This is a genomic window from Streptomyces sp. NPDC004752, assembly GCF_053601275.1.
Genome location: NZ_JBSGBN010000052.1, coordinates 1 through 57,671 on the forward strand (window position 1 = coordinate 1; position 57,671 = coordinate 57,671).

Genomic DNA, 57,671 nt, shown 5'->3' on the forward strand with positions numbered 1-57,671 from the left:
ATCCGCGCGAGCGCCGCCGCCTGACGGCGTGCGGCGGCGGCCAGCGCGGATGCCACGACCGGGCGGACGGGATCGGCCGCCCGCACCGGGGTGACAAGGACATCGATGACGCCGCCGCAGGTCAGGCCGATGGCGAAGGCGTCCGCGTCGCTGTAGCCGAAGCGTTCGAGGACGGTCTCGCCGTCCTGGAGCGCCTGCCGGCACAGCTCGTAGACGGCGCCTTCCACACAGCCGCCGGAGACCGAGCCGATCGCGGTGCCGTCGGCGTCCACCGCGAGGGCGGCGCCGGGCAGTCGCGGCGCGCTGCCACCGACCGCGACCACGGTGGCCACGGCGACATCACGCCCCCGCTCGACCCATCGGTTCAGCTCGTCGGCGATGTCCAGCATGTCTCGGTCTCCTCACGGCTATCGGATGAAGGGCGCAGTCGGACCGCACCCCAAAGGGGCGCGAGGAACTGCGCGACCAGCCACGACACACCCGCACCCGAACAACAACCTCACCGCCCCACACCCCATAGGGGCGCGGGGAACTGCGCAACCAGCCACGACACACCCGCACCCGAACAACAACCGCCAACTCGGCTCCCCCACGACGGAGTCGCTACGTGCCCGTGAGGTGTTCCGGTCGGACCGGCGTCCTGTTCAGCTCCAGCCCGGTCGCGTTCCGGATCGCCGCGAGAACGGCCGGGGTCGAGGACAGGGTGGGGGCCTCGCCGACCCCGCGCAGCCCGTACGGCGCGTGGTCGTCGGCGAGTTCGAGCACGTCGACGGGGATGGTCGGTGTATCGAGGATGGTGGGGATCAGGTAGTCCGTGAAGGACGGGTTCCGGACCTTCGCCGTCCTCGGGTCGACGACGATCTCCTCCATCACCGCGATGCCCAGGCCCTGCGTGGTGCCGCCCTGGATCTGGCCGACGACCGACAGCGGGTTGAGCGCCTTGCCCACGTCCTGGGCGCAGGCCAGCTCGACCACCTTGACCAGGCCCAGTTCGGTGTCGACCTCGACGACGGCGCGGTGCGCGGCGAAGGAGTACTGCACATGGCCGTTGCCCTGGCCGGTGCGCAGGTCGAAGGGCTCGGTGGGCCGGTGCCGCCACACCGCCTCGACCTCGACTGCCTCGTCCTCCAGGACGTCCACCAGGTCGGCGAGCACCTCGCCGCCGTCGGTGACGACCTTGCCGCCCTCCAGCAGCAGTTCGGCCGTCGCCCAGGCGGGGTGGTAGGTGCCGAACCTGCGGCGCCCCAGTTCCAGGACCCGCTCGCGCACCAGCTCGCAGGCGTTCTTGACGGCGCCGCCGGTGACATACGTCTGCCGGGACGCCGAGGTCGAACCGGCGCTGCCCACCTGGGTGTCGGCGGGCTGGATGGTCACCTGGGTGACGCCCAGCTCGGTGCGGGCGATCTGTGCGTGGACGGTGACGCCGCCCTGGCCGACCTCCGCCATCGCCGTGTGCACGGTGGCCACCGGCCGGCCGCCGACGACCTCCATCCGGACCCTGGCGGTCGAGTAGTCGTCGAAGCCCTCGGAGAAGCCGACGTTCTTGATGCCGACCGCGTAGCCGACGCCGCGTACGACGCCCTCGCCGTGGGTGGTGTTGGACAGGCCGCCGGGCAGCTGCCGTACGTCGGCGCCCTCGCTGCTCTCCCACTGGCGCTCCGGTGGCATCGGCAACGCCTTGACGCGGCGCAGCAGTTCGGCGACCGGGGCCGGCGAGTCGACCCGCTGCCCGGTCGGCATGACGGTGCCCTGTTCCATCGCGTTCAGCTGACGGAACTCCACCCGGTCCAGGCCCAGGCGGTCGGCGACCTTGTCCATCTGCGCCTCGTACGCGAAGCACGCCTGGACCGCGCCGAAGCCGCGCATCGCGCCGCACGGCGGGTTGTTGGTGTAGAGGGCGATGGCCTCGATCTCGACGTCGTCGACGGCGTACGGGCCGATGCCGAGGGAGGCGGCGTTGCCGACGACGGCCGGGGAGGCGGAGGCGTAGGCGCCGCCGTCGAGCACGATGCGGCAGCTCACATGGGTGAGCCTGCCGTCCTTCGTGGCGCCGTGCTCGTAGTGCAGCCGGGCCGGGTGGCGGTGGACATGCCCGAAGAAGGACTCGAAACGGTTGTAGACGATCTTGACCGGCTTGCCGGTGCGGAGTGCCAGCAGACAGGCGTGGATCTGCATCGACAGGTCCTCCCGGCCGCCGAACGCGCCGCCGACGCCGGACAGCGTCATCCGGACCTTGTCCTCGGGCAGGCCGAGAACGGGCGCGATCTGGCGCAGGTCGGAGTGGAGCCACTGGGTGGCCACATACAGGTGGACACCGCCGTCCTCCTCGGGTACGGCGAGCCCCGACTCGGGACCGAGGAACGCCTGGTCCTGCATCCCGAAGGTGTAGTCCCCCGTGACGATCACGTCGGCCCTCCGGGCGGCCTCGGCCACGTCGCCGCGGACGATCGGCTGTCGGTGGACGATGTTCGGGTGCGGGACGTGCGCCACATGGTCATCGGTGCGGTGCTCGTGGACGAGGAGGGCGTCCGGGGCGGTCGCGGACGCCTCGTCGGTGATGACGGGCAGCTCGCGGTAGTCGACCCTGATCTTGGCGGCGGCGCGGCGCGCGGTCTCCGGGTGGTCGGCGGCGACGATCGCGACCGGCTCTCCGTGGTGGCGCACCTTGCCGTGGGCCAGGACGGGGGTGTCCCGGATCTCCAGGCCGTAGTGCTTCACGTCGGCCGGCAGGTCGTCGTACGTCAGCACGGCGTGGACACCCGGGGTGGCCAGGGCCTCGCTCGTGTCGATCGACGCGATCTCGGCGTGCGCGAGCGGGGAGCGCAGGATCTGGCCCCAGAGCATGTCCTCGTGCCACATGTCGGACGCGTAGGCGAACTCTCCGGTGACCTTGAGGATGCCGTCGGGACGGAGCGTGGACTCGCCGATGCCGCCCTTGGTCGCAATGCCCTGCGTGATCTTGGTGGGAGCGCCGTCGGTCATGCTCGGACCCCCTCGGACTGCCGGGCGGCGGCGAGGCGGACCGCGTCCATGATCTTCTCGTAGCCGGTGCAGCGGCACAGGTTGCCGGACAGCGCCTCACGGATGTCCGCGTCGGTCGGACGGGGGTTGCGCTCCAGCATCTCGTCGGCGGCGACCAGCAGACCGGGGGTGCAGAAGCCGCACTGGACGGCGCCCGCGTCGATGAACGCCTGCTGGACCGGGGAGAGCCCGGTGCCCTCGCCGGTCCGCGCGCCGGTGCCCTGCATGCCCTGAGTGCTCTGCGTGCTCTGCGTGCTCTGCGTGCTCTGCGTGCCCTGCGCCTGCCACCGCCGGGCCTTGTCGAGCGAGGTGCCGCGGGCGGGCGCCCCGCACGACCGCTGCTCGGCGTAGTCCGCCAGGCCCTCGACGGTGACCACCTCGCGTCCCTCGACCTGACCGGCGGCGACCAGGCACGAACACACCGGGACGCCGTCCAGGCGGACTGTGCACGAGCCGCACTCGCCCTGCTCGCAGGCGTTCTTGGAGCCGGGCAGGCCGAGGCGTTCCCTGAGCACGTACAGCAGGGACTCGCCCTCCCAGACGTCGTCCGCCTCCTGGGGCCGTCCGTTGACGGTGAAGTGGACACGCATCACGCGACTCCCTCGGTGGTGGGGCGGGCGCCGCGGTACGACTCCCAGGCCCAGGTGAGCGTCCGGCGGGCCATGACACCGACCGCGTGGCGGCGGTAGCTCGCGGTGCCCCGGACGTCGTCGATCGGGTTGCAGGCGGCGGCGCACAGGTCCGCGAACCGCCGGGCGACCGACGGGGTGACGGCCTTTCCGCTGTCCCAGCAGCTGCCCTCGTCGAGCGCCGCGTTCAGGAAGTCCTCGGCGGTCCTGGCGCGCACCGGCGTGGGCGCGGCCGAGCCGATCCCGGTGCGCACGGTCCGGGTCTCGGGGTGCAGCGCGAGCCCGAAGGCGCACACGGCGATGACCATGGCGTTGCGGGTGCCGACCTTGGAGAACTGCTGCGGCCCGTCGGCCTTCTTGATCCGCACCGCGCGGATCAGCTCGTCCGCGGCGAGGGCGTTGCGCTTCACGCCGGTGTAGAAGTCGTCGATCGGGATCAGCCGGGTCCCGCGCACGGACTCGGCCTCGACCTCGGCGCCCGCGGCGAGCAGCGCGGGGTGGGCGTCGCCGGCCGGGGAGGCGGTGCCCAGGTTGCCGCCGACGCCGCCGCGGTTGCGGATCTGCGGGGAGGCGACCGTGTGCGAGGCGAGCGCGAGGCCGGGCAGCTCGGCGCGGAGGTGCTCCATGATCCCGGTGTACGGGACCGAGGCGCCCAGCCGCACGGTGTCCTCGCCGACCTCCCACTCGTAGAGCTCGCCGATCCGGTTGAGGTCGAGGAGGTACTCGGGCCGCCGATGGTCGAAGTTGATCTCGACCATCACGTCGGTGCCACCCGCGATCGGCACGGCGGTGGGGTGCGCCGCCTTCGCGGCGAGCGCCTCCTCCCAGCTGGCGGGGCGAAGGAAGTCCATGACCGGCTCTCTTCTTCTGCGTCGTGTGGGGCGTACAGATCGAGCCAATGCGTGTGCGGTGGCCCGGCTCGTTCCTGTGCTGTTCACGCGGAGTGGGGTCAGTACACAGCGCCGTGCTCCGAGCGGGTCAGTCACCGAAACCATGAAGGAGTTGGCTGGCCAGGGAGAGCATCTTGTAGATTCGTATGAACTGAGGTCATCAGAAACCTCACCGTTCTCCCGAGGAAACGCGGGACACGGCGGGGGCCGTCGTGGAGAGCGGCCCGCGCACCGGTCACCGGGCTCCTCCCCCGACTTCCCCACCAAGATTCATCGTAGGTTTCAAGACACAGAACGGCGGCGACGAAATGCGGCTGCGCGCACTTCTGGACACCGATGCGCTGGGCCTGCGGCTGCTCGGCGGCGAGGACGAGCTGGACCGGACCGTACGCGGCGTGATGACCACCGACCTACAGGACCCCAGCCGCTACCTCTCGGGCGGCGAGCTGGTTCTGACGGAGCTGGCCAGACGCCGGGACGCCGCCGACTCCGAGCGGTTCGTACGGATCCTGGTGCAGGCCGGGGTCGCCGCCCTGGCCGCCGGCGAGGCCGAGCTGGGCACCGTCCCGGACGACCTGGTGCTGGCCTGCGCACGGCACCGGCTGCCGCTGTTCGCGGTGCACGAGTCGGTGGCGTTCGCCACGATCACCGAGTACGTAGTGCGCCAGGTGTCCGGCGAGCGCGCCGGGGACCTGGCGGCCGTCGTGGACCGGCACCGGCGGATGATGACCGCGGGCCCGGCGGGCGGCGGCCCGGACGTGGTCCTCGACCTGCTCGGCACCGACCTGGACCTGCGGGCCTGGGTGCTGTCCTCCACCGGCCGGCTGATCGCGGGCTCCAAGGTCAGGGGAGCGGACCTGCCCGCCGGGGCGCACGCCCGGCTGGCCGCCGAGCACCTGGCGGCCACCCGTACCGGCCGCCGCGGCCCGCACCGGCTGGTCCTCGGCCACACGACGTACTCGCTCTTCCCGATCCGCTCCGGCGGCCGCTCGCCGCAGGCCGCCCGGGACGTGCGTGAGACGGTGCTGTCGGACTGGCTGCTCGCCGTCGAGGCCGACGCCGGGGAGTGGCCCGAGGAGCGGCTCGATCTGCTCCAGGGCGTCACCCAGCTGATCGCGGTCGAACGGGACCGGCGGGACGCGGCGCGCACGGTGCGGCGCCGGCTCGCGCAGGAGGTGCTGGAGCTGGTGCAGGCCGGTGCCGCACCCGCCGAGATCGCCGCGCGGCTGCGGGTGGCCGCGCCGGTGCTGCTGCCCGGTCTCGGCGCGGCCCCGCACTGGCAGGTGGTGGCGGCCCGGGTCGAATGGGAGGACGGGCCCGGCGTGCCCGGCGTGGCCGGCGTGCCCGGCGGGGCCTCGGCCGAGGGCGCCGACGGGCACCGGGCGGGCGACGTCGCGGGCGGCCCGGTCGCCCAGGCGCTGCTGGAGGAGATCCTGGTCGACCCGCTGGCCACCGGGCCCGAGCCGGCCGACCGCATCGCCGTCGCCCATACCGGCGACGAGGCCGTCGCGCTGGTCCCGCTCCCGGCCGTCGCCGCCGAGCACGACGGCTCGGAGTCCGGGGTCCTCGCCGATGCGCTGCTGGCGTCCATACGCGACCCGCTGACGGCGGGCCTGGGCGACGACGGCCGGGTCACCCTGGGCGTCAGCGCGGCCGTGCACTCGGCGGAGGGGCTGCGCGGGGCGCTGGAGGAGGCCCGGCACGCCCGCCGGGTGGCCGCGGCACGCCCCGGGCGGGTGTGCGCTGCGGGCCACCAGGAGCTGGCCTCGCACGTACTGCTGCTGCCGTTCGTACCGGACGACGTGCGACGGGCCTTCACCGCCCGGCTCCTGGACCCGCTGCGCGACTACGACCGCCGGCACCGGGCCGAGCTGATCCCGACGCTGGAGGCGTTCCTGGACTGCGACGGCTCCTGGACCCGCTGTGCCACCCGGCTCCACCTGCACGTCAACACGCTGCGGTACCGGGTGGGCCGGATCGAGCAGTTGACGGGACGGGACCTTTCGCGGCTGGAGGACAAGCTCGATTTCTTCCTTGCGCTGCGCATGAGTTGAGGTCACGCGGGCGTGCGCCGGGTGGACGCCGGGTGACGCCCTGTCCCACGACTTTGTGAAATCCTTCACCCAGCCTCTTGGCCCGGCCCGGGAAATGGTGTTGGAATGCCGCCACCACTCAACAGCTCGACGGCGCGCTCTGGGAGGGCAATGTGGCGCATTCCGCCATGTCTGGTAACGGAACGACCGCCGGTGACGATCCGCTCCAGACGGCGGTATGGCGATTGCGCTCGCGGGCCTGCTGGGCCGACGCGGCGGCCCTGCTCCGGCCGGACACCGCGTCGGCCGCGCTCCAACGGGCCGGACTGCTGGTCGAACGCTGCCTGTACACGGAGCGGGGCTGGGCCGAGGCCGAGGACGCGCTGCGTACGGCGGAGGCGGTGGCCCAGAGCGACGAGGAACGCGGCGCGGCGGCCTGCGAGCGCGGCCAGCTCGCCTACGCGGCCACGCTGCACGGGGTGCGGGACCGGGCGGACGAGGCGCGGGCCGCGCTGGGCCGGGCGGCGGCCCTGATCCCGCCCAAGGCGCCCGGCCGGGCGCTGCTGGACTTCCGCCGGGGTCTGCTGGCCGAGAACCTGGCCCGCTCCCCGCAGGCGGCCCGGGCCGCGTACCACCGCGCCCACGCGAGCGCCACCGCGCACGCGGACCCGCTGCTCCTGTCCTTCACCTGGCGGCACCTCGCGGGGCTCGCCCTGCGGGACGGAGAGGTGGCCGAGGCGCGCCACGGCTTCGCCGAATCCCTGCGTATCCGCGAGGAGTTGGGCTATCTGGTCGGCACGGCGCCGGCCCTGGCCTCCCTCGCCGACACCGCGTCCGAGCCGGAGGCGTCCCGGCTCCGCGAGGAGGCCCGCCGCCTGTTCCGCCTCCTCGGCGGCGTACCCACCTGGCTGGCCCAGCACCTGACCCCACCGACCCCGGACCCGGCAACAGCCTGACCCCGGACGGAACACACCCGCCGTCGGATCAACGGCCTAAGAGCTGCGAACAGAGTGGGAGTCCGATCAGCGTGCGGCGTCTGGTGCGTGCGATCGCAAGGCGCCGGAAGGTCCTCGTAGCGGAGCTACCAGGGCGTTTCGGCAACGCCGCGTGGGGGCACCTCCCGGCCGAAGGCTGGGGGAGTGCGTGCCAGACGCCGCACGCCGGGCGCCCATTCTGTTCGCAGCTCTGAAGCCCCAGCTCGTTCAGGCCTCCTCGCTGACCAGCAGCAGTCCGGCGGCGCCGTCGTTCGTCGGCGAGGCGTTGCCCGCGGTGACCGTGCCGCCCTGGCGAAAGACCGGCCCCAGCCGAGCCGGCTGCTGCGGCGACGTGTCCTCGCGGACGCATTCGTCGCGGTCCACGACGATGCCGTCCGGGCGCTCCACGGGCAGCAGTTCGTCGTCGAAGTGACCGTTCTCGCGGGCCGCGGCGGCCCGTCGGTGGCTGCGCAGCGCGAACGCGTCCTGGCGCTCGCGCGGGACGCCGTACCGCGCGGCGACCTCCTCGGCGGTCTCGCCCATGGGCAGCAGCCCGTGCAGGTCCCGCATCGCCGGGTTGACCAGGCGCCAGCCGAGCCGGGTGTCGACGGTCTCGATCCGGTGCGGCAGGGCCTCGTCGGGGCGGGGCGGCACGAAGGGGGCGCGGCTGATCGACTCGGAGCCGCCCGCGATCACGATGTCGGCCTCGCCGGCCGCGACGGTGCGGGCGGCGGCGGTGACGGCCTCCAGGCCGGAGGCGCACAGCCGGTTGACGGTGGCGCCGGGCACGGTCTCGGGCAGGCCGGCGAGCAGGGCGGCCATCCGGGCGACGTTGCGGTTGTCCTCGCCGGCCTGGTTGGCGGCGCACCGGTAGACGTCGTCGATCCGGGCCGGGTCGAGCGCGGGCACATCGGCCACCAGAGGGCGGATGACGGCCGCCGCGAGGTCGTCGGGCCGGACGCAGGACAGGGCTCCGCGCAGCTTGCCGATGGGGGTGCGGCGGGCGGCCGCGAAGTGGACGGGGCGCACGGCTGGACTCCTGACCGTCGGCGCTGTTCACCAGCGGATTAATTAGCACTGCTGGTTTTAGACTAGAGACCGCCGTCCGGACCGCTGGGAAGATCTCCCCATACCGTCATCGAGGCGTTCGGAGGACCCCTGGCCCACGCCCGGGAGCACGCCCTGACCGGCACCCGGGACGCGATCGGCGCACGCGAGTGGCCGCACCCGGCGCCGCGGTATCCGGCCCTCGTGGCGCACGGTTACGGCAAGCACACCGGCCGCCACGAAGGGCGCGTCGGCGTCCTGACCGGGCACGGCGCGGCCGTGTACGGGCCCGACCACCTGGGCCACGGGCGGTCGGCGCGTCGCGTACGGGCACGCGGGCTCGGGCCGGCGTCGCGTACCGGCGTCCGCTCGTCGGGCCGAACACCACCCCGCGCGGCGCGGCTCCGCCGGCCCCCGCCCCCCCCCCGCGGCCCCCCCCCCCCCCCCCCCCCCCAGGGGGGGCCCGTGGGCACCCGCGGCCCCGGGGCCCGCCCCGCCCCGCCCCGCCTCGGGGATCCGCTTGGCCTCCTCGGCGCCGAGGACCGGCCTCCCCGAGCCGCCGCCCGCTGTCCGAATTCCCGGGACATTCCCGATCATCGGGCGGCAGAATGTCGGCGGACGACCGCACAGGCGGACGACCGCGTATGAGAAGGGCAGCGATGTGAGCGAGGGGCACCCCCCTGCGGGCGGGCCGGTGAGGCTGAACACCTCCGTGGCCCACAACGCGCGGGTCTGGAACTACTGGATCGGCGGCAAGGACAACTACGAGGTCGACCAGCAGGTCGGCGAGCAGGTCGCCGGGCTGTTCCCGGTGATCCGGGCGGTCGCGCGCGCGGACCGGGAGTTCCTGGGGCGGGCGGTCCGGTTCCTGGCCGAGGAACGCGGGGTGCGGCAGTTCCTCGACATCGGCACCGGGCTGCCGACCGTGAACAACACCCATGAGATAGCACAGCGGATCGCGCCCGAGTCACGGATCGTGTACGTCGACAACGACCCGATCGTGCTGGCGCACGCCCGTACCCTGCTCACCAGCACCGCCGAGGGCGTCACCGACTACATCGACGCCGATGTGCACGACCCGGACGCGATCCTGCGACGGGCCGCCGAGACCCTCGACCTGTCACGGCCGGTCGCGGTGATGATGCTGGGCATCCTGAACTTCGTGCTCGATACGGACAAGGCCCGGGACATCGTGCGCCGGGTCATGGCGGCGGTGCCCTCCGGCAGCTTCCTCGCGCTGACCCACCCCACCCGCGACGCCGAGTTCGGCGGCGTGGGCAACGTGGCCGCCATGGAGTTCTGGAACGAGAACGCCACGCCGCCCATCATCGCCCGCGCCAGGCCCGAGGTCGCCGCCTTCCTCGACGGACTGGACCTGCTCGAACCCGGCCTGGTGCCGTGCTCGCAGTGGCGCGCCGGTCCCGACTCCCCCGCGGTGGTGCCCCAGTTCGGCGCGGTGGCCGTGAAACCCTGACCCCGGACCGGACAGCCGAGCCCGTCAGGAGGACGTATGACCACGCTGGCCGACCCCGTGCCCGGAGGGCGTCCCGGTGATGTGGAGCGGGCCGTGGAACGCGCCGCCGAACTGACCGGCCGGGGCGTGTGCGGGATCGTCCTGGCCTACGTCGACACGGCGGGCGTGGGCCGGGTGAAGACGATCCCGACGGCCCGGCTCGCCGACGCGGCCGCCTGGGGCGTCGGCATGTCACCGGTCTTCGACACCTTCCTGGCGGACGACTCGATCGTCACCACGGACGTCCTCGGTTCGCCGGACGGAGATCTGCGGCTGTACCCGGACCTGGACCGGCTGGTGGAACTGACCGGTCAGCCCGGCTGGGCCTGGGCCCCGGTCGACCGGATCACCCAGGAGGGCGAGCCGCACCCCGGGTGCAGCCGGACCTTCCTGCGCCGGGTCGTCGCGGACGCCGAGGCCCGGCTCGGCCTCACCTTCCGGGCGGCCGTGGAGGTCGAGTGGTCCGTCGGCCTGGACACCGCGCCCGAGGGGGCGTTCGTCCCTGCGGTGTCCGGCCCGGCCTACGGTGCCACCCGGCAGGTCGAGCTGAGCGACTGCACCGCCGACCTGCTCGCCGCCCTGGCCGCACAGGGCATCGATGTCGACCAGGTCCATCCCGAGTACGCGGCCGGGCAGTTCGAGGTGTCGGTGGGCGCGCTGGACCCGGTGGCGGCGGCCGACCGGAGCGTGCTCGTGCGGCAGACCGTCCGGGCGGTGGCGCGGCGGCACGGGCTGCGGGTGTCGTTCGCCCCGGCCGTGCTCGCCACCGGCGTCGGCAACGGCGGTCATCTGCACCTGTCCTGCTGGCGGGCCGGGGCGAATCTGCACGCGGGCGGCGAGGGCCGGTACGGCATGACGGCCGACGCGGAGTCGTTCGCGGCCGGGGTGCTCGCCCGGCTGCCCGCGCTGACGGCGGTGACCGCGCCGAGCCCGGCCAGCTATCTGCGGCTCAGGCCCGCCCAGTGGGCGGGCGTGTTCACCTGCTGGGGCCGGGAGACCCGGGAGGCGGCGCTGCGGGTCGTCACCGGCACCACGGGCCGTCGGCAACGGGACGCGAACCTGGAGGTCAAACCGGTCGACCTGGCCGCCAACCCGTATCTCGCGCTCGGCTGCGTCATCGCCGCCGGTCTGGACGGCCTCGCCGCCGCGGCCCCACTGCCCGAGGAGATCACCGGGGACCCGGCCCGGTTCGACGCCGACGAGGCCGCCGCCCGGGGCGTGCGGCGGCTGCCGACCACGCTCACGGCGGCGGTCGAGGCGTTCCGCGTGGACCCGGTGCTGCGCGCCGCGCTGGGGCCGGTCCTGGCCGACGCGGTGACCGCGGTCCGGCTCGGAGAGGTCCGGGCCGTCGAGGGCCTCGACGACGCGCAGGTGGCGGCGGCCTACCGCTGGCGGTACTGACCATGGGCGCGGTCCAAGAGGCGCTCGCCGGGCTGCCGTTGGTGGACCACCACTGTCACGGCGCGGTCGCCGCCGACCTCGCCCCGGCCGAGTTCGAGTCGCTGCTCACCGAGGGCGAGGCCCGGCCGGGCAGCGGGATCTCCGCCTTCGACACCCCGGTCGGTGTGGCCGTGCGCCGCCACTGCGCGCCCCTGCTCGACCTGCCCCGGCACACGCCCGCCGCCGACTACCTGGCCCGGCGCACCGCCCCGGGCTGGGCCGAGGTCAACCGGCGTTTCCTGTCCGCGGCGGCGGCCGAGGCGTTCTGCGTCGACACCGGGTACACCCCGCATCCCCTCACCTCCCCCGCCGAACTGGCCCGGGCCGCGGGCGCGACGGCGTACGAGGTGGTACGGCTGGAGGCGGTCGCCGAGACGGTGGCCCGCGAGGGCGTCGAGCCGGGCGAGTACGCGCGCGTGTTCCGCGCCGCCGCCGAACGGGCGGTGCGGCGACCGGGCGTGGTCGCGGTGAAGTCGGTGGCCGCCTACCGCACCGGTTTCGCCCTGGATCCGGCCCGGCCCACGGACGCCGAGGTGACCGACGCGGCTCGGCACTGGCTCACGGCGGGCGGCCGGCCGGCCGACCCGGTGCTGACACGGCATCTGCTGTGGACCGCCGTCGACCTGGGGCTGCCGCTGCAATTGCACACCGGGTTCGGCGACGCCGACATCCGGCTGCACCGGGCCGACCCCGCCCTGCTGACGGACTGGCTGCACCTGACCCGCTCCGCCGTGCCCGTACTGCTGCTGCACTGCTGGCCGTACCAGCGCAACGCCGCCTATCTGGCCGCGGTGTTCGAGCAGGTGTACCTCGACGTCGGGCTTGCCCTGCACCACGCGGGACCGGCCCGGGCCCGGGCGATCCTGGAGGAGGCACTGGAGATCACCCCGTTTGGCAAACTGCTGTACAGCTCCGACGCGTACGGTGTGGCCGAGTTCCACCACCTCGGCGCGCTGTGCTTCCGGCAGGGGCTCGCCGCGCTGCTCCAGGACCGGGTGGACGCGGACGAGCTGAGCCTGCCCGACGCCCTGCGGATCGCCGCCTGGACGGGCCGGGACAACGCCCGCCGCCTGTACGGACTGCCCACACCCGCCCCCGCCCCCGCCCGCGACTGAGCGCGCGCCACACCCGGAAAGTATGATCAAGCAATGTCTGACATGACCGAAACCACACCCGGCTGGCTGAGCGACGACGAGCTGGAGATGGCGCGCGCCCGCATGCCGATCCTGTACGTCGAGGCCGTGCCCGTGCGCGTGGACGACAGCGGCGAAGTCACCAGCATCGGTCTGCTGCTGCGCATCGGGCCGAACGGCACGGTCAGCCGGACCCTGGTCTCCGGCCGGGTCCTGCACCACGAGCGGGTGCGCGACGCCCTGCTGCGCCACCTGGAGAAGGACCTCGGCCCGGTGGCGCTGCCGCGGGTACCGGCCTCGCTCCAGCCGTTCACCGTCGCCGAGTACTTCCCGACGGCGGGGATCACCCCTTACCACGACCCGCGGCAGCACGCGGTGTCCCTCGCCTATGTCGTCCCGGTGACCGGGGACTGCCGCCCCCGGCAGGACGCGCTGGACCTGGTGTGGTTCACGCCGCAGGAGGCCGCGTCCGAGACGGTGCAGTGCGAGATGCCGGGCGGGCACGGGGCGCTGCTGAAGCAGGCCCTCGCCCACGTCGGCCAGGTGTCCTGACCCCCCGGCGGCCTTCAGGTGTCCTGACCCTCCGGGGGGCCTTCAGGTGTCCTGACCCCCCGGGGGGCCTTCAATGCCGGTCGGCCTGTGGCGGGATGCCGTCGAGGAAGCCGCCCGACTGGTGCCGCCACAGTTTGGCGTAGGCGCCGTCCGCCGTGAGCAGTTCCTGGTGGGTGCCCTGCTCGACGATCCGCCCGCGGTCGAGCACGACGAGCCGGTCCATGGAGGCGACCGTGCTCAGCCGGTGCGCCACCACGAGCGCCGTCCGCCCCTCCATGAGCCGCCACAGCGCCTCCTGGACGAGGATCTCGCTCTCGGAGTCGAGGGCGCTGGTCGCCTCGTCCAGCAGCAGGATCGGCGCGTCCCGCAGGATCGCCCGGGCGAGGGCGACCCGCTGGCGCTGCCCGCCGGACAGCTTCACGCCGCGCTCGCCCACCATGGTCTGGAAGCCGTCCGGCAGCGCGTCGGCGAACTCCGTGACATGGGCCGCCTCGGCCGCGCGGCGGATCTCGGCGTCGGTGGCGCCCGGCCGGGCGAACGCGATGTTGTCCCGCAGCGTGCGGTGGAACATCGCCGGGTCCTGCGGCACATACGCGATCAGGCTGCGCAGGTCCGCCTGGCGCAGCCGGTTGATCTCCCGGCCGCCGATCAGGATCCGGCCGGAGTCGATGTCCGTCATCCGCAGCAGCAGCCGGGTGAGCGTGGTCTTGCCGCCGCCGGACCGGCCGACGAACCCGACCTTCATCCCGCTGGGCACGGACAGGTCGAGGTCCTCGAAGAGCGGCCCGGCGCCCGCGTGGGCGAAGGTCACCCGCTCGAACCGGACATCGGCGGGCCGGGACGGCAGCGGCTCGGGCGACACGGGGTCGAGCACCGTCGGTGACGTCCGCAGCAGTTCGGTGAACTGCGCCGCCTCCGTCATCGAACTCTCCAGGCGGCGGTAGATCTGGTTGAACTCGAACATGATCCGGGTCGCGTTGGTGTAGTACGTGAAGGCGACCACGACGGCCTCCACGCCGTGCTCGGCGCCGCCGAGCGTGACCGCAAGCAGCAGGCCCAGCGCGCTGGTCAGCACGGACATCGGCGCGACCAGGGTGTCGATGCGCAGATTGCCGTAGTCCCACGACCGCAGGGTGAGCCGGCGGGACACGGCGACACGGGAGCGGTGCTCGGCCGCCTCGCGTTCCTCGGCGGCGAAGGCCCGGACCGTGTCCATGTTCATCAGGCTGTCGGCGACATGGCCGGACACCCGGGCGATCGCCTCCTCGCGCTGGTCGACGAGGGCCTGACGGCGGCGGATCAGCGGCACCACGCACACCGCGGTAAACGTGATCATCGTCAACAGGCCGACGACGAGCAGCGGTTCGTAGCGCCACAGCACGACCGAGCCGAACGCCAGCGGCACGAAGCTGCCGACCACGTTGAACGTCAGAGTGTCGACGAACTCCTCGAAACGGGAGGCGAAGCTCAGTACGCGTTTGGTCAGCGACCCGGCGAAGTTCTCGTGGAAGAACGTCGCGTCCTTGGCGAACAGTTCGTCCATGCCGACCACGTACAGGTGCTCGATGCCGAGCGCGTCGAGGCGGTTGAGGCAGTGCAGCCCGATCCGCCACAGTGCCTCCGCGAACAGCAGGACACCGGCGAAGCCGAGGACATACGGCAGTGCCGAGCCGATGCCGGTCCGGGGGTCGTCGGCGAGACGGGCGACCAGCTTGGCGACGATCAGCGGCGCGACATAGGCGATGCCGATGTTGCCCAGCGCGGGCAGCAGCATCGCGGGCACCGTGAGCCGTCGCAGTCGGGCCAACTCCCGTCCGTAGTAACGAAGCGCGAGGAGCACGGAGCCCCTGCGCGGAGGATTCCCACGCGATTCAGGCGTTCCCATCCCAACCCTGTGGTGTCGTAGGACAGCCCGCACCTGCACACGGTCCACGGCGCGGGCCAGGTGCGGTACGGGCGGACAAGGACGGGCAGTCTCCCGCGGGCACCCGCACGGCGTCCAAGCGTTTTCCCGACCGACGGCCCGAACCGGCCGACACCGGAGCGCGCTCGATGCACACGGCACGCCGACACGCACGGTCGGCTTCATGGACCCGGCACCGGCCGGTTCGGGTATCCGGCTGCTGGCTGCTGGCTGCTGGCTGCTGGCTGCCGCTGCGCGGCTCGATCCGCCGCCTGCCCGGCCGGACCGCCGCTCGTCGACGGCTCCGCGCCGGAGTGCGTGGACGACGGCTCCAGCACGGGTACAGCCTTCGTGCCCCATGCCGGGGCGGTGGTCGGGACGGTGGTCGGGGCGTTGACCCGACGGACACGATCCGCTCGCCGTGGACGCGGCGCCCGCACGGGCTGCCGGCCCGGCCAACCTGTACGGCGGCGGTGGGCGCGATCCGCCGCGGGCCCTCGACGCCGGAGCGGCGGCACCGACACGTCCGCCACGATGACCAGACAGGCACGGGTGACGGCGGTCCTGCCCGAGACCGTATCCGCCCCGCGCTGCCTCGGTACCCACCTCAGCCCCGCTGACCGGGCGCCCCACACCCGACGGCAAGCGAGCAACGCGGACCCGTCGCCGGGCAGGCCCACCGCACACCAAGCCCGCCCCCAGGCAGGGTCCGGTTCAGGTGGGGTCCGGGTGTGGTTCGGTCGGGTCGGCCGGGTCGGTCTCGCGTGCCGGGGTTCGCCACAGGGCGCGCCGCTGCTCCTCCCGGCCGACCAGCCATGCCGTTTCCAGTTCCGTCGCCAACTCCTCGTACGAGAGGCCGAACGCGTACAGCGCCTCCAGGTCCTGGCGCGCGGTGATGTGACGGCCGGACAGGGCGTCGCCGATCAGGCTGGAGCCGGCGATGGTGGGGAGCCCGGGGCGGCTGAGGGCGTGCACCACTCCCCAGGCGATGAGGTGGTCGGCGTAGCGGACCGGGCCGACCGCCGCCAGATCCGTCCACACGAGGTGCGGCAGCCGGGCCCCGTGCGTGGCGAGCCGCTGCCAGCGCGGCGCGCTCATCGCCTGCTCGTGCAGGTGGTACACGACACGGGCGTGGGCGCGGGCCGCCTCGCCCGTCGGATAGCGGGCGGGGGCAAGACCCTGCTCGCGCAGTCGACGGTCCACCAGGCCGTCGATCGGGGCGATCGGCAGCGACACCGCCGAGCAGATACGGTGCAGCGCGCGGCCCGCTCGCCGCGCCTGCTCCAGGCCCGCGCACAACGCGGCGAAGACCTGCTCGTAGCGCGTTGCGCTGAACACCGGCGTGACGTCGACGCCGATGCCGTCGGCGACCAGGGCACTGACCGTCTCCAGACTGCCGTGCGTGCCGGGGATCTTCAGCAGCAGATTGGGGCGGTCGACGGCCCACCACAGGGCCCGCGCCTCCTGAGCCACGGAACGGCCGGGCGCGGTCGGCGGGAGATCGGCCGAGACCAGACCCGTCCGGCTGCGGCTCGCCTCGTACAGCGGGCGCAGCGCGTCGCAGGCCGCGCGGGCGGCGTCCGCCGACAGCCCGCGCCAGGCCCGAGCCGGGTCGGCCCCGCCCGCCCGGAGTTCGGCGAGGCGGGCGCAGCCGTCCCCCGCCAGGACATCGTCGACCGTCCAGGTCGCTCCTCCCAGGTCCCAGGCCGTCAGGAGGCTGGGCAGCTCGCCCTCCGGATCGGGGTGATGGAACCCCCGCAACCAGACGGAGACCCCCTCGGCGCGCAACCGCTTGAGGTGACGGCCGGTCGCGTCACCGGCGTTCATCGAGTGGCCCCTCTTCCCTTGCCTTCCACGCGAACACCGGGGAGCCGCCGCCTCGCATGGACGCTCCATACCTCTCGCGGATCATGAGGAGCCAGGTTAGGCGGGCCACGGCCGATCGGTGCAGGGGCGGCCCGCCACTTCGTCAGGTCCGCAGCCCACAGGCCCGTTCGCGGCGCGGGACCTGACGAGGTAACCGCGGTCCTGTGGTTCGGGGTCGGCGCCCCGCACATGCTGCCCACGGACCCTAGTGAAAGGAACCGATTGACGATGTGCGGTCTCGCGGGATGGGTGAGTCTGCGACGTGATCTGACCCGGCACACCGACATCGCGTCCGCCATGACGCGCACCTTGGAGTGCCGGGGCCCCGACGAACACGGGCTGTGGGCCTCGCCGCACGCGCTGCTCGGGCATCAACGCCTCAGCATCATCGACCTGGAGGGCGGCAAGCAGCCGATGACCGCCGCGCCGGGCACACCGGACGCGCCGGTCGTCACCTACACCGGTGAGATCTACAACTTCCGCGAGCTGCGGGGCGAGTTGGAACGCCTCGGGCACCGCTTCCGCACCGCCAGCGACACTGAGGTGCTGCTGCACTGCTACCTGGAGTGGGGCGAGGACTTCACTCAGCGGCTGAACGGCATGTACGCCTTCGCCCTGTGGGACCCGCGCACCGAGCGGCTCCTCCTGGTCCGCGACCGGATGGGCGTCAAGCCTCTCTACTACTTCCGCACCGACGACGGCATCCTCTTCGGCTCCGAGCCCAAGGCGATCCTCAGCCACCCGGAGGCCGAGGCGGTCGTGGACGCCGACGGGTTGCGTGAGATGTTCGGCATCGTCAAGACGCCCGGGCACGCGGTGTTCCGCGGCATGCGCGAAGTACGTCCGGCGACCGTCGTACGGTTCGACGAGAACGGGCTGAGCGAGCACGAGTACTGGCGGCTCACGGCACGCGAGCACACGGACGACCTGCCCACGACGATCGGCCGGGTGCGCGAACTGCTGGAGGACATCGTCGAACGGCAGCTCGTCGCCGATGTCACCGTCGGCACCCTGCTCTCCGGTGGTCTCGACTCCAGCGCCGTGACCGCGCTCGCCGCCCGTGCCCTGGCCGCCCAGGGCGAACGGCGGCCACTGCGCGCGTTCTCCGTCGACTTCACCGGGCACAGCGAGCGCTTCGAGGCCAACGTCCAGTGGGAGGACCCCGACACCCCGTTCGCGATCGAGGTGGCCCGGCACGTCGGCGCCGAGCATGTCGTCGTCGAACTCGACAGCGACGACGTGCTCGACCCCGACGTACGGGCCCGGGTGCTGCGCGCGCAGGACCTGCCGGTGTCCACCGGCGACATGGAGTACTCGCTGTATCTGCTGTGCCGTGCGCTCAGGGAGCGGATGACCGTGGCCCTGTCCGGGGAGGCGGCGGACGAACTGTTCGGCGGATACACCTGGTTCCACGACAGCGCCGCCGTCGACGCCGACACCTTCCCCTGGCACCACCCCTTCGAGCAGGCGGGCGGCATCGGTGCCCTGCGTGACGTCGGCATCTGGGACCGGCTCGGGCTGGGCGAGTACATCAAGCAGCGGTACGCCGAGGCCCTCGCCGAAGTCCCGCGGCTCGACGGCGAGCAGGGCCTGGAGGCCCGGATGCGGGAGGTCGGCTACCTCAACATCACCCGCTGGGAGAACTTCCTGCTCGACCGCAAGGACCGCATGAGCATGGCCGTCAGCCTGGAGGTGCGGGTCCCCTTCACCGACCACCGGCTCGTCGACTACGTCTTCAACGTCCCCTGGGCGATGAAGACCCACGACGGCCGCGAGAAGAGCCTGCTACGCTCCGCGATGCGCGGGATCCTCCCGGACTCCGTCCTGGACCGCAAGAAGAACCCCTACCCCTCGACCCAGGACGTGACCTACGAACTCGCCCTGCGCCGCATGGTGGAGGGCCTGATCACCGAGGGCTCCCCCGTGCTCCGGCTGGTCTCGGCCGACGCCGTCCGCAGACTCCTCGACCGGCCCGTCGGCGCCTATGCGATGGGCGGGCCGTGGAGCGCCCGTGCGGTACTGGAGCGGCTCCTGGAGTTCGACGCCTGGGTCACCCGGTACGGCGTGCGGGTGGAGCTGTGACGCCATGACCGTGCTCACCGTCTGGTCGGACATCGGCTGTCCCTGGGCCGGGCTGGCGCTGCACACCGTGCGGGCCGCCGCCCGGTCCCGAGGCCATGAGCTGCTGATCGACCACCGCGCCTTCCCGCTGGAACTGTTCAACGCCGAGCCGACGCCGCGGCACATCGTGGAACCGGAGGTCGTCGTCATCGGTGGCATGCGGCCCGAACTCGGCTGGCGCGTCTGGTCCGGCCGCGACGCCGCCTATCCGTCCAGCACACTGCCCGCGCTGGAGGCCGTCCAGGCGGCGAAGGATCCGGCGATCGGCGGGCTGCGCGGCTCGGACGCGCTGGACGCCGCGCTGCGGCACGCCTTCTACGCCGAGAGCCGCTGCATCAGCGTCATCCCGGTGATCCTCGACGTCGCGGCGCGATGTCCCGAGGTCGACGCGGACGCGCTGGCCGCCGCCCTGGCCCGTGGGTCCGGCCGCGTAGAGGTGTTCACGCAGTGGCGTGCCGCGCGGGACACCGGCGTGCGGGGCAGCCCGCACCTGTTCGGGCCGTACGGCTGGGCCGCGCACAACCCGGGCGTCGGGCTCACCTGGACCGGTGACCCGCAGAACGGCGGACTGCCCCGCCTGGAGTCGTTCGACGCTGGCTGGGCCGACACGTTCCTCGCCGACACCGAGGCGCAGGACGGCGTTATGGCGGGCGGCAAAGCCACCCTGGATCGCTGACCTGCGGATGTACAGCGCGGCAGACGAGTCGTGCTGTACCCGGGTTCTGTTCCCCGGGGTCCTCGCGGAGCCCGGGGTGACGTACCTCCCTCGTCCGCGTCTCCCCCATCTCCCGTACTTCCGTTATCTCCCGTACTTCCGTGAGCCCGGTGCCTCGGGCGCGCGGGCTCCCCCCTCGGAGCCTCGTATGCCCCTGTCACCGTCGTCGCCCCCGCGCCCGCCCCGTGCCGACCGACGGGCGCGGGCCTTGGGCGCGCTCACCGCGGTTCTCGCGCTGCTGTCGTTCGTCATGCCACTCGCCACCGACATGTATCTCCCCGCGTTTCCGCGGATGGCCGGCGATCTGGGCACCGATGCGTCCGGGGCGCAGCTCACGCTGACCGCCTTCATGGTGGGACTGGCCCTGGGACAGCTGGTGTTCGGGCCGTTGTCCGACCGGTTCGGCAGACGGCGGCCGATTCTGGTCGGCACCGGGGTGTGCGCCTGTGCCACCGCGCTGTGCGCCGTCGCGCCCACGCTGGAATGGATGATCGTGCTGCGCTGGCTGACCGGCGTCGGCGGCGCGGCCGGACTCGTCGTCGGGCGCGCGGTCGTCGCCGACCTCGTCCGGGGCGAGCAGGCGGCGCGGCTGTTCGGCATCCTGATGGCGCTGGGCGGTGTGGCCCCGGTCGTGGCGCCGCTCGCCGGCGGGGCCGTGGTCACCGCGACCGGGTGGCGTGCCGTGTTCTGGGTCCTCACGGCGGCCTCCCTGCTGACCTTCGCCGCCGCCTACGCGATCGTGCCGGAGAGCCTGCCACCCGGGCGGCGCACCCCCGTCGGGGTGGCCGCGGTGGCCCGGTCGGTGCGTTCCGTCCTGGCCAATCGCGCCTACCTGGGCTTCACCGGAGCCTTCGCCTTCGGCAGCGCCGCCCTGTTCTGCTACATCGCCGGTTCGCCGTTCCTGCTGCAGAACGTGCTCGGGCTGAGCGTCGGGCAGGCATCGGCGGCCTTCGCGGCGGGCGCCCTGACGGCCACCCTGTCCAGCGCCCTGAGCGCCCGCCTCGTCGGCCGTCTCAGCCCGTGGTCCCTGTTGCTGGCCGGGCTGGTCCTGCTGGCCGGTGCCGCGACGGCCGCGCTCGCCGTCACGGCACTCGGCCGGCTCGGCCTGATCGGGGCCTTCACCCTGCTGGGGCTCGCCTTCCTCGGACTCGGCCTCGTCTTCGCCAACGGCACGACGCTCGCCGTCGGCGCGGTGCCCCACGCGGCCGGCGCGGGCTCCGCCGTGCTCGGCACCGCGCAGAGCGCGCTCGGCGCGCTGGCCGCCCCGCTCATGGGGCTCGGCGGTGACCGCACCGCGCTGCCGATGTTCCTCGGGATGACCGTGTCCGCCGTACTCGCCCTGCTGTGCCTGGCGAGCGCGCGATCCCGTCCGGCACCCGCGCCACGGAGGGATTTCCTGGGGAATTCTTGATGTGATTCTGGAGACGTTCTATAGGAAATCCAAAGGATCGAGCGCGCCCCGAAAGGGAATTTCAGCAGAACGTCCGACGGCCCGTGAAGTGAGTCGATGACCCGCCTCTCTGCCCCGGCAGATGACTTGACGGAGTCCGGAGCCATTCCTTTCCGGTGCTATTTCGAGCCCCGGAGAATTCACGGCACCCGTCCAGAAGGAGGTTTCAGTGGACCACTATCTCGCGCTCCTGCGCCGACTGCCCGCCTCCCAGCAGCCGGAGTGGGAGGACGACGAAACACTGCACCAGGTACGGGACGATCTCGCGGCCCGGCCCGCGCTGGTGCGGGCGCGGGATGTCCACCGGCTGCGCTCCCTGCTGGCGCGGGCCGCCTCCGGAGCCGTCCAGGTCATCCAGGCGGGTGACTGCGCCGAGGACCCCGAGGAGTGCACCCGCGGCTACGTCGCGCGCAAGGCGGCGCTGCTCGACCTGCTCGCCGGCACCCTCAAATCGCTGTCCCACAAGCCGGTGCTGCGCGTCGGGAGGATCGCCGGCCAGTTCGCCAAGCCCCGCTCGCAGCCGACGGAGACGGTGGCCGGGCGCGTCCTCGCGGTCTACCGCGGGCATCTCGTCAACAGCCCCGAGCCGGACCCGCTGCTGCGCGCACCGGACCCGCGCCGACTGCTGACCGGTTACGACGCGGCGAGCGATGCGCTGCGCCACCTCGGCTGGCACCAGCCCACACCGGGCCATGACGTGGACGCCCCGATGTGGACCAGCCACGAGGCGCTCGTCCTCGACTACGAACTGCCCCTGCTGCGCGAGGACGACGACGGATCCCCGTACCTGGCGTCCACGCACTGGCCCTGGATCGGCGAGCGCACCCGGCAGGTGGACGGGGCGCACGTCGCCCTGCACTCCGCCGTCGTGAACCCGGTCGCCTGCAAGGTCGGCCCCGGCATCACGCCCGAGGAACTGCTCGCCCTGTGCGAGCGGCTCGACCCGCACCGCGACCCGGGCCGGCTGACGCTGATCGCCCGCATGGGCGCCGCCGCCGTGAGCACCCGGCTGCCCCGTCTGGTCCGTGCCGTCCGGCAGGCCGGCCACCCCGTCCTGTGGCTGTGCGACCCGATGCACGGCAACACCGTCACCGGCCCGGACGGGCTGAAGACCCGCTTCCTCGAAACGGTCGTCCACGAGGTGGAGGCGTTCTACGAGGCGGTGTACGAGGCCGGCGGCACCGCGACCGGGCTGCATCTGGAGACCACGCCCGACGATGTCGCCGAGTGCCTGTCCCGCGAGGCGCCCGAGGAACGGGACGCCGGCAAGTACACCAGCTTCTGCGACCCGCGCCTGAACCCCGCCCAGGCGATCGTCGTGGCCGCGGCCTGGCGCGGCTGACGGCATCAGACCCCAACGACCTGTCACTGGAGGCAAGTTGAACCAGAAAACGGAGCTGCCCCGGGCCACGGCCCTGGTCACCGGCGCGGCCGGCGGCATCGGCAGCGCGATCGTCCGGGCCCTCGGTGAGCACGGCGTCACCGTCGCCGCCGTGGACCGGGCCGCGGCCCGGCCCGACGTCCTCGCCGAGAAGGCCCGCGCCGACGGGCTCGACATCCACGCGTTCGCCGTCGACGTCACCGACGAACAGGCGGTCGAGGCGCTGCTCGACGACGTGGAGCGCCGGCTCGGCGGCGTCGGCAGCCTGGTGAACGCGGCCGGAGTCCTGAAGCCCGGCCGCGCCCACACGCTCAGTCAGGAGGACTGGGCCGGCACCTTCGCCGTCAACGCGACCGGTGTCTTCCTTGTCTCCCGCGCCGTGGTGCGCCGCATGCTCGCCGCGCACCGCCCAGGAGCCGTGGTCACGGTCGCGTCCAACGCCGCCGGAACGCCCCGCACGGACATGGCGGCGTACGCGGCGTCGAAGGCGGCCGCGACCATGTTCACCAAGTGCCTCGGCCTCGAAGTGGCCCGGCACGGCATCCGCTGCAACGTCGTCGCGCCCGGCTCCACCGACACCCCTATGCTCGCCTCGCTGTGGCGCGAGCCGTCCGGGCCCGCCGGCACCCTGGAGGGCGTCCCCGACGAGTACCGGGTGGGTATTCCCCTCGGCCGGATCGCCCGTCCCGGCGATGTCGCCGACGCCGTCGTCTACCTGCTCTCCGACCGGGCGCGGCACATCACCCTGCAGTCCCTCACCGTGGACGGCGGCGCCGCTCTGGGGGTGTCCGCATGACCTGGGCGCTGCCCGCCCCCGGCATCCCCGCGATCGCGGCCTATCCGCTGCCGGGCCCCGGCGACCTGCCCGCCAACACGGCGCGCTGGACGCCCGATCCGCGCCGCGCCGTGCTCCTCGTCCACGACATGCAGCGCTTCTTCCTGCGGCCCTTCCCGGAACCGGTGCGCACACCGCTGATCGCCAACGCCGCGCTGGTGCGGCGCGCCGCGGCCGACACCAGGATGCCCGTGGCCTACACGGCCCAGCCCGGCGGTATGACGCCGCGTCAGCGCGGTCTCCTCCAGGACTTCTGGGGGCCGGGCATGACCCCGTCCGCGGCGGACCGCGAGGTCGTCGACGACCTCGCGCCGTCCCGGGCCGACCACACCTTCACCAAGTGGCGCTACAGCGCCTTCGTCAACTCCCGGCTGTTGAGCTGGATGCGGCTGGAGCGGCGCGACCAGCTCGTCATCTGCGGCGTGTACGCCCATGTGGGCGTCCTGATGACGGCGTGCGAGGCGTTCTCGCACGACATCCAGCCGTTCGTCGTGGCCGACGCGGTCGCCGACTTCGGCGCGGAAGAGCACCGGATGGCCCTGCGGTACGCGGCCCGGCGTTGTGCCGTCGTCATCGGGGCCGAGCAGTTCGACGCCGAGGTGCGCGCGGCGCCGGGACGGGGGGCGCGGGGATGACCGACACCCTGCTGGACCGGGTGCTCGGCGGGACCGTCGCCGCCTACGCGCTGCTGTACCGGCCCGAGGCCACGGGGACCGGCGTCGTGGAGGTGCTGGCGGGTGACACCGTGCCGCTGGACGCCCTGGACGCCCTCGACGCCCTGTCGGCGCGGTCCGCCCTGCCCGGCCTTGCGCCCGGCGCGGACGGCGCCGTGGCGCGCCATGACGTCCTGGCCCTCGTGCCGTACCGGCAGCTCGCCGAACGCGGCTACGAGGCACCCGACGACGGCACCCCGCTCACCGCCCTCGTGGTGCGCGAGCAGGCCCGGGTGGCGCTCGCCGAGGTGCTCGCCCGCGTCCCCGCCGTCCCCGCCGCCTTGCGCGGTGGCCGCTTCGAACCCGACGACGAGACCTACGCGGCGACCGTGCGCCGCGTCGTGGCGGACGAGATCGGCACCGGCGAGGGCGCCAACTTCGTCCTGAAGCGTTCCTTCGTCGCCCAGGTCGAGGACCACGACGCGCACACCGCCGTCCGCTTCTTCCGCCGGCTGCTCGGCCAGGAGACCGGAGCGTACTGGACGTTCCTGGTGCACACCGGGGAACGCACGCTCGTGGGTGCCTCCCCGGAGCGGCACCTCAGCCTGGCCGCTGGGCGCGCGGTGATGAACCCGATCAGCGGCACCTACCGCTATCCGCCCACCGGTCCGGTCCTCGACGGGGTCATGGAGTTCCTACGGGACACCAAGGAGACCGACGAGCTGTACATGGTCGTCGACGAGGAACTGAAGATGATGGGCCGCATCTGCGAGGGCGGCGGCCGGGTCGTGGGACCGCGGCTGAAGGAGATGGCGCGGCTGGCCCACACCGAGTACTTCATCGAGGGCCGCTGTACCCGATCGATCCCCGACATCCTGCACGAGACCCTGTTCGCCCCGACGGTCACCGGCAGCCCGCTGGAGAACGCCGCACGGGTCATCGCGCGGTACGAACCGGGCGGGCGCGGCTACTACGCGGGGCTCGCCGCGCTCATCGGACGGGACGAGCGGGGCGCGCCGGCCCTCGACTCCGCCATCCTCATCCGCACCGCGGACCTGGACCGGGACGGCAGGGTCGAGATCGGGGTCGGCGCCACCCTGGTACGCCACTCCGATCCCGCCGCCGAGGTCGCAGAGACCCGGGCCAAGGCGGCCGGGCTGCTCGACGCGCTCGCCGGCCGCGGCGGCAGCCTCGCCGACCACCCCGAGGTACGTGCCGAACTCGCCCGCCGCAACGCCCGCATCGCCGGTTTCTGGCTGGCCTCCGGCGCGGACGACGCGCCGGCCGGTCTCGGCGGGCGGACCGCGCTGGTGGTGGACGCCGAGGACACCTTCACCGCCATGCTCGCCCACCAGCTCCGCGCGCTCGGTATGACGGTCACCGTCCGCCGCTACGACGAGCCCCACGTCCTCGATGCGCACGACCTCGTCGTCATGGGTCCGGGCCCGGGCGACCCCACGGACACCGGCCATCCGAAGATCGCGCGGCTGCGCGCGGGCATCGATGAACTCCTGGACCGCAGGCTGCCGTTCCTCGGGGTCTGCCTCAGCCACCAGGTGCTGGCCTCGCTCCTCGGGCTCGCGGTGCGCCGTCGGCCCCGCCCCAGCCAGGGCGAGCAGCGGTGGATCGACCTGTTCGGCCGGCGCGTCCGGGTCGGCTTCTACAACACCTTCGCCGCGCACGGCACCGACGACAAGGTGCACATCGGCGGCGTCGGCGCGGTGGAGGTCTGCCGGGACCCGGACAGCGGTGAGGTGCACGCGCTGCGCGGACCGGGCTTCGCGTCGCTGCAGTTCCACCCCGAGTCATTGCTCACCCAGAACGGCCCGCGCATCGTGGGCTCGCTGATCAAGGAGGTGCTCAGGTCGTGAAGGCCGTCGTCGCCTGGTGGGATCTCGCGCCGTCCGGACGCGACGCGGCGTCGCTGCGGGCGTTTCTGCGCGACGAGGCCGTCGCCCGGTTCGCCGAGGTCGCGGGCCTGCGGCTGAAGGTGTGGATGTCCGACGCGCCGACCGGTCGCTGGGGCGCGGTCTTCCTGTGGGAGTCCGCCGAGGCCGCGGCGCAGCACCTGCCGGCGCGCGCCGCCGAGATCATCGGCTACCCGCCCACGCAGGTGCATGTCTTCGATGTGGAGGCGGCCACCGAAGGGCGGCACGACACACCGGATCTCGCGGGGCTCGGCCTCGCCTATGCGCACAGGAGCCCGAAGTGATGGACCTCATCGTCGTGGGCGGCGGCATCGGAGGGCTCGCCGCCGCCCTGGCCGCGGCCCGTGCCGGATGCCGGGTCAGCGTGCTCGAACGCCAGGATGTCTTCGGCGAGTTGGGGGCCGGCATCCAGCTGGGCCCGAACGCCTTCCACGCCCTGGACCGGCTCGGCGTGGGCGACGCCGTCCGTGACCGTGCCGTGCGCATCGACGCCCTGCGGCTGATGGACGGCACCACGGACGAGACGGTCGCCGCCATGCCGCTGACCGGCGCGTACGTGGCCCGCTTCGGCAACCCGTACGCCGTCGTGCACCGCGCCGATCTGCACCGGCCGCTGCTGGCCGCCTGCCGGGACGCCGGGGTGGCCTTGCGGGTGGCGAGCGGCCTGGCGCGCTACGAACAGAACGCGGCGGAGGTCACCGCCGTCCTGGCCGGTGGGGAACGGGTCCGGGGCCACGCCCTGATCGGCGCCGACGGCATCCGCTCCACCGTGCGCGCCCAGCTCGTCGGCGACGGTGAGCCGCGCGTGTCGGGGCACACGATCTACCGGTCCGTCGTGCCGATGGACACGGTGCCCCGGGAGTTGCGCTGGAACGCCGTCACCCTGTGGGCGGGGCCGAAGTGGCACTTCGTGCACTATCCGATAGCCTCCGGCGAGTTCCTGAACCTCGCGGTCACCCGGGACGACGGGGCGCGCGAGGCGGTGGCCGGGGTGCCCGTGCCCAGGGAGCGGGTCCTCGGGGAGTTCCCCGGCCTCGGTGCCTTCGCCCGTCGGCTGCTGGAGCTGGGCCGTGACTGGCGCACCTGGGTGCTGTGCGACCGTGATCCCGTCGGGACCTGGACGCAGGGCTGCGTCGCCCTGCTCGGCGACGCCGCGCATCCCATGCTCCAATACGCCGCCCAGGGCGCGTGCCAGGCGTTGGAGGACGCGGTGGTGCTGGGCGGATTCCTCGACGGATCCGTGCCGGGCGACGTACCGCGGCGGCTGGAAAGGTACGCGGCCGCGCGCCGCGCGCGGACGGCCCGGGCGCAGCGGGTCGCGCGCCAGGTCGGGGAGCGGCTGTACCACCCCGCTGGCCGGGCCGCGGCCGAACGCAACGCGATGCTCGGGGCGTTGTCGGTGACCGACCTGTACGACGCCGTGCAGTGGCTGCACGGCGAGCGCGCCTTCACCGCCCCCGGCGTCGGCTGAGACCCGTCATATACGAAGGCCGCCCCGGTGCACGGGGCGGCCTTCGCGTCGCACGGGCCGGTCGTCACGCCGAGCCGGCCGCACCCTCCTTGAGCGGGCGCCACCAGTCCTCGTGGGTGCGGTACCACTCGACCGTCTCCCGCAGTCCCACATCGAAGGGCTTCAGCGGCCGGTAGCCCAGTTCCTCGCGGATCTTCGAGTCGTCGATCGCGTACCGCAGATCGTGGCCCTTGCGGTCCGCCACGGGCCGGATCCGGGAGGCGTCCGCGCCGCACAGGTCCAGGAGCCGCTCGGTGATCTCACGGTTCGTCAGGCCCGTGCCGCCGCCCACGTTGTATGTCTGGCCGGCCCGGCCCCGGGCGAGCACCAGATGCACGGCGCGGCAGTGGTCGTCCACGTGCAGCCACTCGCGCATCTGGCGGCCCGTCCCGTACAGCGGCACGGTCAGGCCGCTGATCAGGTTGGTGGTGAACAGCGGGATCAGCTTCTCGGGGTGCTGGCGCGGACCGTAGTTGTTGGAGCAGCGGCTGATCCGCACGTCCAGGCCGTGGGTGCGCCAGTAGGCGCGGGCCAGCAGGTCCGAGGACGCCTTGGACGCCGCGTAGGGGGAGTTGGGCAGCAGCGGCTCCGCCTCTTCCCAGGTGCCCGTCTCGATGGAGCCGTAGACCTCGTCGGTGGAGATGTGCACGAACGTCTCGACGCCCGAGTGCAGGGCGGTCTCCAGCAGCGTCTGGGTGCCGAGCACATTGGTCCGCACGAAAGCGCGCGGGCCGAGCAGTGAGCGGTCCACGTGCGACTCGGCCGCGAAGTGCACGACCTCGCGGTGGCCGGGCAGCAGCGCCCGCACCAGTTCCTCGTCGCAGATGTCGCCCTTGACCAGGGTCAACCGCGGGTGGTCCAGCGGCAGATTGGCGGTGTTTCCGGCGTAGGTGAGCAGATCGAGGACCGTCACCTCGGCGTTCTCGTATCCCTCGTAGCGGCCCGCCAGGAGGCGGCGCACGAAGTGCGAGCCGATGAACCCGGCGCCGCCGGTGACCAGGACGCGGTGGGTCACACGACCACCGCCCGGCAGTCGTCGCCGACCACGAGTTGATGCGCGCGGGTGCCGGGCGGCGAGGTGACCTTCGCGCCGCGGCCGATCAGCGAGGCGCGCACCGGCCGGACCCCGTCCAGCACGGCGCCGTCCAGCAGGATGGAGTCCTCGATGTCGGCGCCGTGCACGGTGCAGCCGGCGCCGAGCGCGGTGTGCGGGCCGATCCGGCTGTCCTGTACGACGGTGTCGGCGCCCACCACGAGCGGGCCGGTGAGCCGGGAGCGCACCACGGTGGCGCCGGGCTCGACGATCACGGCGCCGCCCAGCACGCTCTCCTCGTCGACCCGGCCGCGGATGTCGGACTCGACCCGGTCGAGCAGCACGCGGTTGCACTCCAGCAGGCCGTCGATCTTCCCGGTGTCCTGCCAGTATCCGGAGTACTCCACGGCCGTGACCGTGCGGCCCTCGGTGACCAGGTGCTGGATGGCGTCGGTGATCTCCAACTCGCCCCGCGCGCCGGGCGGGATGGCGCGCACCGCCGCGTGGACGAGGGGGGTGAAGAAGTACACGCCGATGACGGCGAGATCGCTGCGCGGGTGCCGTGGCTTCTCCACCAGGGCCCGCACGACCCGGTCCGGGCCGACCTCGGCGACGCCGTACTGCCGTGGGTCCAGCACCTTGGTGACCATGATCTGGGCGGCCGGGCGGCGGGCCGCGAAGGACTCCGCGGCCTCGCCGATGCCCTCGACGAGGACGTTGTCGCCGAGGTACATCACGAAGTCGTCGTCGCCCAGGAAGTTCTCGGCGATGGCCACGCAGTGCGCGAGGCCCAGCGGCGCCTGCTGCCGTATGTAGGTGATCCGCAGGCCGAGCCGTGCACCGTCGCCGACCGCGGTGGCGATCTCCTCGGCGTGGTCCCCGACGATGATGCCGACCTCACTCACGCCGATCGCGCGGATGTTCTCCAGGCAGTGCACCAGGACCGGTTTGTTGGCCACCGGGACCAACTGCTTGGCCATCGAGTGGGTAAGGGGGCGGAGCCGGGTCCCCATTCCACCCGACAGAACGAGTGCTTTCATTGCGACCTCTCACTCAATAGGTGGGGCAGCGCCGGGAATGACAATGCCGCAACGGTCTTGCGGTGCCCTTGAGAAGTCTTAGCGGTCTGCCAGGGGAAGCCGGCGAGCGTCCTCCAGAAATCTCCTGGGATTTCCCTAGCACGCATTCCTAGGGTGACGGCCATGCATATTCTGTTTCTGGCCGGGGGAAGCCCGGCGACGATTTTCGGCCTGGCGCCGCTCGCCACGGCCGCGCGGAACGCGGGACACCAGGTGTTCCTCGCCGCCACCGAGGAGATGATGCCGGTGGCGGCCGGCGCCGGGCTGCCGGGTGTTCCCGTCACCGGGCGCTCGATCCGTGACTTCATGACGACCGGCCGCGACGGCGAGGCCCTTCAGTGGCCCGAGGATCCGCAGGATCACATCCACTTCATCGGCCGCGGCTTCGGCCGGATGGCCGCCGACAGCCTGCCCGCGCTGATCGAGTTGGGCCGCGCCTGGAAGGCCGACCTCGTGGTCGGCGGCATGCTCTGCTTCGCCGCGCCGCTGGCCGCCAAGGCCCTCGGCATCCCCTATGTGCGGCAGGCGTGGGACACCGGCGAGCCACCGGAGGTGGACGGCGCCGCGGCAAGCGTCATGGAGCCCGAGCTGGCCGCACTGGGCCTGGACCGGCTGCCGGACCACGACCTGTACATCGACATCTGCCCGCCCAGCCTGCGTCCCCCGGACGCCCTGGACGCGCGGCCCATGCGGTACGTCCCCGGCAACGGACAGCGCGCCCTCAAACCGTGGATGTACGTCCCCGGCGACCGCCGCAGGATTCTGGTGACCGCCGGCAGCCGGGTCAGCCGCCATCAGTACTTCGACTATGTGCGCGAACTGGCGTCCAAGGTCAGCGCGTTGGCTACCGAACTGCTCATCGCCGTACCCGACGAGGTCGCGGACGAGCTGACCGAGGGGCTGCACCATGTGCGGGCCGGCTGGATGCCGCTGGACGTGGTCGCGCCCACCTGCGACCTGGTCGTCCACCACGCGGGCGGCGGTACGGCCCTGACGGCGATGAACGCGGGCGTGCCGCAGCTGCTCATCCCCAACATGCCCAAGCTGGTGCCGCCCTCGCGCCGCCTCGTCGACTTCGGGGCCGCGCTGATGGTGCCGGACGGCGAGGACTCACAGGACGCCGTGGTCGCCGCCTGCGAGAAGATCCTCGGCGACCCCTCCTACCGGGAACGCTCGCAGGCACTGGCCGCGGAGATCGCCGGTATGCCGCTGCCCGCGCAGCTCGTGGGCGCCCTGGAGGACCTCGCCGGCTGATCCGCGCGGACCACGGACACGGCCGCGGGGCGGCACCGGGTTCGACCGGTGCCGCCCCGCGGGCTCGTCCACGCGGGACCGGACGGCCCGCGCGGCCCTCACCACGACGGGCGGGTCGAGGAGCTGGCGGCCGCCCTCTCCCTGCCCGGGGTGAGCCCGTCCATGAGGTCGGTGTCGAGCCGGGGGTCGCCGGTGAGGATGGCCTCGTGCAGCAGCCGGACCCGCAGACACGGTTCGATGCCGAGTTCCTCGTCGAGGATCCGCCGCAGCCGGTGGAACGCCTCCAGGGCCTCCACCTGCCGGCTGGACCGGTACAGGGCCAGCATGTACTGGGCGGTGAGGTTCTCGTTCAGCGGATGCCGCGCGGACAACGCACCCAGCTCGCTGAGGAGTTGATGATGCAGGCCGAGTCGCAGCTCGGCCTCGAAGCACTGTTCCATCATGCCGAGCCTCAGCTCGGTGAGGCTGTTCACCCGCTCGCGCAGATGGGGCCCCGGCGTCACATCGGCCAGGACCTCTCCCCGCCACAGGGACAGCGCGGCGCGGAAGATCCGGGACACGGCCCGGTCGTCACCGGTGCGCTGTGCCACCCGGCCCTCCTGTAACAGGCGGGTGAAGCGGGTGAGGTCGAGGGTCTCGGGTTCGGTGACGATGCGATAGCTGCGCGAGCCCGTGACCAGCTTCTTGCGGGCGGACTTGAGCGAGCAGACGGTGGGCGAGCGGGCGAGGGAGCGACGGATCTGCAGGATGTAGGTCTGCAGGGTCGGCAGGGCGCTCGGCGGTGGACTGTTCTCCCAGAGTTCCTGGCTGCATATCTCGGTGGACACCGGAAGATTTGCGTGCAGCAGTAGCAGCGCGAGCAGATGCCGCTGTTTAGGGGCCGTCGGAAGGTACTCGATCCCATCGTCCATGGCGGAGATCGGCCCCAGGACACGAAATTCCATTGATTCCCCTGAACGATACGGGGGCAGTCTGGATCCTGCCGCGTGAGGCCACCACTTTCTGCCACGGATCGACCGGGATGCAACGGAAGGGGGGATATTCTGTCAGGTGGCCGAGGATGTCGGTCACCGTGCGTTGTCAGCCGCCGCTTTGCAATCAGGCGATCAACTCCCTGGCCTTCCCTAGTAGTTCGATCTGCTGCTCCCAGGACCCGCCGATGGGGCAGACCACGACGTGTTCGGCGCCCGCGGACGCATACGCCGTGATGCGCTCGGCGATCAGTTCGGGCGGTCCGGACACCGCGACCGCATCGACGAGTTCACGCGGGAACCCGAACTGTCCGTGCAGCATGTCCACCAGGGCGTCGTGCGAGAGCCCGCCCAGGTGCCCGTCGAGCGCGGCGAACACGCTGACCGTGACGCGCGACACCGACCGCCCGGCCGCGGCACTCAACTCCCGCAGGGTGTCCACGCCTTCGGCGACGCCCTCGGGGGTGATCGCGGCCGGCAGCCAGCCGTCGCCGAGGGTCGCGGCGCGGCGCAGGGCGGCCGGTGATCCGCCGCCGATCCACACCGGCGGCACGGGCACCGCCGGGGCGAGGGCCACCGTCGCCCTGGGCAGATCGGGAAGGTCCGTCGCCCGGCCGGCCAGCAGCGAGGGGAGCGCGCGCAGCGCCGCGTCGGTGCGCCGGGCCCGTTCGGCGACCGGCACCCCGGCGGCCTGCCACTCCTTGGCCGGTACGCCGCCCAGGCCGACGCCCAGGTGCAGCCGGCCCGGTGCCAGTGCGTGCAGTGAACCGATCTGCTTGGCGGCCCAGGACAGTCTGCGCAGCGCCAACTGCAGTACGCCGAAGCCGACTTCGAGCCTGCTGGTGGCGGCCGCGGCCGCGGCCAGCGCAACGGTGCTCTCCAGGAACGGGGCACCGGTGGCCAGGTGGTCGCTGGCCCACAGCGAGTCCAGGCCGGTCTGCTCGGCGCGGCGTGCCACCTCCTGCGGGGTGGGCAGCGAGCCGTCGGGAGCGGTGAGGGACGAGTACGAGATGCCTGTCTTGACCATGGGTTCTCCGTAAGTTGTTAGGCGGCCCGGGAGGGCCGGGTGTGGCTTATGGGTTCTTGCCTTCAGTGGCTTCGAAGGAGTGGCCGCCCGGCTCTCCGGGGCGCCCTGGCTGCTGATTGAGATGTGCGCGCTTCGTGCGGTCGCTGATTACGGAGATGACAGCGGGGTGTTCCTCGGGCCGACGGCATGCCGGATGGTGCGAGGAGGGGCGAGTGAACGAGCGGAAGGCCCAGGTCTGGGCCGGCGTCGATGCTGGCAAGGGCCACCACTGGGCGGCGGTGGTCGACGAGACCGGTGCGACCCTGTGGTCGAAGAAGATCGAGAACGATGAGTCGGCGATTCTGACCGCGCTTGGCGAGATCCTGGAGCTGGCGGACGAGGTCCACTGGGCTGTGGACATCTCCGGCACGTCCTCCGCGTTGCTGCTGGCCCTGCTCGCGGCCCACGGTCAGCGGGCCGTCTATGTGCCCGGACGCACGGTGAACCGCATGTCGGGCGCTTACCGGGGCGAGGCGAAGACCGATGCCCGGGACGCCTACGTCATCGCTGAGACCGCCCGCCACCGCAACGACTTCGCCGCGATCGACGTGCCCGCCCAGCTGGCCGCCGACCTCGCGCTGCTGACCGCTCACCGTGCCGACCTGGTGGCCGATCGGGTGCGGATGATCAACCGTCTTCGCGACGTGCTCACCGGCGTTTTCCCCGCGCTGGAGCGGGCTTTCGACTACTCGGCGCACAAGGGCGCCCTGGTGTTGCTGACGGGCTGCCAGACCCCGGCGGCGATCCGGCGCCGCGGACGGGCGAGGCTGACGGCCTGGCTGGCCAACCGCAGTGTCCGCGGCGCCGACATGGTGGCCGCGACCGCGCTGGAGGCCGCGCATGCCCAGCAGACCGTGCTGCCCGGCGAGGACGTCGCCGCGCAGATCGTCGCCGACCTGGCAGCACAGATTCTGGCCCTGGACGATCGTTTGAAGCGGATCGACAAGCAGATCCGTGAGACGTTCCGCAGCCACCCGCAGGCGGAGATCATCGAGTCCTTGCCCGGCATGGGTCCGATACTCGGGGCCGAGTTCGTGGTCGCTGCCGGTGACCTGTCCGCCTACACGGATGCCGGTCACCTGGCCTCGGCGGCCGGACTCGTCCCCGTCCCCCGTGACTCCGGCCGACGCACGGGCAACCTGCACCGGCCCAAGCGCTACAGCCGCCGCCTGCGCCGGGTCTTCTACATGTCCGCGCAGACCAGCATCATCCGCGAAGGCCCGAACCGGGACTTCTACTTGAAGAAGCGCGGCGAGGGCTGCAAACACATCCAGGCCGTCATCGCCCTGGCCCGCCGACGAGCCAGCGTCCTGTGGGCGCTGCTGCGTGACGGAAGAGTGTTCACCTCCGCCTCGCCGGCCACGCAACCGGCTTGACTTCGTCATTGAGACTCCTCGGGCGGATGAGCAGGCGGCGGTCACTGCGCGGCCGGGGCCGGCTCCCCCGTGCTCACGACGGCGCAGCGGTGGTGATCGATGTCGACGAGTCCCTTGGTCCGGCCGAAGATCTGCCGGAACTCGTCGAGCGCCGCACACCGCTCGAAGGACTCCTGGTCCGCCCAGAGCGCGAGACTGAAGTAGACGTCGGGCTCATGCAGCGACCGGACCAACTGATGCCGGATCAGCCCCGGCTGCCGTTCCATGAAGGCGCCGCCCCGGGCGTAGATCTCCTCGTACAGCTCGTTCGAACCGGTCACGGTGATCCTGTTGGCTATGACGTACATGCGGGCTCCAAACGGTGAGCGGGTGGCGCGTCGGGCCTGACGGTGCGCGGGGGACGGCCGTAGCCGGCGACGGCGGAATGGCGTCGGCTCCGGCCGTCGGTCTCGGCCGTGCTGGTTCTCGGGATCAGACGTGCTGGTTCTCGGACTCGGCCGTCCGCTCCGGGGCCGGGCCCGCGGGACGGGGCGCGGCGGAGCCGGTGAGCATGGCCAGTACCAGGACCGAGCCGACGGCGCAGACGCCCGCCACCCACCACAGGGCGATGTGCCAGGCACTGGTGAAGTGGTCGGCGAGTACGGCGTGTTCGGGACCGCCGGGCAGATTGCCCGCGGAGATCTCCTTGGCCAGGCGCGCCGAACCGACCCGGCTCTGGATCAGGCTGACCAGCAGGGACCCGAAGATCGCCAGGACGAGGGCCTCGGCGCCGCCGCGGATCGTGTTGAGGAACCCGGCTGCCATGCCCGCCCGCTCCGGCTCGACCTGGCTCATGGCCTGGCCGTCCGTGATGCCGAACGAGATGCCCATGCCGATGCCGATCACGACCAGCGGCCCGGCGAGACGGACCGCGCCGATCCCGGGCTCCAGGACGGTCAGCCAGGCGCTGCCCGCCGCGATGAGCAGCAGCGCGAGCATCATCAGGATGCGCGGCGGGAAGCCACGGGTGATCAGCCAGCCGCCGAGCTGCGGGGCGACCAGCACCGGCACCGTCATCAGGAGCATGGTCACACCGGCGCTGGTCGCCGAGGCGTCACTCGCGCCCTGGAAGTAGGTCGGCAGGTAGGTCAGCGTGCCGACGAAGCCGATCGACGTGAGCAGCGTGCCCACGCACCACCCGGTGTAGCGGCGGTTCTTGATCAGGGTCAGGTCGAGGACCGGGTGGACGCTGCGGCGCTCGATGACCGAGAACGCGATCAGCAGCAGCACACCGAGGACGAGGGCGGCCACGATCAGCGGGTTCCCCCAGCCGCTCTCCGGCCCCTGCACCAGGCCGATCATCACCAGGGCCAGACCGAGCACGAAGGAGATCACGCCGGGGATGTCGACGCGCGGCCGTTCCCCGGCCCGCGACTCGCCGACCTTGACCGTGCCCAGCAGCACGAAGACCAGCACCACCACGTAGAACAGGAAGCCGGCGCGCCAGCCGAGGCTGCCCACCAGCCAGCCGGACATGGTCGGCCCGAAGGCGATGCCGATGCCGACCACGGTGCCCATGGCGGCGAACGCGCGGGTGCGCGCCGCCCCGTCGAACGTGGTCGCCAGGATCGCACCGGAGCTGGCCAGCACGCCCGCGGCGCCGACGCCCGCGACGGCGCGGGACAGGTCGAGTACCGCGATGTGCGGTGCCAGAGCGCTGATCAGCGAGCCCAAGGCGAACAGCCCGCCGCCCAGAACGAAGATCCGGCGCCGCCCGAACAGGTCGGACAGCGAGCCCGCGACGAGCGTGATCGCCGCGAAGAGCAGGTTGTAGATGTTCACCACCCACATCAGGGGGGCGCCCGAGGTGTCCAGGTCCTTGCCGATGTCCGGCAGCGCCACGGCCGCACCCGAGATGGACATGGGCACGACGAGAACGCCGAGCAGCACAACGACGAGCGTCATGGCCGGACTCGACTGTGGTGGAGATGACTTCGTTCCGGCTGTGCTCATCGTTTTCCCTTCCCGGGTATGACGCGGACAGCAGTGAACTTAGAAGGTCAAGTTCGGTTGAGGTCCAGTCCGGCTCGCGAACTTCGTCAGGTCACACAGGGGCCCAGATTCCCGTCAGGAAGTCTCTAGGGCGGTGGGCGAGCCTGGTCACGACGGCCGGGGCTCCCCCCTCCGGCCGACCCACGACGGTCCCCCACAAGGAGTGTGCGACGGTGTTCACGGACCTGGCGGATTTCCACCGATGGCTTGCGAAACGTCACGAGGCGAACGAGTACCGGGTGACCCCCGCACCGCTGAACCGGCTCGACGGCTGGATCACGGACCCGGTCACCGGCGATCTCCACCACACCAGCGGCCGTTTCTTCACCGTGCACGGGCTGGACGTGACCGGTTCGGGGCGCGAGGTCGGGCACTGGCAGCAGCCGATCATCAACCAGCCGGAACACGGCGTCCTCGGCATCCTGGTCAAGGAGTTCGACGGCGTACCGCACTGCCTGCTCCAGGCCAAGATGGAGCCGGGCAACGTCAACACCCTCCAGCTCTCCCCGACCGTGCAGGCGACCCGGAGCAACTACACCCGCGTCCACCGCGGCCGCGCGGTGCCCTATCTGGAGCTGTTCATCGCGCGCGGACACGGCCGCCCGCTGGCCGACGCGCTGCAGAGCGAACAGGGCTCGTGGTTCCTGGCCAAGCGCAACCGCAACATCGTCCTGCGGATCGACGACGACATCCCGGTCCTCGACGACTTCTGCTGGCTCTCGCTCGAGCAGATCGGCGCTCTGCTGAGGGTGCACGACCTGGTCAACATGGACACCCGTACCGTTCTGTCGCATCTTCCGGACGCGCTGCTGCCCGCGGGCGAGCGCTTTCGCGGCGCCCCCGCCCACCCCCTGCCGGACCTGTTCAACTGGCTGACCCACCACAAGACCATGGACCGCACGACGCGCCGCACCATCCCGCTCGCCAAGACCGCGGGCTGGCGGATGACCGACGAGGAACTGCGCCACGAGCACGACCGCTACTTCCGCATCGTCGGCGTCGACGTACGGGCCGAGAACCGCGAGGTCGCCCACTGGTCCCAGCCGATGCTCGCGCCCTGCGGCGCGGGCGTCGTCGCCTTCGTCGTCCGCCGTATCGGCGGTGTCCCGCACGTCCTCGTCCAGGCCCGGGCCGAGGCCGGCACCCCGGACGGCGTCGAGATCGCCCCGACCGTGCAGTGCAGCCCCGGCAATTACGCGCACCTCGCCGACGGTGTGCGCCCCCGCTACCTCGACACCGTTCTGTCCGCGCACCCGGGCCGGGTCCTGTTCGACGTGGTGCACTCCGAGGAGGGCGGCCGCTTCTACCACGCCCGCAACCGCTATCGGGCCGTCGCGGTCCCCGACGACTTCCCCGTCGACGTCCCGGACGGCTTCCACTGGGCGACCTGCGGCCAGCTCGCCCAGGTCAACCAGTACGGGGGGCTGCTCAACGTGGAGACACGCAACCTGCTGACCTGCATGGGGTTCATCGCATGACGCCGCAGCGGCCGGTACGCGTGGGGGTCATGGGCTGCGCCGAGTTCGCGCTGCGCCGCATGCTGCCCGCCATGGCCGACAGCCCGGACATCGAACTGGCCGCCGTCGCAAGCCGCCGCCCGACCACGGCCCGCGAGGTCGCCGCGCGCTTCGGCGGCACCCCCGTGCAGGGCTACGAACGGCTGCTGGACTTCCCGGGCCTGGACGCCGTGTACATCCCGCTGCCGAACGCGCTGCACGCCGAGTGGGTGCTGCGCGCCCTCGACGCGGGGCACCACGTCCTGGCGGAGAAGCCCCTCACCACCCGTGGCGGTCTCACCCGGGAGGCCGTGCGGAGGGCCGAGGGGCGCGGGCTCGCCCTCGTGGAGAACTTCCTGTTCGTGCACCACCCGCAGCACGCCCGGGTGCGCGAACTGCTGGGCGAGGAGATCGGCGAACTCCGGCAGCTGTCCGCCGCGTTCGCGATCCCGCCGCGCCCCGCCGACGACATCCGTTACCGGCCGGACCTGGGCGGCGGCGCCCTGCTCGATGTCGGCGTCTATCCGCTCAAGGCCGCGCAGCACTTCCTCGGCGCCGGCCTCACCGTCGTCGGCGCCGCCTTGCGGCAGGGCTCCACCGGCGTCGACGTCGAGGGCTCGGTGCTGCTGCGCCGCGCGGACGGTGTGTGCGCCCAGCTGTCCTTCGGCATGGACCACGCCTACACGTCCCGCTACGAACTGTGGGGCAGCCGGGGACGCATCACCGTGCACCGGGCCTTCACGCCGCCCGCGGACCACCGGCCGGAGGTGACGGTGGAGCGGGACGGTGCCCTCCGCGGCGTCGAGCTCCCCGCGGCCGACCAGTGCGCCGCGGCGGTCGCCGCGTTCGCCGCGGCCGTCCGCGACCCGGAGTCCTGCCGTGCGGCGGCGCAGCGCTCCGTGGACCTGGCCCGCCTGACCGACGGCGTCCGTGCGGCCGCCGCCCGAGCCGCCCGGCACGTCACGGCAGCCGCCGCGCCCCCGGGCCCTGGTGGCTGAGCACATCGTGCGGATTCGACAGCGCACAGTGTTCCAGCGACAGGCAGCCGCAGCCGATGCACTCCGTCAACCGCTGCCGCAATGCCCGCAGTTGACGGATACGGGCGTCCAGTTCCGGCTGCCACGACCGGGCCAGCCTGGCCCAGTCCTCGCGGGAGGGCGTGCGGCCTTCCGGCAGCTCGGCGAACGCCTCCCGGATCGCGGCCAGGGAGATCCCCACTGCCTGCGCGGTCCTGATGACGGCGACCCGGCGCAGCGTGTCCCGGCGGTAGCGCCGCTGGTTGCCGTTCGTACGACGGCTGTGGATCAGTCCCTCGTTCTCGTAGAAACGCAGTGCCGAGGGGCGCACGCCGCTGCGTGCCGACAGCTCCCCCATGGTGAGTTCCTTGGCCGGCAAACGGGACGGTTCTCGGTCCATCCACACACGCTATGAGCCCTGGGTCGTCCTCCCGATCGACTCGCACCGACTGTGTCATGTCACCGGAGCACCGGGCGTCTTCCCAGGTCACCGGCGCTCCCTGGTGACCTGGACAGCGAGACCGACGCAGAAGTGTGTGGTCGGCGGCCCTCCCGCCGGGCGGCCTGGGCACCGACGGTGGAGTCAGCCACCGACAGACACCTCGTGGTGACCGTGCCCCAGTAGCAGCGGGAGAAGAAGCATCGTGATCGAATCCGCCGGACCCGGACCGTCCTCCAGGCTCTTCGCATCCCTGCGCCGCCGTGACCAGCGCACCAAGGCGGAGCTCTACCTCTCGGGGCTGCTCGCCACCGAGGGCCGCAAGTCGGTGCGCAACATCTCCGCCTCGCTGCACGGCGCGGGCGACAGCTCGACGGAACAGAGCCTGCACCACTTCATCACCAGCTCGACCTGGGACTGGGGTCCCGTGCGCGCAGCCCTCGCCGCGACGCTCACCGAACGCGCCCCGCGGCATGTGTGGACAGTGCGGGCCCTGCCGATACCCAAGGCGGGCACCCACTCCGTCGGTGTGGACCGGCTCTATGTGCCCGGCCTCGGCCAGTCCGTCCACGGCCAGTTGGCGTTCGGCCTGTGGTGCACCAGCGAGCAGCTGGCCGCCCCCGTCGACTGGCGGCTGCACCTGCCGGACAGCTGGCTGAACGAGGCCCGGCGACGCGCCCGCGCCGAGATACCCGCGTCCGCCGCGCCGGAGGACCTGGACGAGTGCGCCGTCTCCCTGGCCCTCGGCGGCGTGGGCCGCGCCACGGGCCGCCCGGTGGCGCTGGATCACGTACCGGCCCGGCCCGGCGCCGTCGCCGACGCGTTCACCCGGGCCAGTGTGCCGTTCCTCGCCCGGATCACCGCACGGACGCCGCTCGCCGTCGCCGACCCCGCGCTGCCCGGCGCCGGGGCCGGCCCGCTGCCCGCCGGGCAGATCCTGATGGCGCTGCGCGGGCTGCGCCGCCCGGTGACCTGGCCCGACCTCGGCCGCGGCCAGGTGCGCCGCACCTCCTTGGTGGCCGCCGTCCCGGTCCGCACGGGCCGCGCCGCCGCCCGGCACCGGCTGCTGCTGCTCGGCGAGTGGACCGACCCGTGCCGCCCGCCCGTGGCCCTGTGGCTGACCTGGGTACGGGGCGCCTCCGCGGGCACACTGCTCCGCCTGACCAAGTACGCGGCCCGGGTCCGCGCCGACGGCGAGCCGCTCGGCGACCGAGTCGGCCTGCGCGACTTCGAGGGCCGCTCCTTCCCGGGCTGGCACCGGCACATGACCCTCGCCTCCGTGGCCCACACGGTGTCGGCGGCGGCCTGTGCCGCGGCCCCCATCTACGAGCTGCCGCTGTCCGCCTGACGCCGGACGGTGCGCGGCAGCCGGCCGAGCAGCGTGTTACGGGTCCGGTGCAGTCTCAGCGCCAGCTGGATCTCCAGGGTGCGCCCCGGCTCCTGCCAGTCCTCCCCGAGCAGTTCGGTGATCCGGTCGAGGCGGCGGGCGACCGTGTTCGGGTGGATGTGCAGCACGCGGGCCGCCCGCCGTGGGCTCGCTCCGGCCGCGAAGTACACCTCCAGCGTGCGGGCGAACTCCGTGTACCGCTGTTCGTCGTGGGCCAGCACCGGTCCGAGCACCGACTCCACATACGTCGGAACGCTCAGCACATCCGTCAGCAGCACGCCCAGGAAGCCGAGTTGCTCCGGCGTGGCGACGCTTCCCTGGTTGCCGAGTTCGGTCAGCGCGGTCAGACATCGCTGGGCGTCGTCGTGCAGCCCCGCCACCTCCGGCAGGCCGGTCCGCGGTCCCGCCGCCCCCACCGTCACCGGCACACCCAGCAGCGGCGACAGCTCCTTGTGCGCGGCCTGCGCGGCGGCCGCCGCGTCACCGCCGGGCAGCAGCAGCGACAGACAGTCGCCGCGCACGCTCTTGAGCCCCTGCTTGCGGTGCGCGTACGACGTCGCCCACGCGGTCGCCCGCCGCAGCGACCCGCCCTCCGGACGCGCCACGACCACGACGTACGGCGTCTCGGACCCGATCCCGAGCCGGGTCGCCTGCTCCCCCAGCTGCCGCCAGGCAAGGCTCGTGGAGTCCGGTGCCAGCAGCGCCTCGAACAGGTCGTCGCGGGTGCGTCCCTCGGCCATCGCCCGGTTCCGGTCGCGCAGCAGGGACAGCGCGATCGCCCGGACCACCATCCGCAGCGAGCGCGGACCCCGCTGCCCGGTGAACGGCGTGTCCGGCAGGAACAGCACCGTGCCCAGCGGATCGCCGCCGCCGGTGACCGGGGCCACCCACGCCCCGTCGTCCATCGGCACCGGTTCGCCCGCCGCCATCGCGTCGAGACTGCGCTGGGTGAGGATCTCGTCCTCGTACTCGGGCGGTCGGCCGTGCGAGGCGAGCAGTTCGCCGCCCAGCTCGCGCACCGCCAGCGCCCCGCCCAGCGCGGTTGCCGCCACCTCCGTGATCGTCTCCAGCGGGCTGCTGTCGTCCACCAGGCCCAGCAGGTGGTCGTACGCCGCCTCCATCCGGCGGTGCGCGCCGACGATGGACCACGCCTGGGCGGCGTCGCGTTCCAGCTCCGCCTTCTGCGCGGCGAGCGATTCGATCAGCCGTGCCGTGCCGATCGCGGTCGCGGTCAGTGAGGCGAGTGTGGACAGCGAGCTGATCTCCTGGGCGGTGAACCAGCGCACTGCGCGATGCGCGGCGTACAGGGCCCCCGACACCGCGCCGGGCCCCTGGAACGGCACGGCCACCATCCCGCGCAGGCCCTCCGCGCGCACCACGTGATCGATCTCCTCCGCGTGCTCGATGGAACCGTCGGCCAGATAGTCGGAGGTCGAGAACGGGGCCCCCTTGTCCAGCGCGGCACGCCCGATCCCGGACGGGGCGGTGATCCGCAGCCCTATGTTCAGCGCCGTCACATCGCCCTCCGACGCGACGACCGTGAGCGATCCGTCGGCCTGCTCCTGCAGACCCAGAAAGGCGAGATCGACCCGGAGTAATCGGCGCGCCCGCTGCGCAGCGGTGCGCAGCGTGCCCTGCACGCTCTCGGCCATCGCCGCGGTCAGATCACGGGAGGTGTCCACGAGCGAGACCAGCGTCGCCTCCCGGTCCTGCGCCAGCGCGAACCGGTCCAGGACGGACAGGCCGAGCAGGACCGCCTGCTCCAGTTCCTGCACCTGCTGTGTGCTCGCGCCGCGCGTTCTGGCCTCGGAGAGCAGTTCGTCCAGACGATGTGCCGCTCCTTGCTCGGCAAGGGTGGTCAGGACGTCCATCACCGTGGGAAGCCGACGGGACACAGCTGACATGGTTCTTCATCTCCAAGGGGGGTGGGCGGTGACGCCTGGTGGTGACGTGAACACTGCAAGAGACCGTCAACCTTGTCATGGGATCACCTTTTGCGTGGTCATCACCTTGCCCAGAATGACAGGCGGCACGGACCGCGGTGCGCAGGAGGCGGGCGGCTACGCGCCCGCGAACCCAGGGGAGGGGACCGATGAAGGGCGTCCGCAGTTACGAACGCTCGCTCGCCCGCAGCAGGCTCGCACGGAGCCGGGAGGACCGGCCCGAGGTCTTCACGCTGCACGGCCGGCAGTGGGACCTGTTGGACGATGTGTTCGCCCCACCGTTCTCCCCGTCGACCGGTGTGGCCATGGACCTCCTCGGCCTCACCGGGTCCGGGCGGCCGCCCGCCGGCTCCTTCCTGGAGATCGGCTGCGGCACCGGTGTCATCGCCGTGTCGGCGGCCCTCGCCGGCTGCGACCCCGTCGTCGCCGCGGACATCAACCCTCACGCAGTCCGCAACACCGGGCTGAACGCCGCGCGTCACGGCGTCGCCGGACGGGTGCGGGCGCTGCAGAGCGACCTCTTCGCGGGCATCCCCGAAGCGGCACGCTTCGACACCGTGTACTGGCACTCCAACTTCGTACTGGCCCCGCCCGGCTACCGGCACCGCGACGACCACGAGCGGGCCTACGTCGACCCGGGCTACGAGGCGCACCTGCGCTATCTGCGACAGGCTCCCCGGCGGCTGGCCGAAGGGGGCCGGGTGCTTCTGCACTTCTCCAGCCGCGGCGACCTCGAAGCGCTGCGCCTGAGCGTCGCCGGCGACGGCAAGGACCTGCGCCCGATCGCCTCGGCGACCGTGCGGGAGGGCACGCGGGGCACGGAGGCCGTCGAGTACACGCTGCTCGAACTGATCACCGCGGCAGGCCGACCGGCCGCGTCCCACTGACCACCGGAGCAGACTTGCGCACGCTGATCGTCGACAACTACGACTCCTTCACCTTCAATCTCGCCCATTGCGTCGCCCAGGTGACGGGTGTCGAGCCGACCGTGATCCGCAACGACGACCCCGCCTGGCACCCCGGGGTGCTCGACACGTACGACAACGTCATCCTCTCGCCCGGCCCCGGCACCCCGGTGCGCGCTGGCGACGTCGGCATCTGCCGCGAGGTCGTCGAGCACGGCACGCTGCCGATGCTGGGCGTCTGCCTCGGCCACCAGGCCCTGGCCCTGTGGCACGGGGCCAGGGTCGGCCGCGCCGCGGAACCGCGGCACGGTCGGCTCTCGCCCGTCCTGCACGACGGCACGGACCTGTTCGCCGGCCTTCCCGACGGGTTCCAGGCGGTGCGCTACCACTCGCTCGCCGCCACGGACCTGCCCGAGGAGTTGGAGGCCACCGCCCGAACCCCGGACGGCGTGCTCATGGCACTGCGGCACCGTCACCGCCCGCTGTGGGGCGTGCAGTTCCATCCGGAGTCCATATCCACCGAGTACGGGCACGAGATACTCGCCAACTTCGCCCGGCTGACCCGCGAGCACCGGGCCCGCCGCGGCCTTCCCGTCCGTCCGGCCGCCGCCTGCCGGGCCCCGCAGCCGCCCCGGCCGGGCCGCCCCGCGCCCGTGCTGCCGCCGCCACGGCACCGGCTCAAGGTGCTGACCAGGCGGCTGCGGACGCGCTGGGACAGTGAGACCGTCTACGGACACCTCTACCGCGCCAGCGGCCACGCGTTCTGGCTCGACAGCAGCCGCAGGGACGGCGCCGCCGGCCGGTTCACGATGATGGGCGACACGGCCGGGCCGCTGGCCCGCCTCGCGACCGCCGATGTGTGGCACGGCACCGTCACGGTCACCTCCGCCACGGGCACCCGGACCGAACCCGGCGCCTTCCTGGACTGGCTCGACGCCGACCTGCGCTCGATGGACACCCATGTCCCCCCGCTGCCCTGTGACTTCGCGCTCGGCTGGGTCGGTGTGCTCGGCTACGAACTCAAGGCCGAGTGCGGCGGCGCGCGCGCCCATCGCTCCACGGAACCCGACGCGGCGATGATCTTCACCGACCGGGCGATCGTCTTCGACCATCTGCTGGGCACGACCCATCTGCTGGCCCTCGCCGAGGACGACGAGGCACCGGCCCTCGCCTGGCTCGACGCCACGGCCGCCCGCCTGAAACGCCTCGCCGCCGCCGAGCTGCCCCCGCTAGGGGAGGACCTCGACGCCGCTCCCCTGACCGACCTCCGCCTGCGGCACGACCGGGAGACCTACCTCGGGCTGATCGACCGCTGCCAGGAGGAGATCAGGGCGGGCGAGACCTACGAGGTCTGCCTGACGAACATGATCACGGCCACCGGCGACCTCGACCCCTGGCAGGCATACCGGCGGCTGCGCCGCACCAGCCCCGCCCCGTTCGCCGCCCTGCTCACCTTCGGCCCGGGCCTCTCCGTGCTGAGCACGTCTCCGGAACGGTTCCTGCGCGTCTCCGCCGAGGGCGTCGCCGAGTCGAAGCCCATCAAGGGGACCCGGCCGCGCGGCGCCACCGCAGCCGAGGACGCGGCGCTGATCGCGGATCTGCGCGGCAGCGAGAAGGACCGGTCCGAGAACCTCATGATCGTCGATCTGGTCCGGAACGACCTGGGCCGTACCGCCCGCACCGGCTCGGTCACGGCCGACGAACTGTTCCACGTCGAGAGCTACGCCACGGTCCACCAGCTGGTGAGCACCATCCGGGCGCGGCTGCGCGACGACGCGGGCGTCGTGGACTGCGTACGGGCCGCCTTCCCCGGCGGATCGATGACGGGCGCCCCGAAACTGCGCACGATGGAGATCATCGACCGGCTCGAAGGCGGACCGCGCGGCATCTACTCGGGTGGGCTCGGTTATCTGTCGCTCTCCGGAGCGGTCGACCTGGGCATCGTCATCCGCACGCTCGTCGTCACCCCGGGCCAGGTCCGCTACGGGGTCGGCGGCGCGATCGTCGCCCTGTCGGACCCGGCGGACGAGTTCGAGGAGACCGCGGTGAAGGCGCGGCCCCTGCTCACCCTCTCCCGGGAGGGATTTCCGGGGCGCACACCGCAGCCGGTCCGCTGAACGAGGGCCGGTGCGCGGCCGTGACCGGCTGGTTCTTCCCACCGCGCCGCAAGCGGGACAACGCGCCCCTTGTGGGCACGGACGCGCTCCTTGTGGGCACGGAGAAGACCGGCGTCGGCTCTTGGAACTATTCACATGGCTTCTTCGCCGCACCTCGCAAAGACTGGGCGCAGCCCTGGAGGGACGACTCGGATCCCCGAGAAGGAGTCGCAAAGTGAGTAAGGCAGTCGAGGTTCGCTTCGGCCTGGAGCTGGGCAGTGCATGGAACTTGATCACCGAGCAGGGGCGAACTCTTCGCGACTGCTATCGGCGCACTCTCCGTCAGACGCAGGTGGCAGAGCGCGCCGGTTTTGACGCGATCTTCACGGGCCACTACTACGCCCGCCACCCGGTCCCGATCCTCCAGCCCTGGCCGCTGCTCGGCAACCTGGCGTCCTTCGCGGGCGACATGCAGCTGGGCACCGGAATCCTGCTGCTTCCCCTGCTTCACCCGATCGATGTGGCCGAGGAATCAGCCACGGTGGATGTGCTCAGCGAGGGACGTTTCATCCTCGGTGTGGGGGCGGCCTATGGCGAGGAGCTCGACCACTTCGGGATCGAGAAGAAGACGCGCGGACGACGTGTCGAGGAGATGATCGAGATCATCCGCGCGATGTGGCTCGGTGATCGCTTCGACTTCTCGGGTGACTTCTTCGAACTCAAGGGCGTCGAGCCGACCTTGCTGCCCCACGCGCAGGCCGGTCCCGAGATCTGGCTGGCCGCGAACGCCGACGCGGCGGTGCGGCGGGCCGCCCGGATCGCGGACACCTGCTTCTTCAGCCCACACGCGAACCTCACCACGCTGGGTCGTCAGCAGGACCTCTTCCTCGAACACTATGGAGCGGCCGAGCGCGGACCACGGCCGACCTGGTTGCCGCTGATGCGCGAGGCTTTCGTCGCCGAGACCACCGCTGAAGCCAGGCGCCTCGTGCGCCCCTATGTGGAGCGGCAGTATCACGAGTTGTACATCAGCCACGGTCAGGACAAGGTGATGCCTGCCGGTGACGACCGTTTCGACCTGCCGATCGACGAGCTGGCGCACGAGCGCTTCATCGTCGGCGACCCCGAGACGGCGGCACAGGAGATCATCAAGTATGTCGAGCGGGGCTTCGACTACCTGGTCCTACAGGTCCCCTGGTGCGAGGTCGACGACGCGGCGAACGAGCGCGCGATCGAGCTGCTCGGAACCGAAGTGTTCCCGCGCGTGCGGGAGTTGTTGGGAGCCGGCGGACCGCGCATCGCAGGGTGAGCTGTTTCCCACTTGGCTGAGTGTCGCGGCGGCTCAGGACGTCGGCGCGGCCCGCCGAGTCGACGGTTCGCCCCGGCCTCGTGTCCGTCGACAGCGTGACCCGGCCTTGTGCCCGCGGCTCTCGTGCCGGACAGGGCGGACCGTGCTACGGCCCCTGTCCGGCACTTCTCAAGAGAGTCCCCTTCTCAGGAGAGACCCCGGTGTCAGGACAGACCCCGGTGTCAGCGCCGAGCCGTGAGGACGCTGTCGGCGACCATCATCATCAGGACGTCGTTCGTGCCCTCGGCGATCGGCATCAGGGCCGCGTCGCGGTAGTACCGTTCGACGGGGAACTCGGTGGTGAACCCGTAGCCGCCAAGGATGCGCATGGCGTCGTACGACGCGTTGAGACAGGTCTCGGCCGCGTACGCCTTGGCCATGGCGGACTCTACGGTCGCCCGGCCCTCCTCCTGGGTCTTCACGGCGGCATTGATCAGCAGCAGCCGGGATGCCTCGATCTCGACCGCCATCTTCGCGAGCCTCAGCTTGACCGCCTGGTAGTCGCCGAGCGGGTGCCCGAAGGTCTCTCGCTCGGTGGCGTACTTGGCGGCAGCCTCCAGGCTCGCGCGGGCGATGCCGACCGCGGCGCCCGCCATATAGATCCGGCCGCGGTCCAGGGCGGACATCATCTGGTAGAAGCCCTGGCCCTCGACGTCGCCGAGCAGCTGCCCGACGGGGAGCCTCGCGTCGTCGAAGACGAGCTCGCACAGGTCCAGTCCGCGGTGGCCCAGCTTCTTGATGTCCCGGCTGATGGTGTAGCCGGACATATGGCGCTCGACCAGCACCAGGCTCATACCGCGGTGGGCCGGCTCGGCGTTCACATCGGTGCGCACCAGCATCACCAGGGGGGCCGCGTGCCGGGCCTGGGTGATCATCGTCTTGGTGCCGTTGAGGACGTAGTGGTCGCCGTCGCGCACCGCGGTGAGCCTGATGTTCTTCAGGTCCGTGCCGACGGAGGGCTCGGTCATGGCGATACCGCTGGTCCGCTTGCCCGCGGCCAGTTCGGGCAGGTACGTCTGCTTCTGCTCCTCGGTGCCGTACTTGCCGATGAGCCAGGCACCGCTTGCCGAGCTGCCGACGACGCTGGCGAGGCCCATCCAGCCCCGGGCCAGTTCCTCGAAGACAAGGCCGTAGCTGACGTAGTCGACGTCCGAACCACCGAACTCCTCCGGGACCGACATGCCCATGAGGCCGAGTTTTGCCATCTCGGGCAGCAGGTCGGCCGGGTATTCGTCCCGCGCCTCGCGCTCCATCGCGGTGGGGATCACACGCTCGTCCACGAATTGGCGCACCACCGCACGCAGCGCCTCGTGCTCCTCGGTGACGCCGAGGACCGTACGACGGTTGGACATGATTGCTCCGATCAGACATCCGGCGTGGGTCGGGGGAGGGCAAGCCGTCTCCTGCGGAGTCGGGCCGGCCGTCGGCGTCAGGTGGCGATCCAGCCGCCGTCCACGTGGATCACGTCGCCGCTGATGTAGGCCGCGCCCTCACCGGCGAGGAAGAACACGGTCGCGGCGATCTCCTCCGGCAGACCGGGACGACCGGCGGGGATCAGCAAGTTCATCAGGTCGGCGTTGACCCCGACGCCTCGGTTGGTGTCGACCAGGTCACCGAGGATCTCCCCGGACGTCGCCCGGATCCCGGTGCGGACGGCGCCGGGGGCGACGACATTGGCGGTGATGCCGTACTGCCCGAGATCGTAGGCCAGACGACGGGTGAGACCCTCGATGCCGGCCTTGGCGGCGCAGTAGGCGATGCCGTCGGGCATGGCGCGGCTCGCCGCGATCGAGCCGATGGTGATGATCCGGCCGCCGCGCTGAGTGATCATCTGCTCGGAGACGGCCTTGACGGCGTTGAAGCAGCCGGTCAGATTGATCCCGATGATCTTGTTCCACAGCTCGGCGCCGGTCTCCTGGATGCCGGCGACCCCGTCGAACACACCGGCGTTGCTGACCAGCACGTCCACCCGGCCGGTCTGCGCCACCACCCGGTCGACGAGGTCATTGAGGGCCGCGGCGTCCGTGACGTCCACCGGACGGCCCTGCACCAATTCGGAGCCGAGCGACTGCACGGTTTGCTCCAGGCGCTCCTTGGACAGGTCCGCCAGGAAAACACGGTCACCGGCTTTTGCGAAAGTCGCCGCCACAGCCGCGCCGATCCCGCTTCCGGCACCGGTGACAACGACGCTCCTGGGTTCCGTCATATCCATTTCCCTTACTCGCGTTATACGTCTACTCGCGTTGTACGTCGGCTGTGGTCTGTCATGGCGCTGATATCTCCCGACGACTCACACATTAGGTCGGCCCTCCCCCGACACGTCACTGGTGGAGTTACCACCCGTGGAACGAGACGTTGGAACACCACCGATTCATGGCCGAAGACCCCGTCTGTTCTGCGGTACGTCCCGGCGCGGCTCACCGCGGCGATCACCAAACAGAAGGGCTGACGGCCACCGCACCATATGAGGCGGGCCCCGCTGCTGCAGGCCCCGCTACTGCGGGCCGCACTGCTGCGGGCCGCACTGCTGCGGGCCCCACCTCATCGTGTGCTGTCGGGTCAGTACAGCGGCGAGGTCGCCCGGCTGCCGACGACGAAATCGGCCTCCGTGGCGTCGATCAGACGACGCTCGCGTACGAAGGGCAACGGCTGGGCGGGGTTCGGGGAGTCGATCTCCCGGGCGAGGCGGTGCCCGGAGAAGACGGCGTCCGCGATGAAGTTCGGCCGCACGCAGTCACCGATCCGGTACACCGCTTCGATCCCGTTCTCGGCCCACTGCGCCGAGCGCCCCTTCAGCTCCCGGTACAGCCCGGTCTGCGCCTCGCGCTGGCCGACCAGGATCACGCTGTCCACGGCCTGGTCGTACGTCTTTCCATGGCTGTGCACCTGCAAGCCGTTCGAGGTCGCTCCGGTCACCGTGCTGCTGCTCCGGATGTCCACGCTCAACGCCTCCAGGTCGAGCATCAGGCGCCGGTGCTCCTTCGTGAACTTGGTGTAGTGCCCCACTGATTCGGCGGGTGTCACCATGGTCACCGTATGTCCGTCCCTCGCGAGACTCTCCGCGAGTCCGGGGCCGACGAAGTAGCCGTCGGTGTCGAGGACAACAACCCGCTCTCCTACCGGCTTTCCGGCCTCCAGGACGTCCTCCGGCGTCAGCAGGCGCTCACCGAGGGCGGAGAGGAAGTCCATCGGACGACGGTCGTACGGGGACAGACCTGCGCGGCTGTACCGGGAGCCGGTGGCCACGACCACCAATCCCGCGCCGTAGTCGAGCACTTCGTCGGCGTCGAGCCGGGTGTTGAAGATCGTCGTGACGTTGTTCAGCTTCGAGAGCTGGAACTCGCGGTATTCGATGAGCCGCCGCCACTCTTCACGCCCCGGGATCCTGGTCACCCAGTTGAGGCAGCCGCCGAGTTGCCCGGTGGCCTCGATGAGGTGGACGTTGCGCATCCCCCGTTTCCCGAGGACCATGGCGCACTCCATACCGGCCGGGCCCGCACCCACGATCAGCACGTCGTTGTCGTGGTTGCTCGCCTGTGTGAAGCGCTCGGGGTGCCAGCCGCGCCGGAACTCCTCGCCGATCGTGGCGTTCTGCGTACATATCTGGTGCGCGTAGGCGACGTCCCTGGACACACAGATGTTGCAGCCGATGCACTCGCGGATGTCCTCGATCCGCCCTGTGCGGATCTTCTCCGGCAGGAAGGGGTCCGAGATGCCGGCGCGTGCGGCGCCGATGAAGTCGCACTGTCCCGAGCGGATGACATCGACCATGGTGTCGGGGCTGTTGAACCGGCCGACGTTCACCACCGGTTTCCTACTGTGTTTCTTCAGATGTGCGACGAACGGGGCCTCGTGGTTCTCCTTGGCCGTACGCGAGGACTGGGCGTCAAGTCCCCAGTCGTAGCCTCCGATCACCAGGTCCCAGTAGTCGACGAGGTCGTCCATGTGCTCGATGAACTTCGGGGCCTCGCCATGCGCCCGCATGCCGCGCTCGCCGATTCCGAGCGGCTCGTCCAGCGTGTCCACCCCGAATCGGAGTCCGACCGCCACCGAGTTCCCCAGCGCCGCCCGGGCCTTGGTGAGCGTCTCGCGGGCGAACCGGGCCCGGTTCTCGAAGCTGCCGCCGTATGCGTCGGTCCGCGTGTTGTAGTACGGGATGAGGAAGTGCGCCAGGAGCGACGCCGCGTGCCCGCAGTGGAAGGTGATCAGGTCGAAACCCGCATCGCGGGCCCGCAGGGCGGCCTTGACATGCAGTTCCTGGATCTCCTCGATGTCCTCCAGCTCCAGCGCGGCTGAGGTCGCCGCGTAGCCGACCGGCAACCCGGACTCACCGGCGACCGGGATCACGCCTCGTGCGTTGAGGCCGCGTCCCTCCGTGGCGAACCCGATGGAGGAGTGGTACTCCAACTCGATTCCGGCCAGACTGCCGTGCTCGTGGATCCGGTCCACGACATAACGCGCATTGCGTACGTCACCCTCGTCCCACAGGCGTGCGAGGGGCGCCGGCGACTTGTCCACCTCCGGCGCGATCGAGGTCGCCTCGGTGAAGACCACGCCCCACCCGCCCTCGGCTTTCATCGCGCGGTAGCCGGCCATGTGACTGGGCCGCTCGGTACCGAAACCCGCGGCGTGGGGTGTCTGCCAGAAGCGGTTGCGAGCAGTCTTCGGTCCCAGCTGCACAGGCTCGAAAAGAATGTCGTACCTGCTCGACGATGCCATCCGGGTGGCCTCCCTCTTTCCTTGTGTCCGCCCGATGATGAAGGGTGACGTCACCGTAAGCGGCGCCGATTCGGGCTTCCATTGGAAATCTCATCAAGAACCCGACTGACGTTGGTGAAGAACACAGGGGCGTCGTTTCTGCGGTCCACCCGGAAAGTGATACGTGACTTCATCATTCACCGAGGCGGGTCTCGGTCGCGAGCGGAAAGCCAGGATTTACCGGATCACTCCCGGCCGTGCAGCCCGGGCCGGTCCAGGGCGAGATGCTCGCGCAGCGGGTCAGATTCGCCGACGATCATCTGGGCGAGGATCTCCCCGCAGACCGGACCGGTCGCCACCCCGTAGGAGTGGCCGGTGTTGACGTAGATGCCCTCGATACGGTCCACGATGGGCAGTTGGTCGCGGGTATGACCGACCAGGCCCGCCCACAGACCGGTGACGCCGAGTTCGCCCAGGCGTGCGCCTCGATCGAGGGTGGTGTCGATCATGGCCTGGGTCGCCGACATGCTGATGTGCGGATTGAGGGAGCCGGACCCGTCGATGCTGTTGCCGATCAGCAGTGCGCCCTCGGTGTTCTGCGCGAGGGTGTCGTCGTAGCCGAAGCCGTCGTCCGCCCCGGTCGGCCGCGGAGGCGGGAACAGCCGGGGGTCGTAGGACGGCAGATCGGTCAGCGCACCGCAGCCGGCCACGCCCCGTGGACCGTGCAGAACGGCTCCCGGGGAGTATGCGATCGGCTGGGTGACCAGCTGGCCCACCCGTGAGGTCACGAGGGGGAGGTCGATGCCTTCCGACCGCAGATTCACCGACCAGGCACCGGTCGCCCACACCACTCCCCCGGCGTGGATGTCGCCACGGACCGTGCGTACACCGATGACGGTGTCACCTTGCCGCACTGTTCCCAGAACGGCTGTGTTCTGAAAGACACGCACACCGTGACGCAGACAGGCGGCACCGAGGCCGCGAGCGAATGCCTGGGTGTCGATCTGCGCGTCGTCGGGGCAGTGGACGGCGCCGATGGCGGACTCGGGCAGCACCTTGGAGTGTTTGAGTGCCTCGCGGGGCGTGACGAAGGAGACGTCGAGGCCGACCGCGCGACGATCCTCGACGTAGTCGTCCAGTACGGCCTTCTGGGCTTCGTTCTCGTAATAGAACAAGCCACTGTTGCGGCGGAACTCGAAGGTCGGGCCGAGCTCCTCCTCGTAGTCGGCGTAGTGTGCGAGGCCGCGCCGGGCGAGCTCCAGCTCGCAGCCGCTGCGGCGAAGCTGCAGCCAGAGGGCGCCGGAGTTGCGCCCGGAGGCACCGAAGGCGAACATCCGCTGCTCCGCGATGACCACGTCGTACCCGCGCCTGTTCAGCTCGAACGCGGTGCACAGACCGACGATCCCGCCCCCGACCACGACGATGTCGGCCGTGTCGAGCGCCCGGAGCCCGTCCATGCTGCCTCCCTGTGTGCCCATGACCGTATCCGTGGCACAAGGTCCCCGACCGTCTCACCGGAGTGCGCCAAAGGCCGCCGGAGGCCGACCGAAGTAACATCCCAGCCTCGCCGGCCGCCTCGACCCACCCTAGGCAGACGCGACCAGAAGCCCTATTGGAAGTCTCCCGATCACCAGGTGCCCACATTGATAACTATTACAAGCAGGACAAGACTGGATGCTACCTAGTCTGGCTGGATCGCGAGGGTGTGTGGCAGGCAGGTGAACAGATGCTCCCGGACTGTGTGGGGACCTTTCAGATGACAGACATGGTGACGGGGTGCACGCTCGGGGACCTCCTCAGGAACGACCGGCTGGGTCTGACCCTGCTCGTCGGCACGCCGGACGCCGACTCGCGCGTGGTCCGGGGTGCGCACCTCCTGCTGGGCCATGACATCGGCGGCCACCAGGACGACGTGGTGCTGGTGAGCGTGGACCGTCCGGACGACGGCGCCTCGCTGCTCAGCGGTCTCTCCGAGGTGCTCGCTCTTCCCGGCTCGCGGATCATCGCCACCTGGCTGCCGCGGAACGGCACGCCGGAAGGGCTGGCGGAGGCCGCGGGTCGGCACATCCTGCTGGGGCTGCCGGCCGACGGCGATCCGGCGGAGCTGATCTGCGAGATCGCCAGGGCGACCGCTCTCGTGGAGACGACTCTCACCGGACGGCTCACGTCCCTGCAACGCTCGCTGACCCAGGCACTGGCCGAACCGGTTCCCCTCAAGGCGCTCACCTCTCGTGTGGCCAAGATGTGCAACGCGGTGGTCACCGTCATCGGTGCCGCCGGCACAGCCGAGTACCCCACCGGCCCCCTTCCCCTCTCCCTGTTGATTCCCGAGATCAGCCGCACCCAGAGTGACTCCCAGACCTTCGCGGTCGACGGCTGGTACGGGATCGCCGTAAGAGTCGCCACCAGCACGTCCGCGGCAGACAAGGACGGCTGGCTGCTCGCCACCAGCCGACGCGCGTCCTTTCCCGACCGCTACTCGGAGGCGGCCGTGTACATCGCGGCCTCTCTTGCCGAGACGAGCTTTCACATCGACATCGCCGCTCAACAGCAGGAGAAGGCCGTACGCAGCGCCGTCCTGGAGGAGGCGCTGGCGATGCGCCTGGAGCGCCAGAACACCGAACTGGCCGGCCGTATGGCCTCCCTGGGGATCTCCTTCGAGCAGGAGACCCGCATGATCTTCGCGGAACTCCAGCATGCCCGCTCCCCCGCCCGGGAGATGTCGGCACTCGAGAATCTGTACTTCCATCTGCAGCGTCATCTGAACAGCGACGGCATCCCGCACCTGCTCGTGCTCCGGGAGAACGCTGTCGTGGGGCTTTTGCAGGCTTCGGCCTCCACGGTCAGGCGCACCTTCGTCAAAGTGGGACAACCGTCCGCGGACTTTCTGCTCGGCATCGGCCGCAATGCGGTCGACGTCGGCCATGTGGTCGACTCCTACCACGACGCCCAGCTCGCCGTGCGATTCCTGCGCCGCGAGGACACCACCCGGCGCAGCATGTCGAACGAGGAGTTCGACTTCGCGACCCGTCTCTTCTCCGACGTGGGTCTCGACAAGATGGGCGAGTGGGCGAACGAACTGCTGCGGCCGCTGGAGGACAAGCAGACCATGCTGCTCACGCTCTCCACCTACTTCGAGCATCGGCAGAACATCATGGAGGCGGCCGATGCTCTGTCGGTCCACCACAACTCGCTCAGATACCGCCTGTCGAAAATAGAGTCGACCCTGGACCTCAGCTTGCGGGACCCGGCCGCGGTGTCCTCGCTCTTTCTGGCCCTGACCGCGTTGTCCATGGTGGAAGCGCAGTCCCGCGCCCAGCGCGGAATCACTCCGGTCGCGCGGACCGGTCAGACGGCAGTGGCGCGCGGAGCGGAGGCCGAGGGCGCCGTCTTCGACGAGGCCGGGCGGGGTCTTGCCGAGCGCTTCGGTGCGGCCGTGGGTCCGGAACGCTGACCGCCGACCGTCACTGTGACCCGGCAGGCTTCGCTCCAGGAAGCACAGGAGCGAAGCCTGCTTGTTTCTGATCTTCCGATCCGTCTCTCCTCTGGAAATCTCCCGCATATGAAGTGGTTCTTTCGGAACGAGACCAATGGTGCCACCCGACATCGGAGGCGAGACTGGGATCTGTTACCGCTCAAGACGGGCAATAACCTGGAAAGTTGAGGCATATGTCCCTGTTGGAAACGGAAGTCGCCGCGACCGGTCTGCACTTCGACGATTTCTCGGTGGGTCAGAGCTGGGTCACTCCCGCTCGCACCATCACCGAGGCGGATGTCGTTGCGTTCGCGGGAATATCCGGCGACTTCAACCCGCTGCACACCGATGAGGAATTCGCGAAGAACACGCAATTCGGCGGCCGCATCTTTCACGGGCCGGGTGTCTTCGCCGTGGCCACCGGGCTGGAGTCCCGTCTGGGCATCAAGGACGGCACGGCCATCGCCTTCCTGGGCATGAACTGGACCCTCAAGGCAGCTGTACGGATCGGCGACACGATCAAGGTCCACCAGCAGGTCGCCGAAGTCCGCCCCTCCTCCTCCAAGCCGGACCGGGGAATCGTCACCTTCGACGTCCAGGTGACCAACCAGAACGACGAGGTCTGCCAGGAAGGCCAGTGGATCGTCATGTTCAGGAGGAAGCAGTGACGAACGCCGGCCCCGACGGCATCTCCGCCGGCGCCGACACGCGGGTGATGCCCACGGCCTTCGTTCATACGCATCGCGTGCGGTACCACGAGGCGGACGCGCAATCGTTCCTCTTCAACAGCCGCTATCTGGAGATCGCCGACGTGGCGATGACAGAGTACTTCCGCCATCTGGGCTGGCCCTACGACAAGCTCAACGCATCGGGCGTCGATCCGTCCGTGGTCAGCGCCCAACTGCACTTCAAGGCTCCTGCGTTCTTCGATGATGTCCTCCAGGTCCATGTGGCGTGCGTGCGGATCGGACGCAGCAGCTTCGAGCTCGATCTGAACGTGAAGCGCGACGCCACGGAACTGGCGAGGATCAACATCGTCTATGTGAACGTCGACGCCGATACGGCAGCCGCCCGCCCGCTGCCGCAGGCCGTCGCCGCAGCCCTGACACCGGTCTGAGACGACCCGACGCCGCGCGAGCCATTCGGTCGGAGCCCTCCAAAAACGCGGCTCACATTCCTTGGACGTCTCACAGTGATCCGCCACGCGAACCGGAATCCGACCAATGGATCGGCCCTCGGCATGTCACTAGCGTCGCCTTCATCATCCGCATGACGGGCCAACTCCTCAAGGAAGTTGCAACGCGATGAGCACTATCAGTCCGGCCCGGCCCTTTCTGGAGGCCGAAGATATCAAGGTCGTCTTCGCGGGCAAGCCCGCGGTCAATGGCATCACCATGCAGGTTGATTCCGGCGAGGTAGTTGCCATCGTGGGTCCGAGTGGTTCGGGGAAGAGCACGTTTCTGCGATGTATCAATCATCTTCAGGCACCGACCTCGGGTGCCATTCGCGTGGACGGGGTCTCGGTGGTCGATCGCCCCGGCCGACACCCGAGAGCCCGTGAGCTGGCCGAGCTCCGCCGAAAGGTGGGCATGGTCTTCCAGTCGTTCAACCTCTTCCCCCACTTGACCGCGCTGGAGAACATCACGCTCGCCCAGGTCCATGCCCTGGGGCGCAGCAAGGAGGAGTCGCGCAAGCGCGCACTCGCGCTGCTCGACCGCGTCGGGCTCGCCAACCGCGCGGATCACCGGCCCACGCAGTGCTCGGGCGGACAGCAGCAGCGCATCGCCATCGCGAGAGCCCTCGCCCTGGAGCCGAAGGTCATGTTGTTCGACGAGCCGACGTCGGCCCTGGACCCGGAGCTGGGCGCTGATGTCCTGGGGGTCATGCGAGACATGGCCGCCACCGGCATGACCATGATCGTGGTGACGCACGAAATGCAGTTCGCGGAAGACGTGGCCGACCGGGTCGTCTTCATCAGCGACGGTCTCATCGTCGAGGAAGGCGAACCGTCGAAGGTGCTGCGGTCGCCGCAGCACGAGCGGACGCAGCGTTTCCTCAAAGCCGTTCTGGACCGCTGATGAACATCACACAGCACTTCCCGATGCTGGTCGACGGGATTCAGTACACGCTCCAGATCACGTTCGCGGCATTCCTCATCGGACTCCTGCTGGCCGTCCCGATCACCGCCCTGCGGCGCTCGCATCTTGTGCCGCTGCGCGCTCTGGGCGCCGGCTATGTCGAACTGCTCCGGGCGATTCCCCCTCTTCCCTGGCTGTTCCTCGTCTTCTTCGGCCTGCCCGAGTTCGGCATCACCATGGATCCGGTCGACGCGGGCATCGTCGTATTCGGTCTCATCTCGGCCGCGTACCTGTCGGAGATCTACCGGTCCGGGTTCCGGGCCGTCCCCACCGGGCAGACGGAGGCCGGTGAGGCGCTCGGGCTCAGCAGAACCGTCATCTACCTG

General features: G+C 71.4%; 47 protein-coding genes and 1 pseudogene (1 of these 48 running past the window's edge). 29 read left to right on the top strand and 19 right to left on the bottom strand.

The genetic code is table 11. The features are described 5' to 3' along the window. The 4 genes from ACWEKM_RS22100 to ACWEKM_RS22115 form a co-directional block, all read right to left on the bottom strand. Positions 1 to 389: XdhC family protein (locus ACWEKM_RS22100; RefSeq protein WP_451622893.1), on the bottom strand; the 389-nt coding region annotated here is incomplete at its 3' end. Positions 390 to 603: 214 nt separating this feature from the next. After that, entirely contained in the window at positions 604 to 2,982 is a 2,379-nt protein-coding gene (locus tag ACWEKM_RS22105; protein WP_451622894.1) for a xanthine dehydrogenase family protein molybdopterin-binding subunit, read from the bottom strand. Next, entirely contained in the window at positions 2,979 to 3,611 is a 633-nt protein-coding gene (locus tag ACWEKM_RS22110; RefSeq protein ID WP_451622895.1) for a (2Fe-2S)-binding protein, read from the bottom strand. The genes ACWEKM_RS22105 and ACWEKM_RS22110 overlap by 4 nt, the downstream gene beginning before the upstream one ends. After that, positions 3,611 to 4,501 carry an FAD binding domain-containing protein gene (locus ACWEKM_RS22115; RefSeq protein WP_451622896.1) on the bottom strand — a complete coding sequence of 297 codons (891 nt, stop codon included), beginning with the start codon at positions 4,499 to 4,501 and terminating at the stop codon, positions 3,611 to 3,613. Before ACWEKM_RS22115 ends, ACWEKM_RS22110 begins: the two co-directional genes overlap by 1 nt. Positions 4,502 to 4,848: 347 nt before the next feature. Here ACWEKM_RS22115 and ACWEKM_RS22120 point away from each other — a divergent pair, with 347 nt between their 5' ends. Then, entirely contained in the window at positions 4,849 to 6,594 is a 1,746-nt protein-coding gene (locus ACWEKM_RS22120; RefSeq protein ID WP_451622897.1) for a PucR family transcriptional regulator, read from the top strand. 167 nt (positions 6,595 to 6,761) lie between these two features. After that, positions 6,762 to 7,529, top strand: a complete 768-nt coding sequence (locus tag ACWEKM_RS22125) for a hypothetical protein (protein WP_451622898.1) — start codon at positions 6,762 to 6,764, stop codon at positions 7,527 to 7,529. A gap of 226 nt (positions 7,530 to 7,755) precedes the next feature. Here the strand turns inward: ACWEKM_RS22125 and ACWEKM_RS22130 are convergent. Then, a pseudogene (locus ACWEKM_RS22130) lies at positions 7,756 to 8,576 on the bottom strand (acetyl-CoA C-acyltransferase); the annotation flags it as partial. 222 nt (positions 8,577 to 8,798) lie between these two features. Between ACWEKM_RS22130 and ACWEKM_RS22135 the strand changes: the two are divergent. From ACWEKM_RS22135 to ACWEKM_RS22155, 5 genes are read left to right on the top strand one after another with little or no spacing between them, the layout of a single operon-like run. Then, positions 8,799 to 9,242: a hypothetical protein gene (locus ACWEKM_RS22135; protein WP_451622899.1), complete on the top strand. Its 444-nt coding sequence runs from the start codon at positions 8,799 to 8,801 to the stop codon at positions 9,240 to 9,242. A 13-nt stretch (positions 9,243 to 9,255) separates the two neighbouring features. Beyond that, positions 9,256 to 10,068: an SAM-dependent methyltransferase gene (locus ACWEKM_RS22140; RefSeq protein WP_451622900.1), complete on the top strand. Its 813-nt coding sequence runs from the start codon at positions 9,256 to 9,258 to the stop codon at positions 10,066 to 10,068. Between the two features lie 36 nt (positions 10,069 to 10,104). Beyond that, entirely contained in the window at positions 10,105 to 11,508 is a 1,404-nt protein-coding gene (locus tag ACWEKM_RS22145; protein WP_451622901.1) for a glutamine synthetase, read from the top strand. Positions 11,509 to 11,510: 2 nt separating this feature from the next. After that, a complete protein-coding gene (locus ACWEKM_RS22150) occupies positions 11,511 to 12,662 on the top strand; it encodes an amidohydrolase family protein (protein WP_451622902.1) in 1,152 nt (383 codons plus the stop codon). Positions 12,663 to 12,704: 42 nt separating this feature from the next. Continuing rightward, a complete protein-coding gene (locus tag ACWEKM_RS22155; protein ID WP_451622943.1) occupies positions 12,705 to 13,232 on the top strand; it encodes an NUDIX hydrolase family protein in 528 nt (175 codons plus the stop codon). Positions 13,233 to 13,302: 70 nt separating this feature from the next. On the opposite strand, the gene ACWEKM_RS22160 is transcribed toward ACWEKM_RS22155, so the two are convergent. Both ACWEKM_RS22160 and ACWEKM_RS22165 read right to left on the bottom strand, forming a co-directional pair. After that, positions 13,303 to 15,117: an ABC transporter ATP-binding protein gene (locus tag ACWEKM_RS22160; protein ID WP_451622903.1), complete on the bottom strand. Its 1,815-nt coding sequence runs from the start codon at positions 15,115 to 15,117 to the stop codon at positions 13,303 to 13,305. A gap of 732 nt (positions 15,118 to 15,849) precedes the next feature. Next, positions 15,850 to 16,962, bottom strand: coding sequence for a transaldolase family protein (locus ACWEKM_RS22165; protein WP_451622904.1), 1,113 nt, complete (start codon positions 16,960 to 16,962; stop codon positions 15,850 to 15,852). 267 nt (positions 16,963 to 17,229) lie between these two features. Between ACWEKM_RS22165 and asnB the strand changes: the two genes are divergently transcribed. From asnB to ACWEKM_RS22210, 9 genes are all read left to right on the top strand, one after another. After that, on the top strand, positions 17,230 to 19,083 hold the full coding sequence (gene asnB / locus ACWEKM_RS22170; RefSeq protein ID WP_451622905.1) for an asparagine synthase (glutamine-hydrolyzing): 1,854 nt from the start codon (positions 17,230 to 17,232) through the stop codon (positions 19,081 to 19,083). A 4-nt stretch (positions 19,084 to 19,087) separates the two neighbouring features. Next, the gene (locus ACWEKM_RS22175; RefSeq protein ID WP_451622906.1) at positions 19,088 to 19,798 is read left to right on the top strand and encodes a DsbA family oxidoreductase; all 711 of its coding nucleotides are present in this window, start codon (positions 19,088 to 19,090) and stop codon (positions 19,796 to 19,798) included. A gap of 187 nt (positions 19,799 to 19,985) precedes the next feature. Then, positions 19,986 to 21,248 carry a multidrug effflux MFS transporter gene (locus ACWEKM_RS22180; protein ID WP_451622907.1) on the top strand — a complete coding sequence of 421 codons (1,263 nt, stop codon included), beginning with the start codon at positions 19,986 to 19,988 and terminating at the stop codon, positions 21,246 to 21,248. 208 nt (positions 21,249 to 21,456) lie between these two features. Further along, a complete protein-coding gene (locus tag ACWEKM_RS22185; protein ID WP_451622908.1) occupies positions 21,457 to 22,629 on the top strand; it encodes a 3-deoxy-7-phosphoheptulonate synthase in 1,173 nt (390 codons plus the stop codon). Positions 22,630 to 22,684: 55 nt separating this feature from the next. Then, entirely contained in the window at positions 22,685 to 23,464 is a 780-nt protein-coding gene (locus ACWEKM_RS22190; protein WP_451622944.1) for a 2,3-dihydro-2,3-dihydroxybenzoate dehydrogenase, read from the top strand. Continuing rightward, positions 23,461 to 24,138 (top strand): isochorismatase family protein, encoded by a 678-nt coding sequence (locus ACWEKM_RS22195; protein WP_451622909.1) that lies wholly within the window; start codon positions 23,461 to 23,463, stop codon positions 24,136 to 24,138. Before ACWEKM_RS22190 ends, ACWEKM_RS22195 begins: the two co-directional genes overlap by 4 nt. Next, positions 24,135 to 26,027, top strand: coding sequence for an anthranilate synthase family protein (locus ACWEKM_RS22200; RefSeq protein WP_451622910.1), 1,893 nt, complete (start codon positions 24,135 to 24,137; stop codon positions 26,025 to 26,027). The genes ACWEKM_RS22195 and ACWEKM_RS22200 overlap by 4 nt, the downstream gene beginning before the upstream one ends. Beyond that, positions 26,024 to 26,368, top strand: a complete 345-nt coding sequence (locus ACWEKM_RS22205; RefSeq protein WP_451622911.1) for a YdhR family protein — start codon at positions 26,024 to 26,026, stop codon at positions 26,366 to 26,368. Before ACWEKM_RS22200 ends, ACWEKM_RS22205 begins: the two co-directional genes overlap by 4 nt. Next, positions 26,365 to 27,555 carry a 3-hydroxybenzoate 6-monooxygenase gene (locus ACWEKM_RS22210; RefSeq protein ID WP_451622912.1) on the top strand — a complete coding sequence of 397 codons (1,191 nt, stop codon included), beginning with the start codon at positions 26,365 to 26,367 and terminating at the stop codon, positions 27,553 to 27,555. The genes ACWEKM_RS22205 and ACWEKM_RS22210 overlap by 4 nt, the downstream gene beginning before the upstream one ends. Positions 27,556 to 27,619: 64 nt before the next feature. Here ACWEKM_RS22210 and rfbB read toward each other — a convergent pair whose 3' ends face one another. Further along, positions 27,620 to 28,609 carry a dTDP-glucose 4,6-dehydratase gene (gene rfbB / locus ACWEKM_RS22215; RefSeq protein WP_451622913.1) on the bottom strand — a complete coding sequence of 330 codons (990 nt, stop codon included), beginning with the start codon at positions 28,607 to 28,609 and terminating at the stop codon, positions 27,620 to 27,622. Continuing rightward, positions 28,606 to 29,667: a glucose-1-phosphate thymidylyltransferase gene (locus ACWEKM_RS22220; protein WP_451622914.1), complete on the bottom strand. Its 1,062-nt coding sequence runs from the start codon at positions 29,665 to 29,667 to the stop codon at positions 28,606 to 28,608. The genes rfbB and ACWEKM_RS22220 overlap by 4 nt, the downstream gene beginning before the upstream one ends. Positions 29,668 to 29,829: 162 nt before the next feature. On the opposite strand from ACWEKM_RS22220, the gene ACWEKM_RS22225 reads away from it, so the two are divergent. Further along, positions 29,830 to 30,960, top strand: a complete 1,131-nt coding sequence (locus tag ACWEKM_RS22225) for a nucleotide disphospho-sugar-binding domain-containing protein (RefSeq protein ID WP_451622915.1) — start codon at positions 29,830 to 29,832, stop codon at positions 30,958 to 30,960. Between the two features lie 98 nt (positions 30,961 to 31,058). Here the strand turns inward: ACWEKM_RS22225 and ACWEKM_RS22230 are convergent, their stop codons facing one another. Next, positions 31,059 to 31,871, bottom strand: coding sequence for an AfsR/SARP family transcriptional regulator (locus tag ACWEKM_RS22230; RefSeq protein ID WP_451622916.1), 813 nt, complete (start codon positions 31,869 to 31,871; stop codon positions 31,059 to 31,061). Positions 31,872 to 32,058: 187 nt separating this feature from the next. Further along, a complete protein-coding gene (locus ACWEKM_RS22235; protein WP_451622917.1) occupies positions 32,059 to 32,958 on the bottom strand; it encodes an LLM class flavin-dependent oxidoreductase in 900 nt (299 codons plus the stop codon). Between the two features lie 212 nt (positions 32,959 to 33,170). Between ACWEKM_RS22235 and ACWEKM_RS22240 the strand changes: the two genes are divergently transcribed. Then, positions 33,171 to 34,373: an IS110 family transposase gene (locus ACWEKM_RS22240; protein ID WP_451622918.1), complete on the top strand. Its 1,203-nt coding sequence runs from the start codon at positions 33,171 to 33,173 to the stop codon at positions 34,371 to 34,373. Between the two features lie 41 nt (positions 34,374 to 34,414). Here the strand turns inward: ACWEKM_RS22240 and ACWEKM_RS22245 are convergent, their stop codons facing one another. Both ACWEKM_RS22245 and ACWEKM_RS22250 read right to left on the bottom strand, forming a co-directional pair. Continuing rightward, entirely contained in the window at positions 34,415 to 34,720 is a 306-nt protein-coding gene (locus tag ACWEKM_RS22245) for an antibiotic biosynthesis monooxygenase family protein (protein ID WP_451622919.1), read from the bottom strand. 124 nt (positions 34,721 to 34,844) lie between these two features. Continuing rightward, positions 34,845 to 36,317, bottom strand: a complete 1,473-nt coding sequence (locus ACWEKM_RS22250; RefSeq protein WP_451622920.1) for an MFS transporter — start codon at positions 36,315 to 36,317, stop codon at positions 34,845 to 34,847. A 260-nt stretch (positions 36,318 to 36,577) separates the two neighbouring features. Between ACWEKM_RS22250 and ACWEKM_RS22255 the strand changes: the two genes are divergently transcribed. Both ACWEKM_RS22255 and ACWEKM_RS22260 read left to right on the top strand, forming a co-directional pair. After that, positions 36,578 to 37,882 (top strand): NDP-hexose 2,3-dehydratase family protein, encoded by a 1,305-nt coding sequence (locus ACWEKM_RS22255; RefSeq protein ID WP_451622921.1) that lies wholly within the window; start codon positions 36,578 to 36,580, stop codon positions 37,880 to 37,882. Then, positions 37,879 to 38,898 carry a Gfo/Idh/MocA family protein gene (locus ACWEKM_RS22260; protein ID WP_451622922.1) on the top strand — a complete coding sequence of 340 codons (1,020 nt, stop codon included), beginning with the start codon at positions 37,879 to 37,881 and terminating at the stop codon, positions 38,896 to 38,898. The genes ACWEKM_RS22255 and ACWEKM_RS22260 overlap by 4 nt, the downstream gene beginning before the upstream one ends. On the opposite strand, the gene soxR is transcribed toward ACWEKM_RS22260, so the two are convergent. Further along, on the bottom strand, positions 38,861 to 39,316 hold the full coding sequence (gene soxR / locus ACWEKM_RS22265) for a redox-sensitive transcriptional activator SoxR (RefSeq protein ID WP_451622923.1): 456 nt from the start codon (positions 39,314 to 39,316) through the stop codon (positions 38,861 to 38,863). The two genes, ACWEKM_RS22260 and soxR, sit on opposite strands and share 38 nt — an antisense overlap. A 244-nt stretch (positions 39,317 to 39,560) precedes the next feature. Here soxR and ACWEKM_RS22270 point away from each other — a divergent pair, with 244 nt between their 5' ends. Further along, entirely contained in the window at positions 39,561 to 40,703 is a 1,143-nt protein-coding gene (locus tag ACWEKM_RS22270; RefSeq protein ID WP_451622924.1) for an IS701 family transposase, read from the top strand. Here the strand turns inward: ACWEKM_RS22270 and ACWEKM_RS22275 are convergent. After that, a complete protein-coding gene (locus ACWEKM_RS22275; protein WP_451622925.1) occupies positions 40,679 to 42,646 on the bottom strand; it encodes a helix-turn-helix domain-containing protein in 1,968 nt (655 codons plus the stop codon). The genes ACWEKM_RS22270 and ACWEKM_RS22275 overlap by 25 nt on opposite strands. 188 nt (positions 42,647 to 42,834) lie before the next feature. Between ACWEKM_RS22275 and ACWEKM_RS22280 the strand changes: the two genes are divergently transcribed. From ACWEKM_RS22280 to ACWEKM_RS22290, 3 genes are all read left to right on the top strand, one after another. Next, the gene (locus ACWEKM_RS22280; RefSeq protein WP_451622926.1) at positions 42,835 to 43,572 is read left to right on the top strand and encodes a 50S ribosomal protein L11 methyltransferase; all 738 of its coding nucleotides are present in this window, start codon (positions 42,835 to 42,837) and stop codon (positions 43,570 to 43,572) included. Between the two features lie 14 nt (positions 43,573 to 43,586). After that, complete coding sequence (pabB, locus tag ACWEKM_RS22285) at positions 43,587 to 45,707, top strand: aminodeoxychorismate synthase component I (protein ID WP_451622927.1); 2,121 nt, start codon at positions 43,587 to 43,589, stop codon at positions 45,705 to 45,707. Between the two features lie 214 nt (positions 45,708 to 45,921). After that, complete coding sequence (locus tag ACWEKM_RS22290; protein ID WP_451622928.1) at positions 45,922 to 46,995, top strand: LLM class flavin-dependent oxidoreductase; 1,074 nt, start codon at positions 45,922 to 45,924, stop codon at positions 46,993 to 46,995. A 221-nt stretch (positions 46,996 to 47,216) separates the two neighbouring features. Here the strand turns inward: ACWEKM_RS22290 and ACWEKM_RS22295 are convergent, their stop codons facing one another. The 4 genes from ACWEKM_RS22295 to ACWEKM_RS22310 form a co-directional block, all read right to left on the bottom strand. Continuing rightward, positions 47,217 to 48,386, bottom strand: a complete 1,170-nt coding sequence (locus tag ACWEKM_RS22295; protein WP_451622929.1) for an acyl-CoA dehydrogenase family protein — start codon at positions 48,384 to 48,386, stop codon at positions 47,217 to 47,219. A 77-nt stretch (positions 48,387 to 48,463) separates the two neighbouring features. Further along, complete coding sequence (locus ACWEKM_RS22300) at positions 48,464 to 49,240, bottom strand: SDR family NAD(P)-dependent oxidoreductase (protein ID WP_451622930.1); 777 nt, start codon at positions 49,238 to 49,240, stop codon at positions 48,464 to 48,466. Positions 49,241 to 49,593: 353 nt separating this feature from the next. Further along, on the bottom strand, positions 49,594 to 51,753 hold the full coding sequence (locus tag ACWEKM_RS22305; protein WP_451622931.1) for an oxidoreductase: 2,160 nt from the start codon (positions 51,751 to 51,753) through the stop codon (positions 49,594 to 49,596). A 224-nt stretch (positions 51,754 to 51,977) separates the two neighbouring features. Further along, on the bottom strand, positions 51,978 to 53,210 hold the full coding sequence (locus ACWEKM_RS22310; protein WP_451622932.1) for an NAD(P)/FAD-dependent oxidoreductase: 1,233 nt from the start codon (positions 53,208 to 53,210) through the stop codon (positions 51,978 to 51,980). Between the two features lie 278 nt (positions 53,211 to 53,488). Between ACWEKM_RS22310 and ACWEKM_RS22315 the strand changes: the two genes are divergently transcribed. The 5 genes from ACWEKM_RS22315 to ACWEKM_RS22335 form a co-directional block, all read left to right on the top strand. Then, entirely contained in the window at positions 53,489 to 55,186 is a 1,698-nt protein-coding gene (locus tag ACWEKM_RS22315) for a PucR family transcriptional regulator (RefSeq protein WP_451622933.1), read from the top strand. Between the two features lie 215 nt (positions 55,187 to 55,401). After that, positions 55,402 to 55,875, top strand: a complete 474-nt coding sequence (locus ACWEKM_RS22320) for a MaoC/PaaZ C-terminal domain-containing protein (RefSeq protein ID WP_451622934.1) — start codon at positions 55,402 to 55,404, stop codon at positions 55,873 to 55,875. Continuing rightward, positions 55,872 to 56,324, top strand: a complete 453-nt coding sequence (locus ACWEKM_RS22325) for an acyl-CoA thioesterase (RefSeq protein ID WP_451622935.1) — start codon at positions 55,872 to 55,874, stop codon at positions 56,322 to 56,324. The genes ACWEKM_RS22320 and ACWEKM_RS22325 overlap by 4 nt, the downstream gene beginning before the upstream one ends. A 187-nt stretch (positions 56,325 to 56,511) precedes the next feature. Beyond that, positions 56,512 to 57,285: an amino acid ABC transporter ATP-binding protein gene (locus ACWEKM_RS22330; RefSeq protein WP_451622936.1), complete on the top strand. Its 774-nt coding sequence runs from the start codon at positions 56,512 to 56,514 to the stop codon at positions 57,283 to 57,285. Continuing rightward, positions 57,285 to 57,671, top strand: the 5' portion of a protein-coding gene (locus ACWEKM_RS22335; RefSeq protein WP_451622937.1) for an amino acid ABC transporter permease. It continues 264 nt past the right edge of the window; 387 of the gene's 651 nt are visible here — the first part of the coding sequence; its start codon is at positions 57,285 to 57,287; the stop codon falls past the right edge of the window. Before ACWEKM_RS22330 ends, ACWEKM_RS22335 begins: the two co-directional genes overlap by 1 nt.

Excerpts from the sequence above, each read along its gene's own strand:
- ACWEKM_RS22315 (WP_451622933.1), top strand. The coding sequence starts at position 53,489 with ATGACAGACATGGTGACGGGGTGCACGCTCGGGGACCTCCTCAGGAAC.
- ACWEKM_RS22150 (WP_451622902.1), top strand. The coding sequence starts at position 11,511 with ATGGGCGCGGTCCAAGAGGCGCTCGCCGGGCTGCCGTTGGTGGACCAC.
- ACWEKM_RS22175 (WP_451622906.1), top strand. The coding sequence starts at position 19,088 with ATGACCGTGCTCACCGTCTGGTCGGACATCGGCTGTCCCTGGGCCGGG.
- ACWEKM_RS22250 (WP_451622920.1), bottom strand. The coding sequence starts at position 36,317 with ATGACGCTCGTCGTTGTGCTGCTCGGCGTTCTCGTCGTGCCCATGTCC.
- ACWEKM_RS22320 (WP_451622934.1), top strand. The coding sequence starts at position 55,402 with ATGTCCCTGTTGGAAACGGAAGTCGCCGCGACCGGTCTGCACTTCGAC.
- ACWEKM_RS22245 (WP_451622919.1), bottom strand. The coding sequence starts at position 34,720 with ATGTACGTCATAGCCAACAGGATCACCGTGACCGGTTCGAACGAGCTG.
- ACWEKM_RS22200 (WP_451622910.1), top strand. The coding sequence starts at position 24,135 with ATGACCGACACCCTGCTGGACCGGGTGCTCGGCGGGACCGTCGCCGCC.
- ACWEKM_RS22145 (WP_451622901.1), top strand. The coding sequence starts at position 10,105 with ATGACCACGCTGGCCGACCCCGTGCCCGGAGGGCGTCCCGGTGATGTG.
- ACWEKM_RS22275 (WP_451622925.1), bottom strand. The coding sequence starts at position 42,646 with ATGTCAGCTGTGTCCCGTCGGCTTCCCACGGTGATGGACGTCCTGACC.
- ACWEKM_RS22295 (WP_451622929.1), bottom strand. The coding sequence starts at position 48,386 with ATGTCCAACCGTCGTACGGTCCTCGGCGTCACCGAGGAGCACGAGGCG.
- ACWEKM_RS22115 (WP_451622896.1), bottom strand. The coding sequence starts at position 4,501 with ATGGACTTCCTTCGCCCCGCCAGCTGGGAGGAGGCGCTCGCCGCGAAG.
- ACWEKM_RS22310 (WP_451622932.1), bottom strand. The coding sequence starts at position 53,210 with ATGGGCACACAGGGAGGCAGCATGGACGGGCTCCGGGCGCTCGACACG.
- ACWEKM_RS22165 (WP_451622904.1), bottom strand. The coding sequence starts at position 16,962 with ATGAACGCCGGTGACGCGACCGGCCGTCACCTCAAGCGGTTGCGCGCC.
- ACWEKM_RS22180 (WP_451622907.1), top strand. The coding sequence starts at position 19,986 with ATGCCCCTGTCACCGTCGTCGCCCCCGCGCCCGCCCCGTGCCGACCGA.
- ACWEKM_RS22235 (WP_451622917.1), bottom strand. The coding sequence starts at position 32,958 with ATGGTCAAGACAGGCATCTCGTACTCGTCCCTCACCGCTCCCGACGGC.
- ACWEKM_RS22300 (WP_451622930.1), bottom strand. The coding sequence starts at position 49,240 with ATGACGGAACCCAGGAGCGTCGTTGTCACCGGTGCCGGAAGCGGGATC.
- ACWEKM_RS22230 (WP_451622916.1), bottom strand. The coding sequence starts at position 31,871 with ATGGACGATGGGATCGAGTACCTTCCGACGGCCCCTAAACAGCGGCAT.
- asnB (WP_451622905.1), top strand. The coding sequence starts at position 17,230 with ATGTGCGGTCTCGCGGGATGGGTGAGTCTGCGACGTGATCTGACCCGG.
- ACWEKM_RS22155 (WP_451622943.1), top strand. The coding sequence starts at position 12,705 with ATGACCGAAACCACACCCGGCTGGCTGAGCGACGACGAGCTGGAGATG.
- ACWEKM_RS22225 (WP_451622915.1), top strand. The coding sequence starts at position 29,830 with ATGCATATTCTGTTTCTGGCCGGGGGAAGCCCGGCGACGATTTTCGGC.
- ACWEKM_RS22305 (WP_451622931.1), bottom strand. The coding sequence starts at position 51,753 with ATGGCATCGTCGAGCAGGTACGACATTCTTTTCGAGCCTGTGCAGCTG.
- ACWEKM_RS22125 (WP_451622898.1), top strand. The coding sequence starts at position 6,762 with ATGTCTGGTAACGGAACGACCGCCGGTGACGATCCGCTCCAGACGGCG.
- ACWEKM_RS22280 (WP_451622926.1), top strand. The coding sequence starts at position 42,835 with ATGAAGGGCGTCCGCAGTTACGAACGCTCGCTCGCCCGCAGCAGGCTC.
- ACWEKM_RS22195 (WP_451622909.1), top strand. The coding sequence starts at position 23,461 with ATGACCTGGGCGCTGCCCGCCCCCGGCATCCCCGCGATCGCGGCCTAT.
- ACWEKM_RS22105 (WP_451622894.1), bottom strand. The coding sequence starts at position 2,982 with ATGACCGACGGCGCTCCCACCAAGATCACGCAGGGCATTGCGACCAAG.
- ACWEKM_RS22160 (WP_451622903.1), bottom strand. The coding sequence starts at position 15,117 with ATGGGAACGCCTGAATCGCGTGGGAATCCTCCGCGCAGGGGCTCCGTG.
- soxR (WP_451622923.1), bottom strand. The coding sequence starts at position 39,316 with ATGGACCGAGAACCGTCCCGTTTGCCGGCCAAGGAACTCACCATGGGG.
- ACWEKM_RS22120 (WP_451622897.1), top strand. The coding sequence starts at position 4,849 with ATGCGGCTGCGCGCACTTCTGGACACCGATGCGCTGGGCCTGCGGCTG.
- ACWEKM_RS22260 (WP_451622922.1), top strand. The coding sequence starts at position 37,879 with ATGACGCCGCAGCGGCCGGTACGCGTGGGGGTCATGGGCTGCGCCGAG.
- ACWEKM_RS22330 (WP_451622936.1), top strand. The coding sequence starts at position 56,512 with ATGAGCACTATCAGTCCGGCCCGGCCCTTTCTGGAGGCCGAAGATATC.
- ACWEKM_RS22110 (WP_451622895.1), bottom strand. The coding sequence starts at position 3,611 with ATGCGTGTCCACTTCACCGTCAACGGACGGCCCCAGGAGGCGGACGAC.
- ACWEKM_RS22220 (WP_451622914.1), bottom strand. The coding sequence starts at position 29,667 with ATGAAAGCACTCGTTCTGTCGGGTGGAATGGGGACCCGGCTCCGCCCC.